The 55,979-nt window shown below is 57.6% G+C and carries 58 protein-coding genes (2 of these 58 cut by a window edge); 26 read left to right on the forward strand and 32 right to left on the reverse strand.

Going from position 1 to position 55,979, the window contains the following annotated elements; all coding sequences use genetic code 11:
- The 8 genes from GYM47_RS13415 to GYM47_RS13450 form a co-directional block, all read right to left on the reverse strand.
- Positions 1-586, reverse strand: partial view of a DUF368 domain-containing protein gene (locus tag GYM47_RS13415; protein ID WP_139526498.1) — the 5' portion only. 380 nt of this gene lie to the left of the window's left edge; only the first 586 of its 966 coding nucleotides appear in the window; its start codon is at positions 584-586; its stop codon lies beyond the left edge, outside the window.
- Complete coding sequence (locus GYM47_RS13420; protein WP_139526497.1) at positions 583-1,260, reverse strand: protein-L-isoaspartate(D-aspartate) O-methyltransferase; 678 nt, start codon at positions 1,258-1,260, stop codon at positions 583-585. Before GYM47_RS13420 ends, GYM47_RS13415 begins: the two co-directional genes overlap by 4 nt.
- Positions 1,247-1,993, reverse strand: a complete 747-nt coding sequence (surE, locus tag GYM47_RS13425) for a 5'/3'-nucleotidase SurE (protein WP_153842593.1) — start codon at positions 1,991-1,993, stop codon at positions 1,247-1,249. Before surE ends, GYM47_RS13420 begins: the two co-directional genes overlap by 14 nt.
- A gap of 24 nt (positions 1,994-2,017) precedes the next feature.
- Positions 2,018-3,058 (reverse strand): tRNA pseudouridine(13) synthase TruD, encoded by a 1,041-nt coding sequence (gene truD, locus GYM47_RS13430; protein WP_153842592.1) that lies wholly within the window; start codon positions 3,056-3,058, stop codon positions 2,018-2,020.
- Positions 3,051-3,539, reverse strand: coding sequence for a 2-C-methyl-D-erythritol 2,4-cyclodiphosphate synthase (gene ispF / locus GYM47_RS13435; RefSeq protein WP_153842591.1), 489 nt, complete (start codon positions 3,537-3,539; stop codon positions 3,051-3,053). Before ispF ends, truD begins: the two co-directional genes overlap by 8 nt.
- On the reverse strand, positions 3,539-4,249 hold the full coding sequence (gene ispD / locus GYM47_RS13440; RefSeq protein ID WP_153842590.1) for a 2-C-methyl-D-erythritol 4-phosphate cytidylyltransferase: 711 nt from the start codon (positions 4,247-4,249) through the stop codon (positions 3,539-3,541). The genes ispF and ispD overlap by 1 nt, the downstream gene beginning before the upstream one ends.
- Positions 4,249-4,605, reverse strand: a complete 357-nt coding sequence (gene ftsB, locus GYM47_RS13445; protein ID WP_139526492.1) for a cell division protein FtsB — start codon at positions 4,603-4,605, stop codon at positions 4,249-4,251. The genes ispD and ftsB overlap by 1 nt, the downstream gene beginning before the upstream one ends.
- An 82-nt stretch (positions 4,606-4,687) precedes the next feature.
- A complete protein-coding gene (locus GYM47_RS13450; protein ID WP_153842589.1) occupies positions 4,688-5,836 on the reverse strand; it encodes a GNAT family N-acetyltransferase in 1,149 nt (382 codons plus the stop codon).
- Between the two features lie 173 nt (positions 5,837-6,009).
- Between GYM47_RS13450 and GYM47_RS13455 the strand changes: the two genes are divergently transcribed.
- The 4 genes from GYM47_RS13455 to GYM47_RS13470 all read left to right on the forward strand — a co-directional run bounded on the left by GYM47_RS13455 (position 6,010) and on the right by GYM47_RS13470 (position 12,666).
- The gene (locus GYM47_RS13455; protein ID WP_153842588.1) at positions 6,010-7,365 is read left to right on the forward strand and encodes an aldehyde dehydrogenase family protein; all 1,356 of its coding nucleotides are present in this window, start codon (positions 6,010-6,012) and stop codon (positions 7,363-7,365) included.
- Between the two features lie 69 nt (positions 7,366-7,434).
- Positions 7,435-10,047 carry an ATP-binding protein gene (locus tag GYM47_RS13460; protein ID WP_153842587.1) on the forward strand — a complete coding sequence of 871 codons (2,613 nt, stop codon included), beginning with the start codon at positions 7,435-7,437 and terminating at the stop codon, positions 10,045-10,047.
- The gene (locus GYM47_RS13465; RefSeq protein ID WP_153842586.1) at positions 10,044-11,813 is read left to right on the forward strand and encodes an EAL domain-containing response regulator; all 1,770 of its coding nucleotides are present in this window, start codon (positions 10,044-10,046) and stop codon (positions 11,811-11,813) included. Before GYM47_RS13460 ends, GYM47_RS13465 begins: the two co-directional genes overlap by 4 nt.
- Positions 11,803-12,666, forward strand: coding sequence for a MurR/RpiR family transcriptional regulator (locus GYM47_RS13470; RefSeq protein ID WP_153842585.1), 864 nt, complete (start codon positions 11,803-11,805; stop codon positions 12,664-12,666). The genes GYM47_RS13465 and GYM47_RS13470 overlap by 11 nt, the downstream gene beginning before the upstream one ends.
- Positions 12,667-12,676: 10 nt before the next feature.
- Here the strand turns inward: GYM47_RS13470 and GYM47_RS13475 are convergent, their stop codons facing one another.
- The gene (locus tag GYM47_RS13475; RefSeq protein WP_153842584.1) at positions 12,677-13,036 is read right to left on the reverse strand and encodes a RidA family protein; all 360 of its coding nucleotides are present in this window, start codon (positions 13,034-13,036) and stop codon (positions 12,677-12,679) included.
- A gap of 57 nt (positions 13,037-13,093) precedes the next feature.
- Positions 13,094-13,594, reverse strand: coding sequence for an Lrp/AsnC family transcriptional regulator (locus GYM47_RS13480; RefSeq protein WP_153842583.1), 501 nt, complete (start codon positions 13,592-13,594; stop codon positions 13,094-13,096).
- Between the two features lie 249 nt (positions 13,595-13,843).
- Here GYM47_RS13480 and GYM47_RS13485 point away from each other — a divergent pair, with 249 nt between their 5' ends.
- Positions 13,844-15,529 carry a 2-isopropylmalate synthase gene (locus tag GYM47_RS13485; protein ID WP_139526484.1) on the forward strand — a complete coding sequence of 562 codons (1,686 nt, stop codon included), beginning with the start codon at positions 13,844-13,846 and terminating at the stop codon, positions 15,527-15,529.
- 54 nt (positions 15,530-15,583) lie between these two features.
- On the opposite strand, the gene GYM47_RS13490 is transcribed toward GYM47_RS13485, so the two are convergent.
- Positions 15,584-16,438, reverse strand: coding sequence for a universal stress protein (locus GYM47_RS13490; RefSeq protein ID WP_153842582.1), 855 nt, complete (start codon positions 16,436-16,438; stop codon positions 15,584-15,586).
- Between the two features lie 185 nt (positions 16,439-16,623).
- Here GYM47_RS13490 and crcB (GYM47_RS13495) point away from each other — a divergent pair, with 185 nt between their 5' ends.
- The 3 genes from crcB (GYM47_RS13495) to GYM47_RS13505 are packed head-to-tail and all read left to right on the forward strand — an operon-like array spanning position 16,624 to position 18,409.
- The gene (gene crcB, locus GYM47_RS13495; protein WP_153842581.1) at positions 16,624-17,001 is read left to right on the forward strand and encodes a fluoride efflux transporter CrcB; all 378 of its coding nucleotides are present in this window, start codon (positions 16,624-16,626) and stop codon (positions 16,999-17,001) included.
- A gap of 18 nt (positions 17,002-17,019) precedes the next feature.
- A complete protein-coding gene (crcB, locus tag GYM47_RS13500; protein WP_153842580.1) occupies positions 17,020-17,415 on the forward strand; it encodes a fluoride efflux transporter CrcB in 396 nt (131 codons plus the stop codon).
- 7 nt (positions 17,416-17,422) lie between these two features.
- Complete coding sequence (locus GYM47_RS13505; protein ID WP_153842717.1) at positions 17,423-18,409, forward strand: arsenic resistance protein; 987 nt, start codon at positions 17,423-17,425, stop codon at positions 18,407-18,409.
- Positions 18,410-18,439: 30 nt separating this feature from the next.
- Here GYM47_RS13505 and GYM47_RS13510 read toward each other — a convergent pair whose 3' ends face one another.
- Entirely contained in the window at positions 18,440-19,930 is a 1,491-nt protein-coding gene (locus GYM47_RS13510; protein ID WP_153842579.1) for a SulP family inorganic anion transporter, read from the reverse strand.
- Positions 19,931-20,430: 500 nt separating this feature from the next.
- Between GYM47_RS13510 and GYM47_RS13515 the strand changes: the two genes are divergently transcribed.
- Positions 20,431-21,444, forward strand: coding sequence for an isocitrate dehydrogenase (locus GYM47_RS13515; RefSeq protein WP_139526479.1), 1,014 nt, complete (start codon positions 20,431-20,433; stop codon positions 21,442-21,444).
- Positions 21,445-21,446: 2 nt separating this feature from the next.
- Here GYM47_RS13515 and GYM47_RS13520 read toward each other — a convergent pair whose 3' ends face one another.
- Positions 21,447-22,223 (reverse strand): ZIP family metal transporter, encoded by a 777-nt coding sequence (locus GYM47_RS13520; RefSeq protein ID WP_139526478.1) that lies wholly within the window; start codon positions 22,221-22,223, stop codon positions 21,447-21,449.
- Between the two features lie 282 nt (positions 22,224-22,505).
- On the opposite strand from GYM47_RS13520, the gene GYM47_RS13525 reads away from it, so the two are divergent.
- The 3 genes from GYM47_RS13525 to GYM47_RS18485 all read left to right on the forward strand — a co-directional run bounded on the left by GYM47_RS13525 (position 22,506) and on the right by GYM47_RS18485 (position 24,549).
- Positions 22,506-23,147 (forward strand): DUF3047 domain-containing protein, encoded by a 642-nt coding sequence (locus GYM47_RS13525; RefSeq protein WP_231125556.1) that lies wholly within the window; start codon positions 22,506-22,508, stop codon positions 23,145-23,147.
- A 134-nt stretch (positions 23,148-23,281) separates the two neighbouring features.
- Complete coding sequence (locus GYM47_RS18535; RefSeq protein ID WP_231125555.1) at positions 23,282-23,566, forward strand: PAS domain-containing protein; 285 nt, start codon at positions 23,282-23,284, stop codon at positions 23,564-23,566.
- 56 nt (positions 23,567-23,622) lie between these two features.
- Positions 23,623-24,549, forward strand: a complete 927-nt coding sequence (locus GYM47_RS18485; RefSeq protein WP_331250790.1) for a methyl-accepting chemotaxis protein — start codon at positions 23,623-23,625, stop codon at positions 24,547-24,549.
- 74 nt (positions 24,550-24,623) lie between these two features.
- Here the strand turns inward: GYM47_RS18485 and GYM47_RS13535 are convergent, their stop codons facing one another.
- The 5 genes from GYM47_RS13535 to GYM47_RS13555 all read right to left on the reverse strand — a co-directional run bounded on the left by GYM47_RS13535 (position 24,624) and on the right by GYM47_RS13555 (position 28,697).
- Positions 24,624-25,274, reverse strand: coding sequence for a peroxiredoxin (locus tag GYM47_RS13535; RefSeq protein ID WP_153842578.1), 651 nt, complete (start codon positions 25,272-25,274; stop codon positions 24,624-24,626).
- A gap of 102 nt (positions 25,275-25,376) precedes the next feature.
- Positions 25,377-26,414 carry a CNNM domain-containing protein gene (locus GYM47_RS13540; protein ID WP_139526475.1) on the reverse strand — a complete coding sequence of 346 codons (1,038 nt, stop codon included), beginning with the start codon at positions 26,412-26,414 and terminating at the stop codon, positions 25,377-25,379.
- A gap of 74 nt (positions 26,415-26,488) precedes the next feature.
- The gene (locus GYM47_RS13545; RefSeq protein WP_153842577.1) at positions 26,489-26,707 is read right to left on the reverse strand and encodes a hypothetical protein; all 219 of its coding nucleotides are present in this window, start codon (positions 26,705-26,707) and stop codon (positions 26,489-26,491) included.
- Between the two features lie 315 nt (positions 26,708-27,022).
- On the reverse strand, positions 27,023-27,598 hold the full coding sequence (locus GYM47_RS13550) for a TetR/AcrR family transcriptional regulator (protein ID WP_168444469.1): 576 nt from the start codon (positions 27,596-27,598) through the stop codon (positions 27,023-27,025).
- A gap of 142 nt (positions 27,599-27,740) precedes the next feature.
- Entirely contained in the window at positions 27,741-28,697 is a 957-nt protein-coding gene (locus GYM47_RS13555; protein ID WP_153842575.1) for a sulfurtransferase, read from the reverse strand.
- A 191-nt stretch (positions 28,698-28,888) separates the two neighbouring features.
- Here GYM47_RS13555 and GYM47_RS13560 point away from each other — a divergent pair, with 191 nt between their 5' ends.
- From GYM47_RS13560 to GYM47_RS13570, 3 genes are all read left to right on the forward strand, one after another.
- Positions 28,889-31,201, forward strand: a complete 2,313-nt coding sequence (locus tag GYM47_RS13560; RefSeq protein WP_153842574.1) for an amylase — start codon at positions 28,889-28,891, stop codon at positions 31,199-31,201.
- Positions 31,202-31,255: 54 nt separating this feature from the next.
- A complete protein-coding gene (locus GYM47_RS13565; RefSeq protein WP_038484122.1) occupies positions 31,256-31,504 on the forward strand; it encodes a hypothetical protein in 249 nt (82 codons plus the stop codon).
- A gap of 73 nt (positions 31,505-31,577) precedes the next feature.
- A complete protein-coding gene (locus tag GYM47_RS13570; RefSeq protein WP_153842573.1) occupies positions 31,578-32,135 on the forward strand; it encodes a DinB family protein in 558 nt (185 codons plus the stop codon).
- A 71-nt stretch (positions 32,136-32,206) separates the two neighbouring features.
- Here the strand turns inward: GYM47_RS13570 and GYM47_RS13575 are convergent, their stop codons facing one another.
- The 4 genes from GYM47_RS13575 to GYM47_RS18300 form a co-directional block, all read right to left on the reverse strand.
- On the reverse strand, positions 32,207-33,286 hold the full coding sequence (locus tag GYM47_RS13575) for a L,D-transpeptidase family protein (RefSeq protein ID WP_153842572.1): 1,080 nt from the start codon (positions 33,284-33,286) through the stop codon (positions 32,207-32,209).
- Positions 33,283-34,080 carry a prolipoprotein diacylglyceryl transferase gene (gene lgt / locus GYM47_RS13580; RefSeq protein ID WP_153842571.1) on the reverse strand — a complete coding sequence of 266 codons (798 nt, stop codon included), beginning with the start codon at positions 34,078-34,080 and terminating at the stop codon, positions 33,283-33,285. The genes GYM47_RS13575 and lgt overlap by 4 nt, the downstream gene beginning before the upstream one ends.
- A gap of 87 nt (positions 34,081-34,167) precedes the next feature.
- Complete coding sequence (locus GYM47_RS13585) at positions 34,168-34,506, reverse strand: hypothetical protein (RefSeq protein WP_153842570.1); 339 nt, start codon at positions 34,504-34,506, stop codon at positions 34,168-34,170.
- 185 nt (positions 34,507-34,691) lie between these two features.
- On the reverse strand, positions 34,692-35,381 hold the full coding sequence (locus tag GYM47_RS18300; protein ID WP_196781558.1) for a c-type cytochrome: 690 nt from the start codon (positions 35,379-35,381) through the stop codon (positions 34,692-34,694).
- A 195-nt stretch (positions 35,382-35,576) separates the two neighbouring features.
- Here GYM47_RS18300 and GYM47_RS13595 point away from each other — a divergent pair, with 195 nt between their 5' ends.
- The 4 genes from GYM47_RS13595 to GYM47_RS13610 all read left to right on the forward strand — a co-directional run bounded on the left by GYM47_RS13595 (position 35,577) and on the right by GYM47_RS13610 (position 37,533).
- On the forward strand, positions 35,577-36,131 hold the full coding sequence (locus GYM47_RS13595) for a carboxymuconolactone decarboxylase family protein (RefSeq protein WP_153842569.1): 555 nt from the start codon (positions 35,577-35,579) through the stop codon (positions 36,129-36,131).
- A 63-nt stretch (positions 36,132-36,194) separates the two neighbouring features.
- Positions 36,195-36,761, forward strand: a complete 567-nt coding sequence (locus tag GYM47_RS13600; RefSeq protein ID WP_153842568.1) for a sigma-70 family RNA polymerase sigma factor — start codon at positions 36,195-36,197, stop codon at positions 36,759-36,761.
- Positions 36,758-37,213, forward strand: a complete 456-nt coding sequence (locus tag GYM47_RS13605) for a thioredoxin domain-containing protein (RefSeq protein ID WP_153842567.1) — start codon at positions 36,758-36,760, stop codon at positions 37,211-37,213. The genes GYM47_RS13600 and GYM47_RS13605 overlap by 4 nt, the downstream gene beginning before the upstream one ends.
- Positions 37,214-37,344: 131 nt before the next feature.
- Entirely contained in the window at positions 37,345-37,533 is a 189-nt protein-coding gene (locus tag GYM47_RS13610; RefSeq protein WP_269202166.1) for a zf-HC2 domain-containing protein, read from the forward strand.
- A 216-nt stretch (positions 37,534-37,749) separates the two neighbouring features.
- On the opposite strand, the gene GYM47_RS13615 is transcribed toward GYM47_RS13610, so the two are convergent.
- From GYM47_RS13615 to GYM47_RS13625, 3 genes are all read right to left on the reverse strand, one after another.
- The gene (locus GYM47_RS13615; RefSeq protein WP_153842565.1) at positions 37,750-38,217 is read right to left on the reverse strand and encodes an S-ribosylhomocysteine lyase; all 468 of its coding nucleotides are present in this window, start codon (positions 38,215-38,217) and stop codon (positions 37,750-37,752) included.
- A gap of 51 nt (positions 38,218-38,268) precedes the next feature.
- Entirely contained in the window at positions 38,269-38,619 is a 351-nt protein-coding gene (locus tag GYM47_RS13620) for a putative quinol monooxygenase (protein ID WP_139526471.1), read from the reverse strand.
- Between the two features lie 63 nt (positions 38,620-38,682).
- On the reverse strand, positions 38,683-39,360 hold the full coding sequence (locus tag GYM47_RS13625; RefSeq protein WP_153842564.1) for a haloacid dehalogenase type II: 678 nt from the start codon (positions 39,358-39,360) through the stop codon (positions 38,683-38,685).
- A 192-nt stretch (positions 39,361-39,552) separates the two neighbouring features.
- On the opposite strand from GYM47_RS13625, the gene GYM47_RS13630 reads away from it, so the two are divergent.
- Both GYM47_RS13630 and GYM47_RS13635 read left to right on the forward strand, forming a co-directional pair.
- Positions 39,553-40,242, forward strand: a complete 690-nt coding sequence (locus GYM47_RS13630) for a response regulator transcription factor (protein ID WP_153842563.1) — start codon at positions 39,553-39,555, stop codon at positions 40,240-40,242.
- Positions 40,239-42,170, forward strand: coding sequence for a TonB-dependent receptor domain-containing protein (locus tag GYM47_RS13635; RefSeq protein WP_153842562.1), 1,932 nt, complete (start codon positions 40,239-40,241; stop codon positions 42,168-42,170). Before GYM47_RS13630 ends, GYM47_RS13635 begins: the two co-directional genes overlap by 4 nt.
- A gap of 80 nt (positions 42,171-42,250) precedes the next feature.
- Here GYM47_RS13635 and GYM47_RS13640 read toward each other — a convergent pair whose 3' ends face one another.
- The 5 genes from GYM47_RS13640 to doeA form a co-directional block, all read right to left on the reverse strand.
- Positions 42,251-43,684: an aspartate aminotransferase family protein gene (locus GYM47_RS13640; protein WP_153842561.1), complete on the reverse strand. Its 1,434-nt coding sequence runs from the start codon at positions 43,682-43,684 to the stop codon at positions 42,251-42,253.
- A 184-nt stretch (positions 43,685-43,868) separates the two neighbouring features.
- A complete protein-coding gene (locus GYM47_RS13645) occupies positions 43,869-45,365 on the reverse strand; it encodes an NAD-dependent succinate-semialdehyde dehydrogenase (protein WP_054645001.1) in 1,497 nt (498 codons plus the stop codon).
- 224 nt (positions 45,366-45,589) lie between these two features.
- Complete coding sequence (locus GYM47_RS13650; protein WP_054640944.1) at positions 45,590-46,066, reverse strand: Lrp/AsnC family transcriptional regulator; 477 nt, start codon at positions 46,064-46,066, stop codon at positions 45,590-45,592.
- An 8-nt stretch (positions 46,067-46,074) separates the two neighbouring features.
- Positions 46,075-47,106 carry a N(2)-acetyl-L-2,4-diaminobutanoate deacetylase DoeB gene (gene doeB, locus GYM47_RS13655; protein ID WP_054640945.1) on the reverse strand — a complete coding sequence of 344 codons (1,032 nt, stop codon included), beginning with the start codon at positions 47,104-47,106 and terminating at the stop codon, positions 46,075-46,077.
- Positions 47,107-47,132: 26 nt separating this feature from the next.
- Positions 47,133-48,332 (reverse strand): ectoine hydrolase DoeA, encoded by a 1,200-nt coding sequence (gene doeA / locus GYM47_RS13660; protein ID WP_139526462.1) that lies wholly within the window; start codon positions 48,330-48,332, stop codon positions 47,133-47,135.
- Between the two features lie 312 nt (positions 48,333-48,644).
- On the opposite strand from doeA, the gene GYM47_RS13665 reads away from it, so the two are divergent.
- The 5 genes from GYM47_RS13665 (at position 48,645) to GYM47_RS13685 (ending at position 53,575) form a co-directional block, all read left to right on the forward strand.
- Positions 48,645-49,580 carry a 2-hydroxyacid dehydrogenase gene (locus GYM47_RS13665; protein WP_153842560.1) on the forward strand — a complete coding sequence of 312 codons (936 nt, stop codon included), beginning with the start codon at positions 48,645-48,647 and terminating at the stop codon, positions 49,578-49,580.
- 89 nt (positions 49,581-49,669) lie between these two features.
- A complete protein-coding gene (locus tag GYM47_RS13670) occupies positions 49,670-50,380 on the forward strand; it encodes a hypothetical protein (RefSeq protein WP_422822481.1) in 711 nt (236 codons plus the stop codon).
- Positions 50,381-51,313 (forward strand): LysO family transporter, encoded by a 933-nt coding sequence (locus GYM47_RS13675; RefSeq protein ID WP_153842559.1) that lies wholly within the window; start codon positions 50,381-50,383, stop codon positions 51,311-51,313.
- Between the two features lie 75 nt (positions 51,314-51,388).
- Positions 51,389-52,618 (forward strand): nucleoside recognition domain-containing protein, encoded by a 1,230-nt coding sequence (locus GYM47_RS13680; RefSeq protein ID WP_153842558.1) that lies wholly within the window; start codon positions 51,389-51,391, stop codon positions 52,616-52,618.
- A gap of 90 nt (positions 52,619-52,708) precedes the next feature.
- Complete coding sequence (locus GYM47_RS13685; RefSeq protein ID WP_153842557.1) at positions 52,709-53,575, forward strand: DMT family transporter; 867 nt, start codon at positions 52,709-52,711, stop codon at positions 53,573-53,575.
- On the opposite strand, the gene GYM47_RS13690 is transcribed toward GYM47_RS13685, so the two are convergent.
- Together GYM47_RS13690 and GYM47_RS13695 are read right to left on the reverse strand one after the other, a co-directional pair.
- Positions 53,572-54,588 (reverse strand): asparaginase, encoded by a 1,017-nt coding sequence (locus GYM47_RS13690; protein ID WP_153842556.1) that lies wholly within the window; start codon positions 54,586-54,588, stop codon positions 53,572-53,574. The two genes, GYM47_RS13685 and GYM47_RS13690, sit on opposite strands and share 4 nt — an antisense overlap.
- Positions 54,589-54,620: 32 nt before the next feature.
- A protein-coding gene (locus GYM47_RS13695) for an alanine/glycine:cation symporter family protein (RefSeq protein ID WP_153842555.1) crosses the window boundary here: on the reverse strand, positions 54,621-55,979 show its 3' portion. 105 nt of this gene lie beyond the right edge of the window; the window shows 1,359 of its 1,464 coding nt (coding positions 106-1,464); the start codon falls outside the window, past its right edge — the gene reads right to left on this strand; the stop codon is at positions 54,621-54,623.

Here is a 55,979-nt window from a genome sequence, read left to right on the forward strand (position 1 = left end):
CGAAGCTGCGAATAGCCCCCATGATGGTGCCGTAGAGCCCCATCGTCAGCAGTAAAAAGCTGCCCGATACGCCGGGCAGCAACATGGCACTGATCGCAATGGCACCCGCCAGGATGACGACTAGCGACTCGTTACCCACCATGAGCACCAGCGGCATTAGGCTCGGCAACCATTCGGCGAGCATCAAGCCGATGAGCAGCGGCAGCAAGTACCAAATTTTCCATCGATCACCGGCTTGACCGACCACCAAGGCCGACGCCGCGACCAGCCCAAAAAAGAAGCCTTCCAACAGTAGCGGATAGGCCTCCATCAGCCACAGCGCCAAGTGGGCAACGCTGAACAAGCTGACCGCCACACCCAGCAGCAGCGGCAGCAAAAAGGCCACGTTCAAATGCTGCGACAGCCCTTTCCAGCCGCCGCGGCGCCATGCGCCAAGGGCGCTGGGGCCAAACTGCTTGATGGTATCGATGAGTTCTTCGTAAATACCGGTAATAAAGGCAATCGTGCCTCCCGAGACGCCGGGAACGGCATCGGCCGCGCCCATCCCAGCGCCTCGCAAAAACAGTCCTAGGGGTCGACGCTTCAATCCACCACTCCTTGCAATAAAGGTACGAAACGCACGGGTTCTAAGCGGCGCTTTTCGAAGGCGGAGCCAATCCGCTTGATTTGGGTCAGCCACTGGCTGCCGTCTGGCTCTTCCAGCGGCGCGATCATCACGCCATCGGGGCGGAGCTGTTCCAGCAGCGCCTCAGGCAGCGTTTGCGCACAAGCGGTGAGCAGGATGACGTCGAAAGGGGCTGCTTCCGGCCACCCCTCACCGCCATCGGCGACGGCCAGCGTGGCCGGTGCTTGCAGCCGCCAAAGACGTTCGGCGGCACGCTCGTGCAGGGTATAGATTCGCTCCACGGAGTAAAGCGTTTCTACCAGCCGCGATAGAATCAGTGTTTGATAGCCTGAGCCAGTGCCCACTTCTAGCACGCACCGGGGCGATGCGCGCAGCACTAACTCCGTCATGCGCGCCACCGTTAGCGGCTGCGACAGCGTTTGGCCGAAGCCAATGGGCAGTGCGGTGTCTTCATAAGCGCGATGGGCCAGCGCTTCGTCGACGAACAGATGGCGAGGCTCGCTGGCCATGACGTCCAGTACGCGCGGGTCGCTCACGCCTTGCTGGACCAGGCGCTCGATCATACGATCTCGAGTGCGCTGAGAGGTCATGCCCCGCCCGCGCAGCTCCCTAGGGGATAGATCAGGCAAAGGCATCCAACCAATCCTGCACATCACGACGCGCCGGGTGGCGCGTTAAATCGGTTTGCAGCGGCGTGATCGACACATAGCCTGCATCGACGGCGGCAAAGTCAGTATCCTCTCCGTCATCGGCATTCGCCGCCACAGGCGCGATCCAGTAGCGCGTACGCCCTCGGGGATCTTTGACGGGCACCGGTTTTTCTGCGGGCCCGCGATAGCCGAGACGCGTGACCTTGACACCCTTGATCGCTTCCCAGGGAACGTCTGGCACGTTCACGTTCAGCAGCGTGCGCGGCGGCAGCGAGAGCTGGTCGGCCGCGCCGATCAAGCTGGCAGCAAACTTGGCTGCCGTGGCAAAGTGTTGGGTGCCGCATAGCGACATGGCGATGGCCGTCATGCCGAGATTGCGTCCCTCCATCGCAGCGGCCACCGTGCCCGAGTAAAGCACGTCGTCCCCCAGGTTACTGCCATGATTGATACCCGAGATGACCAGATCCGGACGCTCGTCCCACACGCCGTTGACGCCCAGATAAACGCAGTCCGCGGGCGTGCCATCGACACTGTAAAAACCGTTCTCTAGCGCGGTAAGCGACAGCGGACGCGACAGCGTGAGCGAGTTACTTGCGCCGCTACGGTCGCGATCCGGGGCGACCACGCGCAAATGGGCATGGGGCAAAAGCGCCTCGTAGAGCGCACGTAAGCCAGGAGCATGGACGCCGTCATCGTTGGAAAGCAGCAGTCGCCGCATCAGAACCTCCTTTTTACTTCGGCGTCAAGCCGTGTCGGGATGATGAATCAATTCGCCAATCACCGCCGTCGCGAAGCTGCCCCGGGGCAGCGCGAACGAGAGTAGCACGGACTCTTGTTCGAAGGTGGCCTGAGGCGCGATCAGCCGGGCACGCAGCGCACGCTGTCCACGTTTGACGCCGCTCTGCTCGAGGCCGGCGCACAGTGCGGGATGGCGTGCCGCCAATTGCGCTTCGTAACGGCCCGCGTCACCGCCTGCCCCGCCGCCCACACCCCACAAAACGCCTGTGGGATGAACATCCAGCGCGGCGGCGCGTGCCACCAAGCGCTCCTCGACGTCATCGATGGTAAACACGCTTTGCGTGCCATCGAGCATCAAGGTATCGCCCGCGACGGGCTGGCACCAGTTACCGTCTGCCAGTCGGGCACTGAGCAGCTCGTTGAACAGAAAGCTGCGCGCGGTCGAAAGCATCATCCCCTGGCGATCATCGCGTTTGCGCCAACCTTTGGCCAGTACGGCAGCGGCGCGCTGCAGATTGCGCGCACCAGCGCCAAACCGCTGGTGGCCAAAGTAGTTGGGGACTCCTTGGGCGCAGAGCGCTTCCCAACGCGGCAATAAATCGTTTGGGCGAACCGCGTCACCACTTAGGCGCAGCGTAAAATGATTCGTGCGGTGCACGCCCCGCTTTAACTTTCGCGGATGACGCGCCATGGCCAGCACCGTGACGCCCGCTGTGCCGAGCGTGGCAGTTAAGTCCTCAGGCGCTTCGCGACCGGGCAGATGAACGCTCAGCCACTGGCGCGCAACGGCCACGCGATCCTTCATACCGGAGTAGCCGATATCGCGCGGGGTGACACCGCACAAACGGCCGAGCAGTTTCACCACATCTAACGTGGTTTGGTTACGCTTTTCAAGGCGTAGCCACAGATGCTCGCCGTGTTCCTCCGGGGTAAAGTCGAGCTGTTCATCGACGATGAAGTCTTCCGGCCGAGCGCGATACTGGCCGGGCGCAGGCACGCCGAATGTTGGCGTCAAGCTGCGCTGCCAGGTGGGGAGATCAAGCATTCGATGCCTCTTGCGCGGCCAGCAGCACCACCGCTTCGGCGGCGATCCCCTCCCCCCGCCCGGTAAAGCCAAGACGTTCGGTGGTGGTGGCTTTAACGTTGACCTGCCCCAGCGTCACGCCTATTTCCTCGGCAATCGCGACACGCATGGCCTCGATGTGCGGCGCCATTTTGGGCGCTTGCGCCATGATGGTAGCGTCCAGGTTTACGACGTCGAACCCTTCGTCCCTCACCAGCGCGACCACATGACGAAGTAAGCCGCGACTGTCCGCGCCTTTCCATGCCGGGTCGGTATCGGGAAAGTGGCGGCCAATATCGCCCAGCGCACAGGCGCCGAGCAGCGCATCGCTGATGGCGTGGAGCAGCACATCGCCATCGGAGTGGGCAACGAAGCCCTGTTCGAACGGCAGCTTGACGCCACCGATCATCAAATGATCACCCGGCCCAAAGCGGTGTACATCGAAGCCGTGGCCAATTCGCATTAGAAACTCCTGTTACTTGAGCTGCGCTGGGCTGCCATGATGGCCGTTGCCAACGCTAAATCGTCAGGGTGGGTGACTTTCATATTATCGCGCCGCCCACTAACGAGCTGGGGAGCTTCCCCCAACGCCTCGACGGCCGAGGCTTCATCCGTGACCAGGGTGCCCTGCTGCTGGGCCTTGGTCAGCGCGCGCCTCAGCAGCGCATAGCGAAACCCTTGCGGCGTCAGCGCGTGCCACAGGCCATCACGGGGTTCGGTGGCGTGGCTTAGTTGGTCCCCCTGATCGCGCTTCATGGTATCTGCTACCGGCATGGCCAGCAGGGCACCACTGGGATGAGACTGGGCCGCCCGATACAAGGCGTGCAGATCGGCGCGGGTGATACAAGGTCGCGCGACGTCGTGCACCATGACCAAGTCGCTGTCGTTGGCCGCGATGGCCTCCAGTGCGTTCATCACGCTATCCATCCGTTCTATACCGCCGGGCACCTGCTGCCAGTGAGTGAACGGTACCCAGTCTGGCCGAAACCAGTGATCCTCTGGGTCCAGGCAAAGCACTAAATGCGCCTGAGGGAAGGCATCATGCAGACGTGCAAGGGTGTGCGCCAAGATGGGTTGGCCTTCCAGGGGAAGGTACTGTTTGGGCTTGTCGGCGCCCATTCGTTTCCCCTGCCCGGCCGCAGGCACAACGAGCCAAAGCGGCGAGGTCTGCATCACTCGCTCTCACCGTCGGCTGGAATGACACCGGGCTGAGCGACTAGCCCGGCATGAATGCCGACCAACTCGTTTTCGATGGCCACGCCCGGCACCCAGAAGAACTGCTCGTCGGTGCGCACCATGCCCATGTCGCTGCGGGCGCGTTCCTCGATGGCATCCAACCCGGTTTTCAAATCGGTGACTTCCGCCGCCAGCCGTGCGTTGCGTTCACGCAGCGGATCATTGGCCGCCTCCTGCAGGGCCACCCGCTGCTCCACCTGCTGCAGATCTTGCCAGCCGCCGTTGCCCAGCCAAAGTTGGTACTGTAGCAACCCCAACACGGTCAGTAGCAGGCCCACGAGCCATTTGTGCATCCCAGACATCCTTCGTGAAAACGGAAACGGCGCGCATTATGCCATTAAGGGTAGAGTCCAGCGAGCCGCGACGCGGTAGGCGTTACTTAAACGGTAAAGCATCTTCGGCGGCGCGGCGATAGGCCATGATATGGACACCCTCTTGCTGACAAAACTGCGCCACGCCAGCGGCCAACCCCGGGTGGGCCAAATAGTGCAGCGAACGAACCCGCTGGGGAGCAAACCCCCGTACGAGCTTGTGTTCGCCCTGGGTGCCGGGATCGAATAGCGTCATGCCCTTTGCCAAGCACGCGTCGATGCCCTGGTAGTAGCACGCTTCGAAATGCAGGCAGTCGGCGACGACCTCACTCTCCCAGTAGCGACCGTAGAGCGTCTTGCCTCCCTGGAAGTAGAGCGCTGCGGCGATGGGACGCCCCGCTAGCCGCGCCTGCACCAGCATCAGCGCTTCGGGCATCACGTGACGCAAACGTTCGAAGAAGGCGTGATTGAGGTAGGGCGGGCGTCCGCGTTCGTGGTAAGTAATGGTGTAGCAGCGGTAAAAATGCGCCATGTCGACATCGCGGATCTCCCCGCCTTCCAAACGGTGCAGGGTAATGCCCTGGTCGGCCACTAAACGCCGCTCACGCTTGATCATTTTCCGCCGCTTGGAAGTGAGGCTGGCGAGAAAGCCTTCGAAATCACCGAAACCACGATCTCGCCACTGAAACTGTACGCCTTCCCGAGCGATCAGATCAGGGCACTGGCGCTGCCACGCCTCGACTTCCGGCTCTTCGGCAAACAGCAGGTGCCAACTCGACAGCGCCAGGGTGTCACACTGCTCCCGCCAGCCTATCGCCAACTGGGCTCGAACGGCGTCGGCATCGGCGTCTGGCGCGATCAAGGTACGAGGGCCTGGCACTGGCGTGAAAGGTATCGCACTCAGCGCCTTGGGGTAATAATCGCCGCCGGCGCGCTCCAGCGCGTCGGCCCACCCCCAGTCGAACACGTACTCCCCATAGGAATGGTACTTACGGTACATTGGCAGCGCACCCACCAGCGCCTCGCCCTGCCAGACACACAGATGACAAGGCTCCCAGCCGGTGGCCGTGCTGACGGAGCCGCTGGCCTCCAGCGCGTGTAAAAACCCGTGACGTAAAAAAGGCTGTTCGTCAGACCCGAGCGCATCCCACTGGCTTGCCGCAACGGCCTCGATGGTAGGTAGAATGGAGTAGGAGAGCGGACGAGAAGGCATAACATCTCCCTGGCACACTGGCACAGATGGCGTATGCCTTACTGTACCACTCCGGCCGCTGACGCGTGTGAAGCGCCTAGTTTGTAAACAATTGTCGATCCTGCTCAAACAGCGTTTCAAGGTCGCCTGGCCCTGCGTATCGTCGGCAGTCAGTATACCCCTAAGGAGAGGCCATGAATCGCGATTTAACGGATACGTTACAGGCGCAGCGCGAGGCGGCAGGCCCGGCGCCTTTTCCCACGCTGGGCGTACGGCGCGAGCGCTTGGCGCGCCTCGCCCGCATGACGAAACGCCATCAGCACGACATCGTGCGAGCCATCCAGCTCGATTTCGGCCAGCGCAGCGAAATCGAAATCCATCTCGCTGAAATTCTTCCCGTCCTTCATGCCGCTCGCTATGCGCGCCGCCACCTGTGGCACTGGATGCGCCCTCGTCGCGCACGCGTTCCGCTGCGGCTCTGGCCAGCGCGCGCCCGAGTCGCTCCTCAGCCGCTGGGCGTCGTGGGGGTAATGTCTCCCTGGAACTATCCTTGGAGCCTTAGCATGATGCCCGCCATCGATGCGCTAGCGGCTGGCAACACGGTGATGCTCAAACCCAGCGAACACGCGCGGCACACCAGCGCACTGCTCGCCAAGCTGATTCCCCAACACTTCACGCAAGAGGAGTTCTGCGTGATCGAGGGCGGGGCCGACGTCGCCAAGACGTTCAGCGCGCTGGCGTTCGACCATCTGGTGTTTACCGGATCGACCCAGATAGGCAGGCAGGTCGCGACGGCTGCCGCCGCCAACCTAACACCGGTCACGTTGGAGCTAGGCGGCAAATCACCAGCGCTGGTGGCCAGTGATGCGGACCTCGACAGCGCCGCTGAGGCGATTATCTTCGGTAAAGGTTTCAACGCAGGACAAACCTGTATCGCGCCGGATTACGTCATCGTTGAGAGCCGCCGCTTGGACGCTCTAACCCACGCCTTGGAACGAGCCATTCGCCGCCAGCGACCCGATGCCAAAGACGCCACCGGCTACGTCAGCGACGCCCACCACGCACGAATCGAACGGCTGCTCGATGATGCCCGAGCGCGCGGTTGTCGCGTGCTCGAACACGGACCCCACGCGCCGGCGTTGGTCATCGACCCGCAGCAGAGCTTATCGCTCATGCAAGAGGAGATCTTTGGGCGGGCGCTACCGGTGATCAGCGTCAAACATATCGATGATGCCATTCGGCTGATCAATGCACGCCCTCGCCCCTTGGCGCTATATGCCTTCACCCACCAGAAGGCGCTGCAGGAGACGCTTCGCCATCAAACGTGTTCCGGGGCGTTGGTGTTCAATGAGACCCTCCTTCACCACGCCGTACCGACTCTTCCTTTTGGTGGCGTTGGCGAGAGTGGCAGCGGCGCTTACCACGGCCGCCACGGGTTTGAACGCTTTAGCCATCAACGTAGCGTGTTCTACCAGCCCAAGCGCTCCAATAGCGGCTGGTTAAGACCGCCCTATCATCGCTGGCTGCTGCATTTGCTGCGTCTTGGTTAAAGCTAGGGGATTAATGTCCGATATTTATTTAATACGTTCTTTTCACCCCCCTCACGTCTAGGAAACGCCATGCAAGCCGCCAAGCGACCGGAGAATGAAACACAGCGCCTGACGGCCTTGCGCGCGTTGAGCATCCTCGATACCCCCGCCGACGACGCCTTCGAGCGTCTGACACAGCTTGCCCGGGACCTGTTTGACGTGCCGATGGCACTCGTGTCACTGGTCGACGAAGAGCGCCAGTGGTTCAAGTCTCACCCGGGGCTACCCATCTGCGAAACCAGCCGAGAGGTCTCTTTTTGTGCCCACGCCATCGCCGCCGATATGCCGCTGGTCATCGAAGATGCCCAGAGCGATCGGCGCTTTGCCGATAACCCGCTCGTCACCGGAAAACCTCATATCCGCTTCTATGCGGGGCACCCGCTCAGGCCTTCCGATACGCTGGCCGTGGGTACGCTATGTTTGATCAGTGATCGGCCACGCGCATTCTCGACGCGGGATAGACAGCTGCTGGCCAGCTTGGCAGGGCAAGTGGACGAACTGTTGCGCCAACATCAAATGCGCCACACCCTGTCGCAAACCACGCGACGTTACGAGGCGCTGTTCAACGAGAGTGCCACCGGCATCGTGCGAATCGACCTAGCTGGCAACGTGCTGAGCATCAACCCTTTTGCACTCACCATGTTGGGCTATACCAAAGCCGAGGTGCTGGGTCGCAACGTCTCGATGCTGACCCCGGCCGCAATTCGCGCCGAACATGACCAATTCATTGCGCGCTTTTTGGCTGGCAGTGCCCCTAATGTCATTGGGCGGGGTCGCGAAGTAGAGGCGTTGCACAAAGAAGGCCACCTCGTTCCCGTTCATCTAGCGGTCAACGCCATCCATAACGAGCAGAACGACGTGGTGGAATTTCTTGGTATTTTGACCAACCTGAGCGACGTTTACGACGCCAACCACCGCATGCATAAAGAGCAGAGCCTGCTGAAAGTGCTGCACCAGGGCATTACCGATTATCAGGCGCTAATGTCCGGCGAGCAGCTCTGGACCTTTCTCATGGAGGCATTGCGCGAGCTGACTGACAGCGATTACGCGCTGATTGGCGAAGTAATGCCAACGAGCACCACCAATACGCTCAAGATCCACGCCATTACCGATCTCTCTTGGAGCGATGAGTCGCGCCATTTGATGGAACAGCTGCGCAGTGGGGATATGATGCTGACCAATCCCGACTCGCTGTTGGGCCGTGTGTTTGCCCACGGCGACGTGGTGATCACCGACGACGTTTATCGTCACGCCAAACGCGGCGGCTTTCCACCGGGCCACCCGCGTATCGATAATTACCTGGGCGCGCCAATTTTCAGTGGCGATAAATTGATAGGCATGTTCGCCATTGCCAACAGCCAACAAACGCTGAACCATTCGTTGTTACACTGGCTTCAGCCGTTTACCGATACCTGCGCGCTGCTGATCAACCTCTATCGACAGATGGCAGAGCGCGAGCAGGTCACCATGGACCTCGCGGCGGCGAGGGACCAAGCCGAACAGGCCAATAGGGCGAAGAGCGAATTTCTCTCGTCCATGAGCCACGAGCTACGTACGCCGCTCAATGCCATCATTGGTTTTGCGCAGCTGCTTGGCAAAGGGCGGCGCGAGCCGCTCAGCGACAAGCAGAAGCGACAGGTAGGGCAAATCCAGAAAAGTGGGCAGCACCTGCTTAGCTTGATCAACGAAGTGCTCGATTTGGCTAAAATCGAGTCCGGCCACATGGCGCTCTCCATCGAGCCGATCGCGATAGAGAGCGTGATCGAGGATGCCTGCAGCACGTTAGAAGCCAATATCGAGGCATCAGGGCTAGTGCTTCAGCGCGAGCCACTCGCGGCGCCTTGGCGGGTCGCCGCGGATTACACCCGCACCAAGCAGGTATTGCTCAACTTACTCTCCAATGCCATCAAATATAATCGCCCCCAGGGCTCGATCCGGATTGCCGTCGATCAACGGGACAACGACGTGTGCGTTCGCGTCACGGATGCCGGGCATGGTATCGCACCCGAGCGACAGCACGAGCTCTTCGAACCCTTCAATCGGCTCGATGCCGAGCATGGCACCATCGAGGGGACGGGTATTGGGTTAGCGATCACCCGAGAGTTAGTGGAGCGAATGCAGGGCCAAATTGGCGTGACGAGTGCACCCGGCCAAGGCGCGACGTTCTGGTTTACCCTCCCCATCACCGAGGCCGATGCGCTTAGCGAGACGCCCTTGCCGATGACGCTGGCCAGCGCCGCCCCTGCCCAGCGTCATCACCTACTCTATATCGAAGACAACCCCACCAACCAGCGCTTGATGGAAGATATCATGGAGGACTTTGACCAGGTGCGGCTACAGACCGTCACCAGCGCCGAGCTAGGGCTCGATCTCATGCGCTACTCTCCTCCGGATCTGGTGCTGATGGACATTCACCTACCGGGCATGAACGGCTATCAGGCGCTGGATGCAATTCAAAAAGATGCCTCGTTACGTCACATTCCAGTGGTGGCCCTCTCGGCCAACGCCATGGAGCGTGACCGAGCGCACGGCCTAGCGGCAGGGTTTGCCGATTACCTCACGAAGCCGCTCGACATCGATCAGCTCTCGGCGACACTGAGACGCTATGTGTCTACAGACGCCATACCAAGGAAGGCGCCATGACGTTCATGAACAAACACCTGCTGGTAGTGGATGACAACAGCATCAACGTCGAGCTACTGCTAGATCTGCTCGACGATCATGGATTCGATAACGTGCATGGTCTGAGCGATCCTCGCCAAGTCCTGCAACATTGTCAGCAAGCGATGCCGGATCTCATCTTGCTGGATATCCGTATGCCTCATTTAGATGGCTACAGCGTGATGGAGCAACTGCAGGCGACGTTTGCCGAGCATGCGCCGCCAATCATCGTGCTGACCGCACAAATCGATGACGAAACCCGCCATCGCGCGCTGAGCATGGGTGTAAGGGACTTTCTGACCAAACCCTTCAAACACGATGAAGTGCTTCAGCGGATTCACAACACGTTGAGCGTGGAGCACCGCTATCGTGTTCGCGACCAGCAGGCCGAGACGCTGGAGGAGATGGTGGCCAAGCGCACCGAGGAGTTGGATCGCCAGTCACGCACCGACCCTATCACCCAGCTACCCAACCGTCGCGCCTTGACACAACGCTTGGCCGATGCGGCGCAACAGGGCTGTCCCACGGGGTTGTTGTTTATCGCGCTGGATCACCTCGATGATGTCGTGCGTTTACATGGCTACGGCATTGCCGACCAGCTCATGGTGCACATTAGCCGCCGGCTCGACGGCCAGTTGGACGTTAGCAGCACACTCGGGCTGTGGGGCGGCAGCGAGCTGCTGGTGATTACCCCAACGGCCGAGCTGAGCGAGCTGCGTCAGCTCGCTTCACGGCTGCTCGACTGCTTCGAACACGACCAGTCCCTAGACGACCTGCTACTGCCGCTTAACGCGCGTATTGGTATCAGTTGGTCGCAGGGCCACTTCGACATCGAGCGCTTGGTGCACATGGCCGCCCTGGCACTTCCGCAGAGCGGCACACTGCGACTGCAAAGCTACAATGAAGCTCTGGAAAACCAGCAGCGCCACCGACTGCACCTACAGCAGGCCATTCGCGGCGCCACACAGCGAGGGGAAATGTCCCTGGCCTTCCAACCCAAGCTGTCACTCGAAACTCAGCGCGTAGTGGGCGCCGAAGCGCTGCTACGCTGGCACCACCCAGAGCTGGGCCACGTCTCCCCTGGCGACTTCATTCCTCTGGCAGAAGCCAGCGGTGATATCCTCTACATTGGCGAGTGGGTACTCGAGGAAGCCATGCGCTATATTGCCGACTGGCGGGCCAAGGGACTGTTGGACGACGATTTCCATATTGCCGTGAACGTAGCAGCACGTCAGCTAGCGCGTAAGGACTTTGCCGAGAACCTGCTGGCGCGACTGGCCAATCATGGCATCCCGGCGAGGTTCTTTGCCCTGGAAGTCACCGAATCGGGTCTGCTCAGCGATATGCACAATGCGCGCATCCAGCTCGCGCAGTTGGCAGAGGTGAACATTGCCGTGGCCATCGATGATTTTGGTACCGGGCACTCGTCACTGGCGTATGTCAAAACGCTGCCCTTCTCGACGCTGAAAATCGATCGCGCCTTCGTGATGGACCTGGAGGAGGACGCCATCGATCGCCATTTGGCTCTCACCATCACCCAGCTTGCCCATGCCGTGGGCTGCGACGTGGTCGCCGAGGGTATCGAAACGGCTGCGCAGGCCGACTACTTACGTTCAATTGGTTGCGAAGCTGCTCAGGGGTATTACTATGCTCGTCCATTGCCTGCCGATGAGTTCTATCGCTGGTGCAGGGACTGGACACCTTCTTCACACCTAACGCTTGCCACGGAGTCAGTTAATGGCGCATGACCTGCTAGACCGCTTACGGGAACGCTTGGAAGAGTTGAATCGCTCAGAGCGTAAAGTTGCGAACGTCATTCTGGAAGACCCCGCAGCGGCCACCAGCCTGAGCATCGCCAGCCTTGCTCAAGCGGCGAGCGTCAGTGAACCGACCGTCAACCGCTTCTGTCGCAACTTCGGCGCCAAGGGCTATCCCGATTTCAAAATCAAGCTGGCCCAGAGCTTGGCAGGCGGCACGCCCTACGTCACCCGTGCCGTCGAGCCGGGCGATAGCGCTACTCAGTACACCCATAAAATCTTTGGGGCGACCATTGCGGCGCTAGACGAAGCGCAGCGGGAAGTGGACATGGCCGCCGTCGAAAGGATGGTGGATTACCTGACGCAAGCCAAACAGATCCACTTTTTTGGATTGGGCGCCTCCGGCGCCGTGGCGCAAGACGCCCAGCATAAGTTTTTCCGCTTCAACCTACCGGTGATGGCCTACGTCGACGTGCTGATGCAGCGAATGGTGGCAGCCGCTTGCCATACCGGCGATGTGGTAGTGATCATCTCCTACACTGGGCGTACCCGTGAGCTGGTCGACATTGCCAAGGTAGCCAGGGAAGCAGGCGCCGTGGTGCTGGGCATCACCGCCCCCCACTCTCCGCTCGCTCAGGAGTGCACGGCCACGCTGGAAGTCGCCACCCCTGAAGATACCGACCACTACATGCCGATGACGTCTCGGGTCATTCAACTGACGCTGATCGATGCCCTGGCCACGGGTGTCACGCTCAGGCGCGGCGAAGATTTTCTGCCGCACCTAAAAAAGATCAAAGATAGCCTACGCGACACCCGCTTTCCGGCAGAAAAGCCTGTCAAATAAGCGATAGCAGTTACGCACCCACGGCCGTCGTCACGGTAATCTCGACTTTCAGCTCATCGGCAGGCATCGGCGCGCATACGCAGGTGCGTGCCGGTGCATGGCCTTCCGGTACCCAGGCATCCCATATCGCGTTCATGGCGGCGAAATCGCTGCCATCTTTCAAGTAAATCGTGGCGCTTAGCAGTTGTTCTCGGCTAGAGCCGATCTCTTTTAAAAGCGCATCGACGCGCGCCAGCATGCTCTCGGTTTGTGCTTTGATATCGCCATGGCGAGCCTCGGGGCCTGCTACCTGACCGCATAAATAGGCCACCCCCTGATGTATCACGGCACGGCTCATGCGGGCTTTTGTATCATGGCGCTGAATATGCATAGATCGAACTCCTGGCTAGATGAAAAAAAGCAGTGTAAACCGCTATGCCGCCGCTGCCTACGCTTCGTTAGCCAGCGAGTATGAGGTAGGCACGGGGCGATGCTCGAACACCCGGCGCAACACGAAACTCGTATGGGCGCCGGTGACGCCTTCGATGCGGTTGATCACATGGAGCAGCAGGTGTTGATAATCGTCCATGTCTCTCACCAGAATTTTGAGCTGAAAATCCGCCGCTTGCCCGGTAATGATCAAACACTCCACCACGTTGGGAATGTTACGGATATGACGCTCGAAGTTATCGAAGCGCTCGGGGGTGTGCTGATCCATCGAGATATGCAGCAGCGCCATGAGTTGAAAGCCGAGCGGCCGCGCATCGACCACCGCTCGATACTGGGTGATCAAGCCGTGCTCTTCCAGGGCTCGCACGCGCCGTAAGCACGGCGAAGGGGACAGTCCAATGCGTTCGGCCAGTTCCTGATTGCTGATACGCCCCTCCTGTTGCAACACGTCGAGGATGCGGCGATCAAAACGGTCGAGGGTCAAAGGCGCGTTGGCCACAGCGATATCTCCTACCAAAATAAGAATTTAATTCGATATATTCTGCCATTTTTTTGCGCTAACGCCATATTTTCGCAATAACCTTTCGCGCCATGTGTCGTAGACTATGTTGACTGCCAAAAGCAGTCCTCGATTGACGCCTTACCCAGGCGTCCTCCCTAGGCTCTCCCTGACCCGGAAGAGCACGCCACAGCGGCTTGCGCCACCAGCGGCCGCCCCAAACAACTCACCGTTCTCAGGAAATTCACCATGCCTGCTTTTGATCATCGCAAATATCGTCCTGCTCCCCGGGTGCCCGCGTTCGACCGTCAGTGGCCCGACCGGGAGCTGACTCAAGCGCCCATCTGGGTGAGTGAAGACCTACGCGATGGCAACCAGGCCCTGCTCGAGCCGATGACGGTAGAGCAGAAACAGCGCTTCTGGCATCAGATCATCAAGGTCGGTATCAAAGAAGTGATGGTCGGCTTTCCCTCCGCCAGCCAGCCGGATTACGATTTCGTGCGCTGGCTGATCGAAGAGGATCAAATTCCTGACGACGTGACCATCGCCGTGCTCGTGCAGTGCCGCGAACACCTGATCGAAAAAACGTTTGCGTCATTGGTGGGCGTCAAGCGCGCCATCATCCACCTGTACAACTCCACGTCCACGATCCAACGGGAGCGGGTGTTCGAGATGGATCGCGACGGTATCACCGATATCGCCGTGCAAGGCGCAACGTGGGTCAAGACCTATGCGGCCCAATACCCCGACGTCGATTGGCGCTTCCAGTACTCGCCGGAGAGCTTCTCCAGCACCGAGATCGATTTCTCCCTGGCCATCTGCGAAGCGGTGATGGATGTCTGGCAGCCCACCCCAGACAACAAGTGCATTCTCAACCTGCCCACCACCGTGGAAGTGGCAGGCCCCCACCATCACGCCGATCAGATCGAGTACTTCTGCCAGCACATCAGTCGCCGCGATAGCGTGATCATTTCGGTGCATACCCATAATGATCGGGGTGGTGCCGTAGCGTCGGCAGAGCTTGCACTACTGGCGGGGGCCGACCGTGTCGAAGGCACCTTACTGGGAAACGGTGAACGCACCGGCAACATGGATATCGTTACGCTGGCCATGAACCTCTACAGCCAGGGTATCGATCCCAAGCTGGATCTTTCCAACCCCGACGAGATCATTCAGGTGGTGCACGAGTGTACAGGGATTGCCATGCATCCCCGTCACCCCTGGGTAGGTGAGATGGTGTATACCGCCTTTTCTGGCAGTCACCAGGATGCGATTCGTAAATCGCTCAAGCACCAAAAACCCGACGAACCGTGGCAAGTGGCCTATTTGCCCATCGACCCGCACGATATCGGGCGGGACTATCAAGCCGTCATTCGGGTTAACAGCCAGTCGGGCAAAGGCGGCATGGCCTTTCTGTTGGAGCGCGACTACGGCATCAGCCTGCCTCGTTGGATGATGCTCGCGCTGGCCCCCTACGTACAACAAGAGAGCGAACGCCGTAATAGCGAGCTCTCCAGCGAAATGATTCGACAGGTGATGTTCGACCATTTCTCCCATGGTGCGCCGCTGTCCCTCGCCGACTATCGACTCTCGAAGGGACAGCAGGAAGGGATCGACATCACGCTGTGGCAGGGTGCCGACACGCTGCGCTTATCAGGGACCGGAAATGGCGCCATGTCGTCGTTCACCGATGCCTGGAGACGCCATACGGGTAGCCACGTCGCCATTCTCGATTACAGCGAACACTCACTGGGCGGCGACAGCGAAGCCAACGCCATTGCCTTCGTGCAGCTCAACATCGATGGTCAGCGGGTGTGTGCCGTAGCGGAGGATAGCGATACGGTGAGCGCATCGCTCAAAGCCGTGCTGTCGGGGATTAATGCGACTCAGCCCGCTCGCGCCGAGCAGCGGGAAGTGGCTAGTAGCACCGCCTGATCGGTACCCCGGCCGCTGCCAAACGCGCGGCGGCCGGGCGACCATCGCTTTACATCAGCGTAAAATCAACACCGGTAAGTGGGCATTACGCAACATCGCCGTGGTAGTGCTACCCACCAGCAGATGACGAATGCGCGAGTGACCGTACGCGCCCATCACGAGCAGGTCGATCCCTTTTTCCTCTTTATAAGCACGCAGCGCTTCTTCGACGTCTCCCGCTCGAATGGCGCCTTCGGTGTGGTGTCCTGCCGACCGAAGCGTCTCGGTGGCCCACTCGAGCTGCGAGCGATTCTCGGCGGTTTCGGCCCCCACGATCACCACGTGACACTCAGCGCCTTCGAATAGCGGGCTTTTTGCCAGCATTTCTACCCCTTTGCGGGCGGTTTTGCTGCCATCGAAGGCCATCAGAATGCGCTTGGGTGGGGCGAATGCCTTCGGCACCATTAATATGGGCCGATGCAGCTCGCGAACGACGCGCTCGAGGTTAGACCCTAGATGGCCGCTGGCCTGGTGCGCCGTTTCTCCTCGTTTGCCGAGCACCAACAGGCGGAGCTCTTTTTCATGCTCCGCCAAGGTATCCACCAGCGTGCCGTTACGCTGCATGCAGGGAGTGTCTGCAAAACCGGCTGCCTCGCTGCGCGCTTTGGCAGCATCCAGCATCAAGCGCCCCTGCTCGCGGGCGAGTTTTCCCCGCTGTTCTTCGATGTCCGAAAGCTGCTCCAATAGGTGCTCGCGGGTACCTAGGCCAAGATGGCCGGTCAGATCGGGCTCGGCGACTTGGGCATGGTTATCGACGGTGTGCAGAAAACGCAGCGGTGCCGAGAGCGCCGTGGCGGCCCACACCGCATAGTCACAGACACTTTCTGAGTAGTGGGAACCATCGATGGCGGCTAACACGTAGTCAGACATGAGGGCGTCTCCTTACACGGATACATGAACAGTGATCGTCACTCTGACTCTTTTGTACACGATGAGGCGGATCGGCAACACCGTAGCACCGGCTTTTTTGAGTAATGGCCGACTTCTGCGTCCCTCCCGTCGCAATGCTACACTTAGCCGCCTAGCGATTTCACCACGACAGCGCGAGGCGTAGCATGGGGCACGGCATCACGAGTCTATTACTCGTCGCACTGGGCGGTGCACTGGGAGGATTGGGACGCTTTGCGATCTCCAATACCATGGCCCGCTTACTGGGCAACGCCTTCCCCTGGGGAACACTCGTCGTCAACGCTAGCGGAGCGCTGCTGGCAGGCTGGCTGCTAGGCGTTTACGGCGTGCCCAACACTCAGCCGTTCTGGCTATTGGCGGTAGCGGGCCTGCTCGGCGGCTATACCACGGTATCGTCGTTTAGCTTGCAGACCCTCGAGCTATGGCAGCGCGGCCAGGCGATGCGCGCTGCCCTCAACATGGTCGCCACGCTACTGTTGGGCGTCGCCACGGCAGCGCTGGGCTGGTGGCTGGCCCAGGCTTGAAGAGCAGAGGAGCCCTCGATGAATCTTAACGCCTATCTTGCCGTTGGCCTTGGCAGCGCTCTGGGCAGCGTGCTGCGCTATGGCGTTTCGCTGGCGTCGATGGCCGTGCTGGGTGGCCACTTCCCTTGGGGGACATTGCTGGTCAACGTGTTGGGTTCTTGCTTCATCGGCTGGCTCGCCGCGACGACGACCCGCCTGCCCCAAAGCGCGCTGGCACGACAGCAACCGCTGCTAATGGCAGGTTTCTGCGGGGGATTCACCACCTTCTCACTGTTTAGCCTGGAAACGCTGCACTTGGCCCAGCAGGGCAGCCTAGGGCTGGCGCTGCTCTACGGTATAGGCAGCTTACCGCTGTGCGTAGCCGCCGCCTGGATGGGCGAGCGCTTGGCCTTTTTAAACCAACCAGTGGCCTAAGCTCTTGATACGTGAACAGCTCGAACAGCAGCAGTCATGGATTTATCTGGCGTTTATCGCGCTCGGACTTTGCCTTGGCCTATTGGCTCCAGAACCAATGGCAGCGTTTGAGCAGGCACTATGGCCGCTGCTCGGTTTACTGCTCTTCGCCACGTTCACCCAAATCCCGCTGCTGCAAATAAAGCAGGGTCTTCAAGATACGCGCTTCATAGCGGCGCTGTTGATAGGTAATTTTGTCGTGATTCCTGCACTGCTGGGGGTGTTGGTGGTGTGGATTCCCTTGCCGCTGCCCGTGCTGGCAGGCGTTTTATTGGTGCTGCTGATGCCTTGCACCGACTGGTTTATTACCTTTACGCACTTAGGCCAAGGCGACGCAGCCCGCGCCATTGCCGCGACACCCCTTTTATTGCTCGTGCAGATGGTGGCACTACCTGCCTATCTATGGCTATTGCTAGGCAGCGAATGGTTGCAATTAACACTCTCCCCTACGTTACTGAGCGCCTTTTTGAGCTTAATAGTGCTGCCCCTGCTGCTCGCCTGGCTCACGGAGCGCGCAGCGCAGAGATCCGCCACTATCGAACGGGCTACCCGAGCACTGGGATGGATGCCGGTACCGCTTTTAGCCTGCGTGTTGCTGATCATTGCGGCGACTCAGGTCACACAGGTGTTGACCCTGCGTCAGCTACTCGGGCACGCAGTGTTGATCTTCATAGGCTTCTTGATCGTCGCGGCGCTGCTCGGCAAAGCGCTTGGCCACCTCTTTCAACTGCCGCCCACCAGCACACGCACACTGGTGTTTAGCTTCGGCACCCGTAATTCCTTCGTCATGCTGCCCATCGCTCTCACCCTACCCAATGGCTGGCAAGCCGCGGTGGTCATCATCGTGTGCCAATCGCTGGTCGAGTTACTGGGTATGGTGGCATACCTTCGCTGGGTACCGAAGCGTCTAATTCCCAGCAAAGACACAAAAAAAGCCGACGCTCACGGCAAGTAAGCGTCGGCGATGACAGGATGCCCGTGAGGATTAATGGCCGCCCATCAGTTTATCGACCGCTTCCGGGTCGTTATGAACGGCGTAGCGATCCACGACAGTGGCGCTTGCTTCGCTCAAGCCCACTAGGTCTACCTCGGTGCCTTCGCGACGGAACTTGATCACCACGCGGTCCAGTGCCTGAACGGCGGTCACATCCCAAAAGTGCGCTTTCGATAAATCAATGGTGACTTTGTCGATGCTCTCTTTGAAGTCGAACGCAGCCATAAAACGCTCGGATGAGGCAAAAAACACCTGCCCCACCACCTGATACTCGCGCTGTTTGCCGGCCTCTACCTCTTTCGAACCAACGTACATGATGTTGCCGACTTTGTTGGCAAAAAACAGCGCCGCCAGCAGTACGCCCACGAAAACCCCGATCGCCAGATTGTGGGTACCGACCGTGACGGCCACCGTTGCCAGCATGACGATATTGGTGCTCAACGGGTGCTTCTTCAGATCGCGAATGGACTCCCAGCTAAAGGTGCCAATCGAGACCATGATCATCACCGCCACCAGCGCTGCCATGGGAATTTGCGACACCCAGTCTGCTAGGAATACCACCATCAGCAGAAGCACCATGCCCGCGATCAGTGTCGATAGGCGCGTCCGGCCGCCCGACTTGATGTTGATCACCGACTGGCCGATCATCGCACAACCGGCCATGCCGCCCATAAAACCCGCCCCAATGTTGGCGATGCCTTGGCCTTTACACTCGCGATTTTTATCACTAGGCGTATCGGTAAGGTCATCTACAATGGTGGCCGTCATCATCGACTCAAGCAGACCCACCACGGCCAACATCACAGCATAGGGGAAAATGATCATCAGCGTTTCAAGGTTCAACGGCACGTTTGGCCACAGGAAAACCGGCAGCGTATCCGGCAGCTCGCCCATATCCCCAACGGTGCGAATATCCATACCGCTCACCATGTACACCACCGTCAGTACCACGATGCATACCAGCGGCGAAGGCACCGATTTTCCGATCATCGGCAGATAGGGGAACAGATAGATAATGCCCAGGCCTACCAGCGTCATGGCATACACGTGCCACGTCACGTTGGTCAGCTCCGGCAGTTGCGCCATGAAAATCAGAATCGCCAGCGCATTCACGAACCCGGTGACCACCGAGCGAGATACGAACCGCATGAGTTCCGCCAGCCGCAGGTAACCCGCGATGATTTGCAGCACGCCGGTCAGCAGCGTGGCGGCCAGCAGGTACTCTAGCCCGTGCTCTTTCACTAGCGTCACCATCAGCAGCGCCATCGCCCCTGTCGCGGCAGAAATCATACCTGGGCGGCCACCGGTAAAGGCGATCACCACCGCAATACAGAACGAAGCATAGAGCCCTACTTTCGGGTCCACGCCAGCAATGATCGAAAAGGCGATCGCTTCAGGAATGAGCGCCAGCGCGACGACAATACCGGACAGCGTGTCGCCCTTGATGTTAGAAAACCACTCATGCTTGCTGAAAGGTGCCATTCAGGGAGTCCATGGTTTGAGGTTTAAAGATAGTGCGTGCCATAGCCGCACAGAGGCAGCAAATGAGCACACATTAGTCATAGCTTGTCGAATGAATGCTACCGAACGAAGACGCACACGCGTCGGTAGCCAAATAGCGGCATCGGAGTGCCATAGCGCCGGGATGACGCGACAAGCATCATGGCGCTGATAAGGAGGGAAAAACCTAGGGTGGAGTCATCAGCCCTGAAGTCGGCAGAGCAATGAATGCCCATGCATTGTTCATTATGGTTACACCTTGCTGTTCTATCATCGTTATTCAGGCGAGAGGCCAGACGTGCTGGTCGCCGTGAGCGCGGCATTCTACCAGCAAACAGGCCGATTGACACCCGCCTCCCTAGACGTTTAGACGATGACCTGCCCCCTAAGCTTGGCTTACCATGGCACTTGCATGGCGATATTACCGTCGCCTTCTCGACATCTTGATTCTTTCCCACGCTATCGAACGAGAGGACCCGCACATGAGCCAGACAGTCGCAGTGATCAAAGGTGATGGCATCGGCCCTGAGATCATGGACGCCACCCTGCAAGTGCTCGACGCACTCGAGTGCGGGTTGACCTACGAATTCATCGACGCGGGCTTGGTCGCGCTAGACAAACACGGCACGCTCATCCCGCAATCCTCGCTGGATGCCATCGAAAAGCACGGTATCGCTCTGAAAGGCCCGCTCACCACGCCGATTGGGAAGGGATTTTCATCGATCAACGTACAGCTACGCCGCCACTTCGATCTCTATGCCAACGTGCGTCCCGCCATCAGCTTTCCGGGCACGCGCTCCCGTTACGACGATATCGACATGATCACCGTGCGGGAAAACACCGAAGGGGCCTACCTCTCCGATGGCCAGGAGATGATTGACGACGGCAACACCGGCATTTCAGTGATCAAAGTGACCCGCCAAGGCTCCGAGCGCATCGTGCGTTACGCCTTTGAACTCGCCAAGCAAAACGGCCGCAAGAAAGTCACTGCCGTTCACAAAGCCAACATCATCAAAACCAGCTCCGGCCTGTTTTTGGACGTAGCCCGCGACATCGCCAGCGAGTATCCCGAGATCGAATTCCAAGAGATGATCGTGGATAACGCCTGTATGCAGCTGGTCATGAACCCTCATCAGTTCGATGTGGTGGTCACCACCAACCTATTTGGCGATATTCTATCCGACCTCTGCGCCGGTCTCGTAGGCGGTTTGGGCCTCGCCCCAGGGGCGAACATCGGTGAGAAAGCAGCTATTTTCGAAGCGGTACACGGCTCAGCCCCCGACATTGCAGGCAAGAAAATTGCCAACCCCTGTGCCCTACTGCTCGCCGCCGCCCAGATGCTCGACCATCTCGGCATGACCGCCAAGGGGGATGCCATTCGTCAGGGGATTCGCGCCGTGCTCGAAAACCGCCGCGACATGGTGACACCCGATATGGGCGGCACCGGCACTACCGATACTTTTGCCCAGGCGCTCGTAGAACACTTGCAACGCTGAGCCTAGCCCAGCCACACATCGAGAAACAGCATGATCACCAAGCCCATCGCCAGGCCAAACGTCGCTTTCTTCTGATGGCCGCAGCGGTGGGTTTCGGGAATGATTTCATGGCTGATCACATAGAGCATGGCCCCTGCCGCAAACGCCAACCCCCAAGGCAGCAGTACTTGGGAGACGGTGACGACGCTAGCACCAAAGAGCCCCCCAATCGGTTCGATGAGCCCGGTCAGCGCGGCGATCGACCAGGAGCGCCACTTGGAGTAACCCTCGCCCATCAGCGCGACGGCCACCGCCAGCCCTTCCGGCATGTTCTGTAAGCCAATACCTATCGCTAGCGGCATACCTCCTTCTAGGCCATTGGCACCAAAACCAACGCCGACCGCTAACCCTTCCGGCAGATTGTGAATCGCAATGGCAAACACGAATAGCCAAACGCGGCGCAGCGATGCGGCTTCGGGCCCTTCCCGCCCCTGTTGAAAGTGCTCGTGGGGCAACCCCTCGTTGAGTAAGGCAAGGGCACCCATACCTAGCAAAATGGCAGTGCAGACGAGAGCCGCAGGCACCGGCCCGCCAGCATAGTAAATCTCAGCGGCGTCGAGTGCGGGAATGATCAGTGAAAAAAACGAGGCCGCCAGCATCACACCCGCGGCAAAACCCAGCGCTAAATCTCGAAACCCTCGACTCGGCGTGGTTCCCAGCAGTACTGGCAGAGCCCCCACTGCGGTCAATGACCCCGCCACCAAACTCCCTACGACTCCTAGTACCAGCGTATTTTCCATGAGAAATCATTGACTCGATATGTCATATAAAAAGGTGAGATAACCGCTGACGACGTCTGTAAGGAAACGGGCGTCTGGGTCACCCATTGGCGAATCAGTGTAACCTCACATGGCGATGTCTTCGAGAGCACTCGAAGTACAGCTGGGTTCGCGAGCAGGGGTCAATCGTAGGTTAACGTGCATGAAAGCGACACCCTGCGCGCAGTTAGAGAGATGACCACTATGACAACGAAAAGAAAGCATCAAAACGGTATGTGCGGCACGTCTTGGCCATGTCTCATCATGACGTTCTTAATCAGCGTTAACATCACTCATCACGCCTCGGCGCAAGAAGTACGCTTTACACCAGAGCGAATCATGACATGGCCAACGCGCAGCTTCGCTGGGGAAACGCGCTACCGCGTGGTGGAAAAATCCGGCCAGCGCGTGCTTCAAGCAGACGCCTTGGGGCAAGCCTCCGCTCGCTATCTTGAGCGAACCATCGACCTAAACGCCACACCGTATCTGCACTGGTGCTGGCAAGTTAGCACTACCTACCCGGGGCTTGACGAAACGACCAAAGCGGGCGACGACTACCCCGCAAGAGTATACGTTGCCCGAAAAACAGGCCTATTGCCCTGGCAAGTGGAATCCGTGAATTACGTTTGGGCGTCTGAGCAGCCGCAGGGAGCTCATTGGCCCAATGCGTTTACTGACCGCGCTCAGCTTCTGGCACTGCAAAGCGGCGAACACAATGTCGGCCAGTGGCAGGCGGAAGTACGCGACGTGCGCGCCGACTATCGCGCCCTGTTCGGCAGCGCGCCCGATGAGGTTCACGGCATCGCTTTAATGAGCGACGGCGATAACGCTGGCGGCAGCGCAATAGCTTGGTTCACCCACTTGGGGTTCTCCGCCGATGCCACCCCACCTACCTGCCCATACTAGTCAACATATGTTAAAACAGATACTGCACGCTACCCATGTGACATTTTGTATCACACTGATACAAAACAGTGTTTTCTATAAGAAACTGGTCTACTCTTAGCGGATTTATAATAACGTGATTGAGAGTCTGTCCCATGTTTAGCCCCTTCCCCTCTGATAACTTGCGCGACGCCCTGGCGCAACATACGGCCTGCATTTACTTCACTCCCGCAGGCATCATTCAAGATGCCAGCCCGCAGTTTCTGGAAACGGTGGGTTACTCCCTGGCAGAGATCAAAGGTCAGCATCACCGTCTTTTATGCTATCCAGAGGCTACTCAGAGCCCAGCCTATGCCACCTTTTGGGAAGCACTCGCCGCAGGAGAGCGTCAGCAAGGTCGTTTCCGGCGCACAATGCCCACGGTGAGGAAGTGTGGCTAGAGGCCACTTATGTACCTATTAAAAATCGTCGTGGCAAGGTCGTACAGGTGTTCAAAGTGGCCACTGATGTCACCGAAAAACACCAGCGTGCCGCCCGTGAACGCGCTATTTTACAGGCGCTGGATAGCTCCATGGCAGTCATCGAATTTACCCCAGACGGTTACATCTTGGATGCTAACCGTAACTTCGAGCAGGCCATGGGCTATTCGCTAGGTGACATTCGTGGCAAGCATCACCGTATGTTTTGTACGAAGGAGTTCTACCAGCAGCGCCCAGACCTCTGGAAACAGCTCGCCAACGGTGAGTTCAAGCAAGGCAAGTTCATGCGCTTGAACGCAAAGGGTCGCGTGGTATGGCTGGAAGCCACGTACAACCCCATCGTGGACGATGATGGCAAGGTGGTGAAGGTGGTGAAATTCGCCACGGACATTACCCGTGCCATGGAAGCATCCGAAGCCGCTCGCGCGACCGTGGGTAGCGCCCGCGTGTCGTCTCATCAGACCCAGCGCATTGCGCAAGAGGGACTCGAGCATCTGCGAAATGTCCTCTCTCACTTTCAGCATGCCAGCCACACGCTGGGAGACGCGCAGCGCCTGATTAGCGACCTAAACAAACAGGCAGAGCAAATCAACAAAACGGCCAACACGATTGCTCAAATTGCCAGCCAAACTAACTTGCTTTCCCTCAATGCTGCCGTGGAAGCCGCCCGTGCGGGTGAACAAGGGCGTGGTTTTGCTGTCGTGGCTAACGAGGTTCGCCAGCTCGCCCGAGGCTCAAGCGACGCCGTCAACGAGATCACCCGAGTGCTCAAAGAGAATAGCGCTCTGGTGCTGCGCACCACTGAGGCGATGCAACAGGTCGTGGAGCAGGGGCAAACCAGCCAGACCAGCGTGCAGGAGATCGAGGCGATCGTGAACGACATTCTTCAGGGGGCACAAAGCGTTTCTCACTCCATCGAACACCTGACGCTCGAACCTGCATGACGGTGACGCCCTATGAACACGAAAGCCCCGCCAGCTTGCGCTGACGGGGCTTTTAACACGTGCTATCGGCGTGCTTAACGCAGCTTGGTCTTGCGCAGGTAAGGCAGCACGGCATCAAACTCACCAAACTTCTGCTTGGCATCCTCGTCGGAGACACTGGGTGGAATGATGACATCCTGTCCGACCGTCCAATCCGCCGGGGTGGCGATGCCATGCTTCGCGGTGGTTTGCAACGCATCCAACGCCCGCAAAATCTCCGCAAAGTTACGGCCAACGGTCATCGGGTAGGTCATGGAAAGCTTGAGCTGCTTGTCCGGGCCGATGATGAAGACCGAACGCACCGTGGCGCTATCGGCGGGCGTGCGGCCATCAGGCAGGTAGGCATCTTCCGGCAGCATATCGAACAGCTTGGAGACCTTGAGACCTTCGTCGGCAATGATCGGGAAGCCGACGCTGCTGCCGCTCACGGTTTCGATGTCGCCCGCCCAGCGCTTGTGATCCTCTACACCATCGACGGACACACCGATGACCTTGGTGCCACGCTTTTCCCACTCGGCACTTAGCGTTGCGACGGCGCCGAACTCCGTAGTGCACACCGGCGTGAAATCTTTCGGATGTGAGAACAGAATCGCCCAGTTGTCGCCGATCCAATCGTGAAAATGGATCGGCCCGTGGCTCGTCTCTGCTTCGAAATCAGGCACGACTGCATTGATACGTAATGACATCGTTGCTCCTCGTTAAAATGAAGTGGTTCTCATACCATATATGACTTTCAACGCCTTCACTATAGAACGTTTAGTGCTAAAGCAATGAAATGATGGCAGCGTTCACTCGGCCGGTTTTACCTCTTTCTCTTCGCGTTTGATCCGCTTAACCCAGCGCTGTTTTGCATAATGGCGCAAGTTCGCCACGCTATCGGTCTCATCGACGATATCTTGACCCAGGATGGTTTCGATAATGTCCTCCAGGGTGATCAGACCCACGAAGGTACCGTGCTCATCGTAGACCACGCGCATATGAAGGTGATCTTTCAACATGGAGGTGAAGACCTGCTCCACATTATTGGAGACGTCGACGCTGCCGATGGGATGCATCAATTCACGCATCGTCTTGGTGTCATCGGCGTGGTACATATCCGATTTATGCACATAGCCAAACGCCTGCTCGCCGTTATCCATCACCGGAAAGCGTGTGAATGGCGCCTTTCCGTACTGCTCGTCGAACTCGCTGACGGTCATGTTGGGTGGCACGGTCTCACATACGGTGCGTGGCGTCATAGCCTTGTTCACCGTAATATCGTGCAGGTTGAGCATGTTGATGATGGTGCGTGATTCGTCAGCATCCAACACCTCCTCTTCGAGCCCCACCCGCGCCAATACTTTAATTTCGTCACGCAAATCCACGTCATGTTCAGATTTACCTAGACGGCGAGTAATCTGCTCTGACATCCAAATGAACGGTAGTAACCCTACGATCATTGGATTGAGGAGTTTTGGCAATACAGGGGCCAAACCACGCCAGTAGGTCGCACCAATCGTTTTGGGGATGATCTCTGAAAGGATCAGAATCAACATGGTCATGACCGCAGACACGATCGCAATGGAAGACTCGCCGAACACCACCGCCGCCTGGGCACCGACAGCCGTGGCACCGACGGTATGCGCAATCGTATTGAGCGTCAGAATCGCCGCCAGGGGCCTATCGATATTGGTTTTTAACTTGGTCAGCGCGGTATGTAGCTTTGGATTGTCTTCTTTTTGCTTGGCAATATAGCTCGGCGTAATCGACAGCAGCGCTGCCTCAAGGATGGAACACAGGAAGGAAAACGCGATTGAAAGGGTAGCAATCGTGATGAGGAGGAACATGGAAGCTCTTGGTAATGGGTGAAATAGCCTTATAGAGACTCAACAGTGGGCTGTCAATCACTAGCTTAGGCAATTCATTGCAGCACGGCTAGCCCACCTATGTAAAATGTGTCGATATGCTCGGCATATGCCATCTCACCCGATAAACCATCGTTTTGACCGAGAGAGGGAACCAGCGCAATGGGAAGTTCGAAAAAGTCTGCGACGGAAGCAATGAGCTTATCCAGTGCGTCGGTGTCGACGTCAAGAGACAACTTATAGTGACGAATGTGTTGCCAGCGCTTGTTGAGCATTACATTATATCCTGGTGGCATCGACCCAGTTGCCCACATCATAGGCTAGCTATACTTTATCTCGCGCCTGGGTTGCACTGTCAATTGGTAAAACGCCTCGTTTTCTAAGCACCGTACTTTTAGATACTTACTTCAAAAAATGATGATTTTTAGCATTGATGAAACACAAGGAGTGATGCGACCAGTGTGCAATTAGGCTAAAACCTAAAGAGCAATGAAATAGCAAAAGAACCAAGCGGACACTTTTTATTATATGCTTCATCAAATATTTAGCTGCGCTGATAGGCGTACTGCACATGCACAAGTACGTGCACCTTAGCGGCTCGCCAGCGTGCGTAATACATGTTCGACCTGCGCTTTCGCTTGCTGTTGATTGACACCACTTTTGAGTAGTAACCGCAGCCCTGACATAGAGAGCGTCAAGAAATACGCCAAGCTGCCTGCATCATGTCCCGGAGAGATAGCGCCTTCTTGCTGTGCTTGTTCAATCACCGTAACGAAGAAATCGGTGATGGCCTGAACACTTTGCTTGGCCGCCTGGGCCTCTGCGCTGTCACCGTTACCCAACTCAGTGGCCGAGTTGAATATCAAGCAGCCCAACGCCGCTTGCTCGCTCTCTGCCTGCTCGGCAGTGCGTGTCAGTAAATTGTCGATAAAGTGCCAAGCGCTCTCTTGTTGAGCGAGCAATGTCGCTAACTCTCCCAAAAGCTGATCCCGGTAACGTGTCAGCGCTTCGGTAAAAAGCGCTTCTTTACTGCCATAGGTATGATAGAGGCTACTGCGGGAAATGTTCATGGCACTCAGCAAATCGCGCAGCGATGTATGATGGTAGCCCGAACGCCAAAAGGATTGCATAGCAGCACTCAATGCGGCTTCTGGCTCATGCTGCATCGGTCTTCCAACACCCATGTATCTACCCCACTGCCTGTCTGACTCATTAGCGGCCTAATATACCATGGGCGGTCTCGTTTGCGATGGCCACGCTTTCCTCATACCCCAAATGCCCGCACGACATGTGCGGGCTATAAAAGGCTTAGTTGAGCAGCTCACGTACCTGCTTGATGCCTTCACGGGCAAGCTGTACCGGGCGGGAGTCGCTGATGGTCCAGGCGGCCATGGAGCCGTCGTACATGGCGATATTCTCAAATCCGGCCACTTCACTGAGCACAAACCAGTCGGTCGCCGCCCAATGCCCGGTATTGCAAAACGCGATGGTGTGCTCACGGCTATCGAGATCGGCTTCATTGATGCGTGATTGCAGACTTTCCACATCCAGGTAGTAAGCACCGTTTTGAACGTTTAAGTGGCTTTGGTGCGGTAGGCTTCGTGCCCCTGGTATCGTGCCTGCCACTCGTGCGGCGGGTGATTTATTCTCACCAGAAAAATAGTCAGAGGGTCGTGCGTCTACCAACTGTGCCTGCTCTTCTCGTGCTGCCTCTACCTCTTCCGTGCTGGCCACTAACTGCTCCCGTAACGACGCTTCGAAGCTGGTCGAGTCAACAGCACTTGGTTCACCGCTGGCAACGTCATAGCCCTGCTGCTGCCAGCCTGCAAAGCCACCGTTCAAAATTGCCACGTCATCGTGACCTAATACTTTCAAGGTCCAATAGATCCTGGCTGCACTGCCAAAGTCCGTCGGTCCCGTACCTGCTGGCACGATGACTACATCGCTATCGTTGCTGATGCCCAAACTACCGATCAATGCTTCCAGGTCATCGACCTCGGGCATTAGCCCCGCCACGCTGTCACGAGTTTCACGCCAGCCGTCATCGGTGTAGCTGGTGTAACGGCTGCCCGGTATGCGCGCTTCTCGAAAGCTATCTTCATCTCCGCCGTTATCGATGGAGGAACGAACGTCCAAAATCACCAGCGATGGCTCATCTTTGTGGGTATCTAACCACTGCGCATCCACAAGGGGCGCCATTTCCAACGCTTGCGCTTGGGCAACCACACTGAAGACACCAACGACACTGATAACGCTGCGTTTCATGGAGACAACTCCTCTGCCAGGAAGGAACGATTGGTACAATACTCTTATCATGCGCTATAAAGAGAGAAGCTGACAATAGAGTTTGGCTATATGGCACTCGCCAAGGGCCCAGGAAAATAATCTGCGTGACGTTGTAAGTATTTTGAACGTGGCCTCACTGAACATAAGCACAATGCAACAGGAGCACTGCTATGCCCCCTTCCACCCCACGCTCGTCTGAGTCAGCGCCAACCTTCTGGCTCAGCGGTAAGCGCCATGCCGAGCAGGATCATTTTTTCCGTCGCACCTTAGAAGCTCAGCAGTGGAAGGAAGGGGATGAATGCCACTGGCAGGCCGCTTGGGTAACCGGCATGCCGTTGAAGAGTGCTTTCCGGCACACCTCGCCCACGTGCAAAATGAACCATATTCCTGGTAATGCGGCACTCACCGTCAAGAGCCGCTTGCACGAAAGCCTGAGCGGCTTGCGCGAGCGCATGCGTCACGCCTTCGGGGATGACCATGAGACCGTGGCGCGGCTAGACTTTTTTCCGCGTGCCTATGAAATGCCTCACGACTACCCGGCCTTGATCGAAGATGCCTCGGCAAATCCGCATAAACACTGGATTTTAAAGCCCACCAACGCTTCCAAAGGGCAGGGTGTTCGTGTCCTCAAGGACCCCACCACCGCCCCTCTTACCCCCAACTGGCTGGTGCAAGAGTACGTCGCGAACCCGCATACCATTCGCGGGCACAAGTACGTGCTGCGTCTTTATATGTTGATCGCCAGTATCGATCCGCTGCGGGTGTACCTGTATGACCAGGGCTTTGCCAAGCTAGCCTCTGAGCCCTGGGATCCCGACGACATCGACAACCCCTTTAGTCAGTTAACCAACCCAGATATCAATGCCTTAAATATCGAGGCTGAGATCCCTGTCGAGTTTATTGATCTAGAACGCTACCGAGAGTGGTTACGCGATCAGGGACATGATGATGACGTGCTGTTCCACCAGCTGCGGGACCTTGCCACGCTCACGGCGCTCTCGGCAGCGGATACCATGCGGTTACGCACCCAAGAAGAAGGTGCAGACCCTATGGGCTGTTACGAGCTAATTGGCTTGGACTGCTTGGTGGATGATCAGCTGAAGCCGTGGATTTTGGAGTGTAATTTAAGCCCGTCGCTCGGTATCTGCGCGAAACCAGAGCATGGGGGTACCGTCGAAGAGGCGGTGAAAGGCGCCCTAGTGAGCGATATGCTCAGCCTTGTAGGGCTCTACCCACGGGTGACACCTCCCTATATAGACGCAGAAGCGCTGGCCGCTGAACGCAAGCGCTCAGGAGGATTTGTGCCTCTCTATCCTGCGGCCACCTTAGAGGCCACGCTGGGTTACTTACCGTTCATCGGACTCCCCAGCCTCGCCGATTACCAGCTGGCTTCACCTGAGCTTCAGCAAGCTATCGCGTTTCGTGCTCACGGAGTGAGTGAGCTGATTGAAGGCGACCAACTGGCGCTGTATCACCACCCAAGCGGCCTCTACTACCAGTTAAACGATAGCGCTGCCTTGATGTGGCTACTGGCTAGCGAGGGCGAGTCTATCGAGCAGATGATCGTGCACCTCATCGCCGCCAGCGGGGGGCAAATAGCAAAAGAGCAGTTGATGGCCGACCTATGGGCAACGTTAACCCCTTGGTACCAGCAAGGTCTCTTGACACTGCATACGGCTACTTCAGACGAGCCCAAGGTCTATTCAGAGCGCACAGCATCTACCGCGTGGCACACCACCTTTTATTTTGCAGGGCGGCAGTGGCTATTAACGGCCCCTAGCGGTGCTATCGCGGAGCATTTAGCGCGCGCCTTATCGCCATTGGCGAAAGGCATGCATGACGCCGCCTTACCCGCCGAGCCTTTACACCTGTTAGAAAGCGCCAACGGTTACTGCCTCACCAACCATAGCCGCGTCATCAGTGCTCGCCTTAAACGGCCCGATATTCTGGATGCCATCACCCGCTACTGCATGAAGACTGCGTCTCGTGCGGGCGAGTTAACGCTCGACATCGCGCTACTGGGCAATACCCAGCAGCAATTCGCCTGCGTGTTACCCGCCCAAATATCCCCAGGCGTACTCGATACACTGGCGCAAGTGGCCACGCAGCACGGCTTGAGCGTCACCCGTGGGGCACGACTGTCCCCACAGTCACCCGCGCGCCTTGTTCCACTGAATCTTCCGCTCAGTGATCACGATTGGACGCCTCTGCCTCATCAGCCCTTAGAGACACCTCCCGTCATCGTCCTCTCCGCGGATGCCGAAACGCTGCCCGAGCCGCTCACTTCTTTGTCTTTACTAGGCGCGCTGTTACCGACAGCGTATGAAACAGAACACCACCTCAGCGCCGAATCGCTTCATGCGCTGCACACGCTGTGTCAGCGCTCAGAGCAGGTATCGCTTAGCTTGGCTTCTCAGGGTCATGATCTGGACGCATGGCTGAGCCGCCACGTATTACAACCCACTTCCCATGCCGCTGTGTAGCGGTGGGTAAGAGGCGCCATTTGGCGCAATAATCGCGACCATAGGAGAACGACCATGTCTCAACATGAAGCAAAACGCCGGTTACTCAGCCGTTTGAGCCGTCAGTTTGGCTACACAGCTCCCGCCCTCGCGCTGGTAGCGAGCGGTCTGGCGTTTCAAGCCCACGCTGATGAGCCAACCGACAGCATGACGAACGTTCAGCAAGCGCCCATGATGCTAGCGGAAGGTGGTGCTGAAGGCGGCGGTGAAGGCGAAAAACCAGAAGGTGAAGGAGAAGCCGAAGGCGGTGCTGAAGCCGGTTAACACTGCGCTCACTGCTTAATCCGTTGTGCTGAGCTGGTGCTTCGACCAGCTCAGCTTATGAGGAGCCTTCGCTATGCCCGTGACATCGCTGCCCGTCTCAAAATGCCAATTTCCCTGCCAACCGTTGGTTGAAGAGAACACGCTCTCGCTCACACAGCTGCAGTCGCTCGTGGCCTCTCTTGCTAGCACGTCGTATAGCCAACTATTTGGCAGCCAGTCAGTGGGCAAACATGTTCGCCACATCATAGAGCACTACCAAACGCTGCTGGCGGGATATACTAACGCACCCCATGTGGATCAGATTGATTATGAGCAGCGCCTACGAGAAGAGGCACTTGAAGAGAGTCCTGCGGTAGCCGCTAATACGATTAACGCGCTACACAGCGCTCTTCACGCATTGAATGATAAGCCCGCGGATGCCCCCTTGATACTGAACTATCCCGTTGGCCATGAAGGCCATGCGTATCCGCTCGCCTCTAGTTTAGGAAGAGAGTTGGCGTTTCTTACCAGCCATACGGTGCACCACATGGCACTGATTCGCTTACTGTGCGACACCCTGAGTGTCACGGTACCCAAAGACTTTGGTGTTCACCCCTCCACGCTTCGCCATTGGCGGCAATGCGATCATTAAATAGAGTGTTACCAAGCTGTGATCGCGTACCGCCATGGCACCGACGTGCCATGGCGCTCTATCCAGTCTCCTTATCCGTAAACACAATGCGTTGCACTGGCCTGGCCGATCATTTGGTAAATATCCATGTCGGTGACCGGCTCAGCGTTTTCCTCTTCAGACACATAGAGCGAGGAAAGTAACCAAATCTGGTCGTCTGATTGCTCGAACCACTGGTTCACCTTGTCGGCATCTAATAAGGCCAGCTCGTCTTCCTCGATTAACGCCTGGGAAAGCAGCAGCGCCTTAAGCGTTTCCAAAGTGGCTTGTTCATCGTCAAGGGTGTTGAACACCTGCACCACTACATCACCGTCTTGGCCACTGCCTACCTTAATGGGTTCATCAATGATATTGACCTGCGTTCCCGTAGGCACGTTATCGAAAATTGAGCCAATGTCTTCCGGATACATCCGTATGCACCCTCGGCTGGCCCGCATGCCAATCCCGTCGGGCTGGTTGGTACCGTGGATTAAATACCCAGGTATATCCAACAAAATAGCGTGCTCACCCAGCGGATTATCTGGCCCGGGTGGCACCACAGCGGGTGCGGGCTCACCACGCGCCGCCGCCTCTTCACGCATGGAGCGCGGCGGGTACCAAGCAGGATTTTCAAGGCGCATGGTCGTTTGTGTGATACCCAGCGGCGTATCGTAGCCATCACGCCCGATCCCGATAGGATAGGTCTCAACCCTAGGGGCTTCCCCTTGAGACACATTTGGATAGTAATAGAGCCTTAATTCCGCCACGTTGATGACGATGCCCGTGCGTGGCACATTGGGCAGAATGTGTTGCCTGGGAATGGTGACAGCCGTTCCTTCCCCTGGCACCCACAGGCTTACATCGGGATTGGCCGCACGGATCTCTTCGTAGCCTACTTTGTGCGTCCGAGCGATATCAATCAGCGTATCTTCTTCATTGGCAAGCACTTGATAATATTGACCGATGACATCGCCACTGTCAGGCAGCGGATAGTGGTTATCGGGCACCGTCGTTTCCTCTGCGCTCACCCATATCGGCCATGTCAACACGCTCAGTAATGCGGCGTTACGTACCGCCGCGACACTCTGTTTCAACATCACTCGTTTTACCTTCTGACGCATAACAGCACTCATTGTGTTACCTCCTTAACATTGGCAGCAGGCTGATAACGTGACCACAGCATTAACCCCAGCCCCCCTACTATCATCGGTAGCGTAAGCGCATGACCCATGGTGACCCAGTCGAAAGCGATAAACCCAAGATGGGCATCGGGCATACGCACAAACTCCACCGCAAAGCGGAATACGCCATAGCCGAATAGGAATGCCCCGGATAGCAATCCCCTTTGACGAGGACGACGTGATAACCAGAAGAGCACAACAAATAGCACCACTCCTTCTAGCAGCATCTCGTATAGCGCAGAGGGATGGCGTGGCTCAGGCCCTAGCTGCGGGAAGATCAGCGCCCACGGCACATCCGTCACACGGCCCGGAAGCTCTTGATTAATAAAGTTGCCCAACCGCCCAGCGCCTAAGCCAATGGGCACAAGAAGAGCCACAAAGTCAGCGATATCGATAAACGCCATTCGCTTTTTGCGCGCAAAAAAGAGCGCTGCCGCGATCACGCCAACGAGGCCACCATGGAAGCTCATGCCTCCATCCCATACCTGCAATACCCACAGCGGGTCGCTTGACCACTGCTCCATGCCATAGAAAAGGGCGTATCCCAATCGGCCGCCAACAATCACGCCAACAGCGCCATAAAAAATCAGATCACTAATGTCATCTTTACTAAGGCCCAAGTAGTCGGCACGCCAACGCCCCAACCACCATGCAGATAAGAAACCCACCACATACATTAATCCGTACCAATGAATCACCAGTGGCCCAAGCGCCACGGCAACGGGGTCAATCGCCGGATAGTCCATTGCTTTCTCCGTTTTTCTAACAGGCATACCGTGATGTCACGGAGTATCTCCATGAACGCCAAGCGGTATGAAAAAGCGTTTAAGGTGCTAGAAAGACAAGAAAAAGCGGGGAGGTTTCTCTAATTGCTCAGGAAGGGATTGCGGGTAAGGCACCTTCATCAACCCTTGTGGGGAAGGTGTTAGCACAGGGCCTGACATCGCGCAGGCACTCGCAGGTGCAAAGGGAGAACAGGAGGCGTCGGTAGGCTCGGCGGCCTGCTCTAAGGCAGAGAGAGAAAGACAGTGGGCGTCAGCCACACTAGACACTGACACAGGCGCATCGACTAAGCAGCTGCCTTTAGCAAGGCTGCTCACACTGGCTCCTGACAGCATGACGATGACCACCATCATCATGGCAGCCAGTTGCTTAGCTAGTCCGTTACGCATTTTTCGCCATGTCAGCCAACCTTCGATGTCTAGCTACCAGTGTCTTTTAGCCATGCCCTCTTTACCCAAGCGAGCAAACGCGAGCAAACGCGAGCAAATATTCTTACCACAAAAAGAACAGTCAGTCAAAAAGGCGACTTTCAGCTCAAGTCTAAAGCCGCCCTGCATCTCTAAATCCTGCGGGTCTACCTATTACAGTGCCCATCTACCTCACCTGTGAAGCGTTGCTGTGCGTGCACCACATACGCCGCCAAGGCCGCTAGCTCCTCAGAATCCCAAGGGAGTGGGTCTGCTGCCATTGGCGCTACCATGCACAGTTGAACCATTTCGTCTGCATGAACAGTCTCCATGCCAAACATGTTGGTTCCCATTGCGACGGGATGGGGGAACGGCTGCTGAAAGCTCGTTTGAAAACCGGCATCGCCTTTTGCGCCGTGGCAGCTTGCACATGAAAGGCCATTGGTGCTCAGCGAAGCATCGTTAAACAGCGCTTCACCGCGCTCGATGAGCGATGCCGGGTTATTTCCACGCTCATCATACCGGGGCGTATAGCCGGATGGCCTTCTCACCAACGCTGCTTTAGGGTGCGAGGCTGCTTCTGCTCCACCTTCTGCTTCTCCCTCCGCTTCGGCTTCCCCTTCTGCCTCTGCCTCCGCTTCAGCACCCGCCTCGGGGCTTGCCTCCGGCGAGTGGTTGCTCGCTATCATGATGCCAGACCTGGAAGATGACACCTCCTCTGCCAGAACGGATTGTTGCTCCGTAAGTGTTTGGAACATAACGCCGCCTGCTACCAAGGCAATGGCAGGGGCAGAGTAGCAAAGCTGTTTACGCAGACGGTCAAGCAATTGGCTTCGTAGATCACGATCTAGGCGCATAGCGATCACCTGTCGATAGAATTGTTATTGGGGCATGCGCTTCTCTGTGATCGAACCATAAATATCCTTACACACGGCACGCAAAAAAGAGCATTGTCATTTTTGAACTGATTGTTCCATAATCTTACAGCATCCTGGCATGACGCCTTGCGTGATGCCTTCATCGATTTATTTATCGTACAGAAGGAGGTTGTAATGGCTGATTTTCCGCTTCACACCACGGAGAGTGCTCCTGAAGCTGCCCACGCTAACTTGCAGGCTGCCGAGAAAAAAATGGGCTTTTTGCCCAACATTTTTGCCAAGATGGCAGAAGCTCCTACCCTACTGGAAGCCTACCTAACGCTTGATGGCATCTACGCCAAAACAAGCTTGAGCCCCGTCGAGCAACAAGCGGCTTTGCTGGCCATCAGCGCGGATAACCAATGCTCTTTTTGCGTCGCAGCCCATACCGGCGGTATCAAAAAAGCAGGCGCGGATGATGAATTAATTAAAGACTTACGCTCTCGCAAGACCCCCAACGACGCGAAAATTGCGGCGGTGACCCGTTTTGCTCGTCATCTAAACGCACAACGCGGTTGGGCAGAACAAACAGAAATCGATGCCTTTTTAGAAGCGGGTTTTTCGCACCAGCAAATCTTAGAACTGGTCATTGCCTGTGCGTTAAAAACGCTGTCTAACTACACGAACCATGTCGCTGGAACACCACTTAACGAAGAGCTAAAGCCACTTGCTTGGAAAGCTGACACTTAAATCGATCTCTGTGGCCGCCACAGCGGCCGCTTCGATAACCGTTCTCTAGGGATACACCTGACGATGACGCTGTTACCTATGGATGATCACATCGCCGCCCTGCGACCAAAACTTATTTCCTTTGCACGGTTACAGCTACGAGATCACGCGGCAGCGGAAGACATTGTTCAAGATACGCTCATCACTGCGATTGAAAAACAAGACACCTTCAGCGGCCGATCTGCCTTTGAAACATGGGTGTTTGGGATTTTAAAAAACAAGCTTCTTGAACGAATACGATACGAACGCCGCTACATTTCATGGCAAGACGAAGAGTATAGCGACGAAGACTCCTTCGAGAACTTGTTCAAAGAAAATGGACGATGGCAAGCCGCCAGCAAACCTAAGTCCTGGGGTGAGCCTGATCAAATGTTAGAAAATGCGGCTTTCTGGCAATTGTTAGATACCTGTTTAATCGCCCTTCCTGGCAACACAGCCCGTGTTTTTACGATGCGCGAACTCATGGATCTCACCACGCAAGAAATTTGCCAAATACTTTCGCTGAGTGAAGCGAATTGCTGGGTCATCTTACATAGAGCAAGGCTCAAATTACGTGCTTGCATTGAAAAAGGCTGGTTAATAGAGAAATGAAGAAGACGTCAAAAAAGGCAAACAAGCCGCTAAAGAAAGGCATCAAATTCCGCAAGCTGATGCGCAAATCAGCCATCCTTCTCGCCTTCTTGGCGGTCCCCATTGCTTGGCTAATCGCTAACGAACAGTCGGCTCGACAAGAATCAGACTTGAGCATCCTGGGAAGTGGTCAGCCGGTGGCGGTACAAGTGCATGATCACAGCTGCCCACTGTGCCAACGTCTCAGAACGAATGCGGAGCAAGCGCTGAACGAAATGGAGAAGCCTCCAGCTTGGCGCATTGCAGATATCAACACAACCAGTGGTTCCGATTTTGCGCATAGATACGGAGTGGGCCACGTCACGATTCTTCTATTTGATGGGCAGGGAAATCGCCAGCAGACCATCGAAGGTGTTACTGCCTCACATGATTTACGCAGTGCTTTCGAGAAGCTTATGCAATCGAGCTACTAGAGCCAAACTTACTTATTTGATTAATTTCAATATTATTACCAGGGAGGGCTCCAAAAATGCAAAAAGTAAACTTAAACAAACACCTTCCCAATACACCCTAAAATAACTCAATGGAGGACCCAGGTATGATTATGTGCAAAGAAGCCACTCGGCTAATGTCACTGAGAATTGAGCAACCACTAACATTTCAACAAAAAACTCAGCTAGCAATTCATCTTTCAATGTGTGGAGCATGTCGTCGCTGTGACAAGCAGTTTCGTTTTCTACACGACTCATTCAATCGCCACCCCAGTCAACTTGGCGATACTAACAAAAAATAAAGTGAAAGCATCTAGCTATTAACAAGTGACTAGATGCTTACACTTTTAACGATATATTACCTATACAGCCCATCACCGACGTCATGCATCAAGTCGATAACGCTAGTATTGTCAAGCCTTCCTGTTAGCGTATTGAATATAGAAACTGCCTACACTCTCTAACGAAAACGCCCCCAATGAAGGGGGCGTTTGGCGTGTTAGATTAACGCCAGGGTTTTAAGCAAAGACCTCGGTCCATTCACTGCGCTTGGCCAGCAGGCCTTTGGCGAGTTCCTGAGCACCTTCCAAGCTGTGGCTGGCGGCCCAGCCGCACTGCATTTCGTTGCAAGCGGGCACCTCGGTGGCGGTAAGTACGTCGTTGAGGGTCTGCTCGATGATCGACAGCACGTCATTGTAATCATCGTGGTTGATCAGCGCGATGTAAAAGCCGGTCTGGCAGCCCATCGGGCTGATATCGACCACTTTATCCGTGTGATTGCGCGACATTTCCGCCATCAAATGCTCCAGGGAGTGCAGCGCAGGCATCTCCATGTGCTCTTTGTTAGGCTGGCAGATACGTAGATCGTATTTATGGATACGGTCGCCGTTCTGGCCCTCTTTGATATCGGCCAAACGTACGTAGGGGGCTTTTACCTTGGTGTGATCCAGGTTAAAGCTTTCGACGTTCATCTTTTTCTCGGTCATATGGGCTCCATCATCGTTCGGTTTTGGTCGCCTATTCTACACGTTGTGCCCTCATGACACCTTGGGCGCATCAAAATTCCACGGCTCATCGGTGTAGACGCACACGTTGGCGTCTTCGATATCGCCATCGGGCGACTCAACGTGCTGGGCGAAGAACTCTTGAATTTCTTTGCGCTGGCAGTGCGCCTCGAACTCTTCACGACTGGCCCAAATCTCGTGAAACACGATGGGATAGCTAGTGCCCTGGGCAAACGGGTTATCGATTTGGCGGGTCACCGTGTAGTGCAGGCAGGCATCTTCGCGATGCGTATTAGGCTCCAGGCTCTGCAGCGCTTTGAAGACGGCTTCCTCTTTACCGGCTTTGGGTTTGAAGCTTGCGATGCAGTAGATTTTTTTCGACATGTCGTCTTACCCGTGATAACGAAAGCTGCCCCCATTATGGGGTCGATAGCGATGGATACCAACCTATCGCATCATGCGTTCTGCCAACGTCTCCAACTCGGGCACCGTCATATCGGGTTCGATCCCCCAAGGGTCGAACGGTGCATCCGAATGGCGACGTACCCAGGCACTGCGCAAGCCCGCATGGGTGGCACCAATCACATCGAACGGGTTACTGGAGATGAGCCATGTGGTTTCCGGCCGCGTCTCTAACCGTGTGCGAAGATAGGCGTAAACGGCGGGGTCGGGCTTGAAGCGCTTAATGGCGTCGACACTCACCACGGCGTCCATGTGACTTTTCACCCCGGCGCGCGTCAACAGCTGATTGACGGCATCTTCGGTACCGTTCGAAAACGCCACACAGCGAATACCGGCATCGCGCAGTCGATCCAGCGCAGGCACCACATCGGGAAAAGCGGGCAGCTCAGCATAAACCGCCATCAAGTGGTCACGATCGTTATCCGACAGGCCGGTTTGCAGCGCGCGGTCGGTAAATACCAGCGCCTCGCGGGTACACTCGGCAAAGGGCACATAGGCGCCCATCAGCCCATGGCGAAAGCTGTACTCTAGCTGTTTTTCCCGCCAGCGCTTGGCGAACTCTCCCGCCTGCTGCGCATCTTGCAGGCGACGTTTCAGCTCGATCGTCACGCCTTGGGTATCAATCAGCGTGCCGTATACGTCAAAAGCGAGTACCGGTTGCATGACAGGCTCCTTTTCAAACATTGATGGCTTTATGACGTTAAGCGTAGCGGGCTGGCCGAAAACCTCCATTAGCATGACATCTCACTTGGCCGTGAAAAGAGACCTCGCCTTGCGGTGTTCGTTTCATTACTTGCCAACAGTAATGCAAACAATCATTATTATCATTCGCCAGAACAATGCTCTTTATGGTTCATGATGCCTGCTCCTCACCACCTCTTATTGATCGACGATGACCCTATCCTTGGTGAGCAGTTGATCACGCTGCTCAGCCAGCGTAACTACCGCGTTACTCACTGCCTGGATGCCGACAGCGGTTTTCGATGTGTACAGGAAAACGATATCCATCTGCTGCTACTGGACGTCCGACTGCCGGGCATGAGCGGCTTGGAGCTACTCGCAGTGCTGCGTGACAGGTTCTCCCTGCCCGTTTTAATGCTGAGCGCGTGCGGGGCCGAAGAAGAGCGCATCAAAGGGCTACAGCACGGCGCGGATGACTATTTGGCCAAGCCCTTCCACCCGCTCGAATTGGCGCTGCGTATCGACGCATTGCTGCGTCGCTCGGCCCCGCCACCCGCTGCCCAAGCACAGTGCTTGCAGGTGGATGACCTCTCCCTTGACGCCTCTCGCACAGAGCTCAAAGTGGCAGGGCAAGCCGTCGAGCTTACCCCGCTACAGTTTCGTTTACTGTGGCTGTTGGCCCATCACCGAGGCCAAACGCTGAGCAAGACGTATCTCTATCATCGCCTGTTTCAGCGGGAGTACAGCCCCTATGACCGTAGCCTGGATATACACGTCAGCCGCGTTCGTCGTAAGCTCAGCGGTGCCGGATTCGACGCGCTAAGGCTGCAAACTCAGCACGGCAAAGGGTACTGCTTGCAATGAGACAGCGATTGCTATGGAAGCTGTGCGGCATCGTGGCGACCGGCGGCATTGCGTTAGTGGTCTCGACGTCACTGCTCGAGAAATGGGCAGAGCGCCAAATGAGCGTGATTGCCCCGCATCACCAACACACCTTGGCAGGCTGGGGCGAGACTGCCGAAGCCCTTTACCGCGCGGGCGACGACGCCGCACTCGCCGACTGGCTAGACGCACTGCAAGCCCAGGAGAACACCTGGGCAGCGGTGGTTACCTCGAGCGTAACGCCAGTGGCTGGCGGCACGCTCTCCGAACAGTTTCAAGAGGGTTATCGGTTGGGCCGTGTAGATCCTGCCCTGCTCAAGCGCGTCGAAGTCACCACGGGGGCCGGTCGTGCCACTGATGGCCCCGGTGCCCTAGGCGGCAGCGTGCGCTTCGTCACTAAAGACCCCGATGATCTACTGCGTGATGGAGAGCGCTTGGGCGGGCTATTGTCGGCGGGAGCGGGCACCAACCCAGAAAGTTATCGCGTGAGCACCACCCTGTTTGGTCGCGTCAACGACCAGTGGAGCGCCATGGGCACTCTCGTCGAACGCGACCAGCAACGCTATGAAGACGGCAACGGCAGCGAACAGGCCGGCACCGAGGCCAATCAGCAGTTGGGCCAAGTGAAACTGCTAGGGGACTTCGGCACACAGCGTTTTACGCTCAGCCATGAGATTCGTCAGGACGAAGGCGAACGGGCCCAGCGGCCTCAATGGGTCGTTAGCGGCTTCAATCGCCTGTACTCGCTGGATGCCGAGCGCCAAACCAGTACGCTGAATTACCAACTGCGCCCGCAGGGGCAATCATGGCTCGACCTGGAAGCCACGCTGTACCACACCACAGCCGATGTGGAACAAAACGTCGCGGACCGCTGGGGACGTTATTTCGGCGAATCCGAGTCCACCGGGCTGACCCTTGCCAATACGAGCCGTCTGGGCAGCCACCGTATCGTTTACGGCATTGACTATCGTGATGACGAGGTCACCGCAGGTTACGAGGAAAACCCCACACAGGAACGCGAAAGCGGTGATATCGCCGGGATATTCGTACAAAACGACCTGCAGCTCACCGATGACGTTCGACTGGGAATCGGCGCCCGGTACGACCGTTATCGCCTCACCGATAATAGCGGCCTCTCTTACCGCGAGGACGACATAAGCCCCAATATCGACGCCGAGTGGATGGTCTCCGATCACGTCACGTTGAGCGCTGCCCATGCACGCGCATTCCGCGGCCCGAAAGCCCACGATGCGTTCAAGCTCGAAGGCGCCGCCAACGCCCCGGGCCTTCGCGGCGAACAGGCCCGTAATAGTGAAATCGCCGCGCGCTTCGAGCAGGGCCCTTGGCAACTCAGTGCGGAGCTGTACCGTTCGACCATCGATGACGTCATTGCCGACCCCCTGGGCCGCCCTACCCTGTATCAGAACGTCGGCGATCTTGAATCCAACGGTTATGTGCTCAGCGCGAATTACCAGTGGGCATCACTGTCCGCCGGGCTGAGCTTCCATCACAATGATATCGAGCTGAATGGCCAGCCGCTGACCGTTTATGAGTACAACGGTATTGGTAACACCATCGGCAATACCTGGACGGCAAACGTCGACTACCAAGTCAATCGCGCCTGGCAGGTGGGCTGGCGTGGCCAGTTCGTCGAGGGCATTAGCGCCTTGGAGACCTCGGTGGGCACCATTGGCAAACCGGGGTATGGCGTACACGATGCCTATGTCCGCTGGCTTCCCACCCAAAGCGAGGACTTAGCGGTCACGCTAACCGTCAACAACTTGCTGGATAAGCAGTATCTGGACCATGCCAGCAACGCAGACTTCGAGCACCTCCCAGGCTATGAGGGCATCGTAGGGCTGGCCGAGCCCGGGCGCGACGTTCGCCTGGGCGTCGACTACCGGTTTTAATCCCAGTGTTCACTACGTACTGAAACGACACTGCCCGCAGCAAGCGGGCAGTGTCGTTGGTCGAGTTATGCGTTCAGGCGTTAAATCGTGAAGGCGGCTTCCTGCTGGCCGGTTTTCAGGTCACCCGCACGCACCAGCTCATCGGTCACGCGGTCGATGGCGCGCTTGGCACGACCGATCATCTCGTCCACTTCGCCACGGTTGATGGTCAGCGGCGGCGCGAAGCCGAGAATGTCGCCCTGAGGCATGGCGCGGGCAATCAGGTTCTCTTCCAGCGCGGCAGCGGCGACACGCGGGCCCACTTTCAGCGCGGGGTCGAAGTGCAGGCGCTGTTTGGCATCCGGAGAGAATTCCAGCGCAGCCATCAGGCCAACACCGCGCACATCACCCAACAGCGGGTGGCCTTCAAACGTCGCTTTCAGCTGCTGCTGGAAGTAGCCGCCGGTTTCAGCCGCGTTGCCCACTAGGTTTTCGCGCTCGATGATATCCAGGTTCGCAAGACCTGCGGCACAGCCCAGGGCGTGGCCTGAGTAGGTCCAGCCGTGGCCGATGGGTCCAAATTCACCGGTGCCCTGCTCAAGCACTTTCCACACTTTATCGCCGACAATCACGCCAGACAGCGGCTGGTAGGCGCTGGTCAGGCCTTTGGCGATAGTGATCAGGTCAGGCTTCATATTGTAGTGGTGGCTACCGAAGTCGGAGCCGGTACGGCCAAAACCGCACACTACTTCGTCGGCAATGAGCAGCACGTCGTACTTATCCAGTACCGGCTGAATCGCTTCCCAGTAGCCTTCCGGCGGCGGCACGATACCGCCAGTGCCAAGTACCGGCTCGCCGATAAAGGCGGCAACGGTGTCCGGGCCCTCTTCCAGAATCATCGCTTCGAGCTTATCTGCGCAATAGGCAGAGAACTCCCGCTCGGTCATGCCGTGCTGCTCGGCGGCGCGCAGGTAGTAGTGCGGCGCTTCGGTATGGCGGATGGTATCGATGGGCAGGTCGAAGTGGTCGTGGAACGCCTTCAGGCCGGTCAGCGAACCAGACGCGATACCGGAGCCGTGGTAACCGCGCATACGCGAGATGACCTTTTTCTTCTGCGGGCGACCCAGTACGTTGTTGTAGTAACGCACGATTTTGAGCTGGGTTTCGTTGGCATCAGAACCCGACATGCCGTAGTAGACCTTGGACATGTTGAGGCCTGCGATTTTCAGCACGCGCTCGGAAAGCTCGATTTGCGGCTCGTTGGAGTGGCCTACATAAGTGTGGTAGTAGGAGAGTTCCAGCGCCTGCTTGTAGATAGCTTCAGCCACTTCAGTGCGACCATAGCCGATGTTCACACAGTAAAGACCCGCAAAACCGTCGATGAACTCGCGGCCATCTTTATCGACGATATTAATGCCTTTACCACCGGTAATAACACGGCCCGGTGCGTCGCCGTGGGCGAAGTCACGCAGGTGGGTAGAGGCGTGGAAGGTGACTTTACGGTCGCGTTCGATCAGATCCTGATGCAAGCTCATAACGTTCTCTCTGTACGATAAACCTCCCCACTGTTGGGAAGGGTGTTTTATCTTTGGTGACTGACTAGCTGTTGGCCACCTAGCGGTGTCTTCGCCCGGCAAAGCCGACCTCCTACTGAACAAATCAAATTTTTGAACAGTTATTGTGGGAGGACGCTTCAGCGCGCGATTCTGTTCTTTACAATTAGCTACCCGATACCGAACCCAGCGCGCCCAGGCAGTAGTATTTCGTTTCCAGGTACTCATCGATACCTGTAGCGCCACCTTCACGGCCAAGGCCGGACTGTTTGACGCCGCCGAAGGGCACGGGCGGGCCGGTCATCTTCACGGAGTTGACGCTCACCATGCCGTACTCCAGTGCGCGCATCAGCTTCCAAATACGACGAATATCGTGGGTGTAGATGTACGCAGCCAGGCCGTATTCGGTGTCGTTGGCCATCTCGATCACTTCGTCGTCGCTACTATAAGCGGTAATGCCAGCCACGGGGGCAAAGTTCTCTTCCCGCCATACTTTCATTTGCGGTGTCACACCGGTCAGCAGTACTGGCATAAAGAAGTTGTCGCCCGGCGCTTGGCTTTGGTCGCCCGCCACCATCGTAGCGCCTTGGGAGATCGCGTCGTCCACAATCGCGGCTGCTTTTTCGACCGCTTGGCGGTGAATGAGCGGGCCAAGATCAACTTCGCCGTGCAGGCCATTGCCCACGGTGAGGGCCGCCATACGCTCGGTGAACTGGGCCACGAACTCATCGTGAATCGATTCGTGCACCAGAATCCGGTTAGCGGCTAGGCAGTCTTGCCCAGCGGTTTGGAACTTGGCCGCTACCGCAGCATAGGCGGCCTCTTTCGGGTCCATATCTGGCCCGACGATAAACGGCGCGTTGCCACCCAGCTCCAGTGAAAGACGCTTCACGGTGTTAGCGCTTTGCTCGATGAGCAGGCGGCCAACGCGGGTGGAGCCGGTGAACGAGAGCGCACGAATACGCGGTTCGCTGCACAAAATCTTGGAGACTTCCGCAGGCTCGCCCAATACCACGTTGAAGATGCCTTCTGGGATGCCCGCTCGCTCGGCGAGTTCTGCCAGCGCCAGCGCCGAGAACGGCGTTTCGTTGGCGGGCTTCACAATCACCGGGCAGCCTGCGGCCAGCGCGGCAGCGGCTTTGCGGGTGATCATCGCCAGCGGGAAGTTCCACGGCGTAATCATCGCGGCAATGCCCACCGGCTCTTTAATGGTGCCGAGCGATGCATTGGGAATGTGGCTCGGGATGGTCTCGCCGTAGGTGCGCTTGCCCTCTTCCGCGAACCAACGCACGAAGCTTGCGCCATACTCTACTTCACCACGGGCATCGGGCAGCGGTTTGCCCTGCTCCAGGGTCATGATGGTCGCTAGGTCTTCGCGGTTGGCTTGAATGAGGTCGTACCAGGCCAGCAGGCGTTCGCAACGCTCGTCGGCGCGCAGTGCCCGCCAGTGGACAAACGCCGCTTCGGCGGCATCCACAGCAGCGGTAATCTGCTCTGCTTCCAGCAGCGGAATATGGCCAATGGCTTCGTTGGTCGCGGGATCGTATACCGCCTCTTCGCGGCCACCTTCGCCATGGGTCCACTTGCCGTTCACGTAGGCGTACTGCCGGAACAGGCGCGGATCTTCCAGGCGTTTAGCAAGCGTGGTCGATAGTGTGGTCATGGGCACCCCCCCAGGTTGCAGCCAATACGATGAGGCCCGCTAGAGGCGACACACCGTGCACATCAAAAGGATCATCCATCGCGGCTCAAGGGCCGCGCTAAATCGATGTGCCTAGCGTAAGGGAGAATCGCCACGAAGTGTTTTTGAAAGCGCCGGTGTTTTCCGGCACTTTTTTTGTGGCAAGACGTTTTATGATGGTTTTTTTTGGCCGCAAGGCAAAGCGGCTAAAGCGCAGCGCTGGGGTCGATGCCAATCGGCTGATGCTTGACGGTCTTCGTCACGATATACGTAAAGTAGCGCTCAATGCCCACCTCCGATACCAGCCATTTATCCATCAGGCGCTGGTAGCTATCGATGGTGCGGGCTTCGAACTTCACCAGATAATCGACGCCACCGCCGACGGCCACGCACTCGGTCACCTCGGGAGTTTGCATCACCAGGGCTTCAAAGCGGGCAAAGCTTTCGGCGTTGTGCTGCTTGAGCTCGATCTGCACCCACACGGGGTTACGCGGCACCAGCACGTCAGCATTGATGCGCGCGGTGTAGCCCTCGATCACTCCGGCCTTTTCCAGGCGCTTCACCCGTTCCCAGCAGGGGCTGACCGAGAGGTTGATCGCCTCGGCCAGCTTCGATTTGGTGATTCGCCCATCCCGAGAGAGGATATCAAGGATTTTGAGATCAAAACGGTCCAGTTTCATCATGCCGGGGGCTACGCCTCCAGGCGTTCGACAACATCGGCGATCACCGCCAGGGTGTCCCCCATATTGATCAGCGAGGGCGCACGGCGGGCCATGAGAATACCATCGCGCTCGGCCTTGTACGCCACTGGTGCGGTGCCGCTGCGGGTCATATCGTAGACATAAGCGATGGTTTGGCCCTTCTTCACTTCGTCGCCCAGTGCCACCAGCAGCTCTAATACGCCCGAATGCTGGCTCTGCACGTAGCAGCTAGCATCTGGCATATCGAGGTACATTTGCCCGCCTTCGGGCATTTCTACACTGCCCTCTACTAAACCATAATGAATCAAGAAGTTGCGCACGCCACGTTCGGCAATGGCAATGCTTTGCGGCGTAGAGGTGCCGCCGCCGCCCAGTTCGGTCGCCACAAACACCTTGCCTTGGCGCTCGCAGGCGGTGTCGAAGAGTTTTTCGGCATCCAACTCAAACATCACCATGGCGTAAGGCGCACCAAACGCTTTGGCACCTTCCAGGGCGGCCTGCTGTTGAGCTTTGTCATCCAGCACGTGGGAAGCGCCAAACGGCAGAATATCCAGCGTGCGGCCGCCAGAGTGCAGGTCGAGCACCACATCGCTCATGGGCACCAGCACGCGGGTGAAGTAGTCGGCAATTTGCGAGGTCACCGTGCCGTTAGGATCGCCAGGAAAGCTGCGGTTCAGGTTGCCTTTATCCATGGGTGAGGTGCGTTTGCCCGCCATCACCGCTGGGGTATTCATGCAGGGCACGATGATCACGCGCCCGGTCACGTCTTCCGCTTTCAGCGTTGAGGAGAGCTTCAACAGCGAAGTGATGCCCTCGTACTCATCGCCATGGTTGCCGCCGGTGAGCAGTGCCGTGGGGCCTTCGCCATTTTTTACTACCGTGACGGGGATCATCACCGCGCCCCAAGCCGACTCATCGGTGGAAATCGGCAGTTTTAAAAAGCCGTGCTGCACGCCATCGGCGTCGAAATCAACGGTGGCGGAAATGGGGCTTGGCCGCAGTTGGTTCGGTTGAAGCGTCATTGTGTTTCCCTTGTGTTATCACGCGGCTATTTGACGAACAGCTGGCGGGGGAAATTCGCCAGGGTTTCACAGCCGTCTTCGGTTATTAGGATACTTTCGGTAATCTCCAGGCCCCAGTCATCAACCCATAGGCCGGGCATGAAGTGGAAGGTCATGCCCGGCTGCAGGATGGTTTCATCCGAGGGGCGCAAACTCATGGTGCGCTCGCCCCAGTCGGGTGGGTAAGAGATACCGATGGGGTAACCACAGCGTGCGCCGCCGCGGTCAAAGCCGTACTTGTCCATCGCCGCGCCCAGCGCCATGGCGATATCGGCCGTGCGGTTACCGGGTTTGGCCACCGCCAATCCGTGCTCGATGCCTTCCAGCAAGGCCGACTCGGCGCGGATGAAGTCGGTGGGCGGCGTGCCGAGAAACACGGTCCGAGACATGGGGGCATGGTAGCGTTTGAACACCCCGGCAATTTCGAAGAAGGTGCCCTCACCGCTGCGAAAGGGCGTGTCGTCCCAGGTCAAGTGTGGGGCGGCAGCGTCTTTACCGGTGGGCAGCATCGGCACGATGGCTGGATAGTCACCACCAAACACCTTGCCGTTCTCGTCCACGAAGCCTTCGATACCGACGCGATAGATTTCAGACACCAGCTTGCTCTTTGGCAGTCCTGGCTCGATCACCTCTAGAATGCGTGAGTGCATACCTTCGACGATTTTGGCCGCCACGCGCATATAGGCGACTTCTTGCGGTGACTTGATCGCCCGGCACCAGTTGACCAGTGCATTAGCATCCATGAAGCGTGCGTGGGGCAGCTCCTTGAGCAGGCTTTGGTAGGCTTTAGCAGAGAAGTAGTAGTTATCCATCTCCATACCCACCACGCCGGTGTGCCAACCGCGGTCGGGCATGATCGACTGCGCCAAATACTCCATCGGGTGCATGTCGGGGTTCTGGACGTAATAATCCGGGTAGTAGGTAATGTTGTCTGGATGAATCCAACAGGTGCGCAGCGCGCCGTTGGCATCCATACGTCGCCCAAACCACACCGGCTCGCCTTCCAGCCCTACCAATACACACTGGTGAACATAAAACGACCAGCCATCGTAGCCGGTTAGCCACGCCATGTTGGAGGGATCGCTGACGATCAGTACATCGATGCCGCGAACGGCCATTTCGGTACGCACCTTCCAAAGGCGGTTTGCATACTCTTCACGAGTGAAAGGCAGGGAAACCTCAGTCATCGGGCAACTCGCCATCAAAGATCACTAAGAACCAGCGCGAGCCGCAAGGACATGCCGCACTGGGCCACAGGATCGACCTGGCCACCGCCGCTGTTGGCCCGCCAATGTCGTCTTAAGCCGATACTAGCACCCACCCTTGGTTGCCGGTCAAAACCTTTATGACAAAAATTTCATATGCCGTTAACGTTGTATACATCGAGGTGTTAACAGCGCTCTTACTCCTTGGCACAAGGCGCTCTACGGGTTGCGAACTCGTAAGACTCTCACCCATGATAGTGAATGACGGCATTGGCTAGATAACGAGGAGATCATATGAAAATTGTCGTGCATATCGACGACGCGGCCCAGTGGCAGGACGCCATTGCCCAAGCGCTACCCCACGCGGACGTCGTGACGAGCGACGCTCCCCCTAGTGAGCGCGCCAATGCCGATTACCTCGCGGTGTGGAAAGCGCCCGCGCATCTCTTCGAGGAACAAACCCAGCTGAAGGGGATTATCAACCTGGGAGCCGGCGTCGATCATTTGCTCAAGACGCCTGAACTACCCAAAGACGTGCCCATCGTCAAATTGCGTGATGCCGGGATGAGCGAGCTGATGGCCGACTATGTGCTCTACGGCGTGCTGTATTTTTATCGCAGTATGGATCGTTACGCTGCGCAACAATCCAGCGCTCGTTGGCAGCCCCAGACAGTGCCGGATAAAGCAAACTGGCCAGTCGGCGTATTAGGGCTGGGCGCCATCGGTAGCTACGTCGCCAGTGCACTCCAGCAAGCAGGCTTCCCCGTTTTGGGCTGGAGCCGAACGCCCAAGCACATCAACGGTGTGCGCTGCTTACATGGCGAGGACGGTTTAAACGAGCTACTGAACCAAGCGCAAAGCGTAGTAACCATTCTCCCCGATACAGCGGCTACCCAGCACATTCTTAACGCCGAACGGCTGGCACAACTGCCGAAAGGTGCCAGCATCATTAACCCAGGCCGTGGTAGCTTGATTGATGAGCAAGCACTGCTGGACGCACTTGGCCATGACGGCCAGCCAGGGCACCTGCGCGGAGCACTGCTGGATGTTTTCCATGAAGAGCCGCTACCGGCAAACAACCCGCTCTGGCAGCACCCTAAGGTCATCGTCACTCCGCATATGGCGGCCCCCACACCGCTTAACGATGCCATTGATCAAGTGATTTCGTACCTGCACGCCTTTGAGGCGGGTGAACCCCTGGCTACTGTTAACCCCGACATGGGCTACTGACGTTTAACGCCACGCTCGTTATACTCGCACACGGAACCAAGCGCTCGCTAAAGGCTCTTAGGACGACACACTGTAGGGAGGAGGAGCCTTTGCAACACACATTCGCTCGTAACACACGGCACGGCCTATTGGGCGCTACATTGACTGCCGCGCTGATGACGAACAGCGCCGTCGCGCTTGCCGATGACAGCGCTTCCTTGGCCTCTCCTCAGCCATTCGAGGCGCAGTACCGGCTTGACATTCGCGGCTGGCCGAGCGCCAACATTACCCATACGCTCACGCATGAAGGCTCGCATTGGCTGAGCGACATGAGTTTCTCCATTGCCGTCGCCCGAGGTAACGAGCGCAGTCGTTTCTACATCGATGATGGCGACACACACTCTTTGCTTTATAACAGCAGCTACTCTCTCTTCGGCGTCGGCGACAGCTATCAGCTCAACCAAGACGACATTCCCTCCATCGATCGTCAAGCCGCCCTGTTCGACCTCTCCCGCCGGGCTGGCACCGAAGGCTGCACCGAGAGCAACCCCTGCGATATCGACTTCGTGGATCACCGTGGGCGCGACGAACACTTCCAGTACTTCGTGAACGAGCCCACTACAGCCCGTGTGCCTGCCGGTGAGTTCGACGCCAAGCAGGTCACGCTGATTGATGCCGAAAAGCCTGACCGGCATTTGCTGATCAACTTCCATCCTGACTGGCCGGGGCTCATCCTCTCAGCCACCTATGAAAAAGAGGGGCGCCGACAAACGACACTCACCATGACCCACTTCAACCCTGCCGGGGGTAACGCGCCCTAAATGCTCTCTGGCCTATTGATCGTTTTACTGCCGCTGCTTTTGGGCTACTTGGTACGTGTCCGTTCGACCCGCCTGCTGAATCTGATTAACCGAGCCGTCAGCGGCTCGGTGTACCTGATTCTGCTGTTTATGGGCGTGAGCCTCGCCGGGCTTGAGAATTTAGGCAGCCAGCTCTCTCGTCTGGGTGGCAATGCCCTACTGCTGTTTACCATCACCACGCTGTTTAACTTAGCCGCACTGTGGTGGCTTTCTCGGCGAGTGCGGCTCAGCGCGGGCGGCTCTCCGGTAGTGAAAGATGCCCCCACCAGCAAACTCGCCGCCATGCAGGGCTCGTTAATGCTGGTGGGCGTGGTCGCAGCGGGTGTCACTGCAGGGCTGCTGCTTGGGCCTATAGTTGGCGAGGCGCTGTTCACCACCGCCGACTGGCTAGCCGAGTGGGTGCTGTATTTACTGCTGGTGTTGATTGGCTGCCAGCTACGCAACTCCGGTATGCCGCTGAAGCAGATTTTGCTCAATCGCTTGGGGCTCGCCATTGCGGTCACGCTGGCCGTTAGCTCGCTGCTAGCGGGCTTGGTAGCCGCCCCGCTGCTTGCGCTGAGCTGGAACGAAGGCCTTGCCATGGCCTCAGGCTTCGGCTGGTACTCGCTTTCCGCCATTTTGATTGGAGACCAGCTTGGCCCGCTGATGGGTGGTGTGGCGTTCTTCAACGACCTCACCCGCGAGCTGCTGGCGTTCATCCTGATCCCACTGGTCATCCATCGCCACACCGCGCTGGCGATTGGCTATGGCGGGGCCACCTCCATGGACTTCACCCTGCCCGTGATTCAGCAGCACGGCGGCGTGGCCTGTGTGCCCATTGCCGTGGTTAGCGGCTTTATCCTCTCGCTGCTGTCGCCTCCGCTGACTCTGTTCTTTCTTTCGCTTTCGGGTTAGCACGCACGGACGCTCCTTGGTTAGGATACGCAGCAAACGCATACCCTCTTTTATGACCAAGGACGCCCACCCACCATGCTCAACGGAATCTGGTTAAGCTTCTTCATTGCCGCCTTTGCGGCATCGCTCTGGCAGTGGCTGGTGGGTGGCGATAGCGAAGTGTTTGCCCGCTTGGTGCAGTCGCTGTTCGATATGGCCAAGGTGAGCGTCGATATTATCTTGGTGCTGCTGGGCACCATGACGCTGTGGCTGGGGTTTCTTTCCATTGCCGAAAAGGCAGGGTTGATACGACTACTGGGGCGGGTACTCGACCCGCTTTTTAGCCGCTTGATGCCCGAAGTGCCCCGTGGCCACCCGGCCATGGGGCTGATTAGCATGAACTTCGCGGCGAACATTCTCGGCCTGGATAACGCCGCCACGCCGATCGGTATCAAAGCGATGCATTCGCTGCAAAGTCTTAATCCCAGCAGTGAGACTGCCAGCAACGCGCAAATCCTGTTTTTAGTGCTTAATACCTCGTCGCTCACCCTGCTGCCCGTCACGATCTTCATGTACCGTGCCCAGCAAGGGGCGGACGAGCCAACGCTGGTCTTTCTACCGATCCTGTTGGCGACAAGCGCCTCCAGTCTGGCAGGGCTGTTAGCCGTGGCGATCATGCAGCGCTTGAAACTATGGCAGCCGGTGGTGTTGGCCTATCTGTTAGCCGCAGCACTCGCGCTGGGCCTGCTGATGACCACACTCGCCGGGATGTCCGCCCAGGCACTGGCGGCAGCGTCTACTCTGGTCGGCAACCTAACGCTATTTAGCATCGTGATACTGTTCTTGATGGTTGGGGCGCTACGCGGCGTCAAGGTGTACGACGCTTTTATCGAAGGGGCTAAAGAGGGCCTGAGCTTTACCATCACCCTACTGCCCTACCTGATTGCCATGCTGGTCGCGGTGGGTGTGCTGCGCGCCAGCGGCGTGCTGGATGCCGGGCTTGGCGGTATCCGCTGGCTGGTGGAGGGCATTGGCTGGGATATCCGCTTCGTGGATGCGCTGCCCACCGCCTTTGTGAAACCGCTTTCTGGCAGTGGCTCCCGTGCCATGATGATCGAAACCATGAACACCTTTGGGGTCGATAGCTTTCCTGGGCTACTGGCCGCGACCTTCCAAGGCAGCACCGAAACCACGTTTTACGTGCTGGCGGTTTACTTCGGCGCCGTGGGCATTACACGCATTCGTCATGGTCTTGGCTGCGCGTTGATAGCCGACGCGGCAGGCATCACCACCGCCGTTTTCGTATGCTATTGGTTCTTTGGTTAAGTTAAGAAGCGAGCCTAGCGCTTTCGTTCTGAATGTTCGGCATCTACCTTTCAAAGCCACGTCATACCATTCACGGACGAAAGGTGACACATGCCAGGCGCCAGCACGCTATGGATTGCGCTCGCGGCACTCTTCTGGGGGATTTCCGGAGGCATCGCGGGCATCTTATTAGACAGCGACTGGGATGCCGCCGTCGTCTCATTTTATCGTGGTTTCGTTGGGCTTATCTTTGCACTGCTGTGGCTGTTGGTGCAGCGGGGCGGCCGTGGCTTGGCCAGCCATTCGCTGTGGTTCTGGTCAGTGGTGGCAGGCTTAGGGGTTGCGGGCAACTTCACGTTTTATTTTCTGAGTATTGAGTACGGCAACGTGGCGGTGGCGGCGACATTAATGTACTGCGCTCCGGTGTTTGTCTATCTGGCCTCGTTTGTGCTGAAGCTTGAGCGTCCGACGGCCGTTAAGTGGCTGGCCATCGCGCTGGTCATGGTCGGCGTGGTGCTACTAACCAAGCTGTACGCCATTGGCGCAGGCGATCTGTCGCTGATGGGCGTCGCCACGGGGCTGCTGGCGGGGCTTTCCTATGCGCTGTTCATTTTTGGCTTCAAGTACGCCGCCCCCCATGGCAGTCCTTCCGCCGTGCTTGCGATTGCCTTTACGGTGCTGGTCATCGTTCTGCTCGTGCCCGCCGACCTCTCTCAGACACTCAGCGTGGTCAGCGCGCCACAGCTTCCTCTGTTTGTGGCGCTGGGTATTTTAGGGGCGGGGTTGTCGTTTCTGCTCTACGTGATGGGGATCAGGCACGCGGCCCCGGCAATGGCGTCGATGGTGGCAATGGTCGAGCCGGTCACCGCCACGCTGTTTGGTGTGGCGGTGTTGGGGGAAAGTCTGGCATTCATTCAAATGGTCGGGATGGGGATGATCTTACTGACCGTAACCGCCTTAAGCGTAACGTCCCCTTAACGGGCCGTTGCTTCGCCGCGAATGGACGCACTCAGCGCCATACGCAGTGCGGGCCCCGAAAGCCCACGGCCTAGCAGTACGGTGAGCTTAACGACCGCAGCTTCCAGCGTGATATCCCCACCGGCGATCACGCCCGCTCGATTGAGCGCCGCCCCCGTGGCGTAGGCGCCTTGCACGACGTTCCCTTGGGCACACTGAGTCACGTTGAGCAGCGCCACACCCCGTTCGTTAGCGGCTTTCATGGCGTTTAGCAGTTCACCCTCAAAGCTTGGCGGATTGCCCACACCGTAGCTTGAGATCACCACTCCTTTGAGCGTGGTATCTTCCAGCAGTTCTTTAGCGCGCCGTAGCGACATTCCTGGATGCAGCGGCAGTACCGCCACCGCTTCATCGTCTAGCTGAAGGGGAGCAAAGTTGGGCTCCCCGCTGAGCAGCGCCGAGGGCTGGGGAAAGGTGATGTCAATGCCGATCTCGGCCAGCCAAGGGAAGTTGGGTGAGTCGAAAGCATCCAGGCCTTGAGTACGCACCTTGCGGGCGCGGTTACCGCGCAGCAGCCGGTCATGGAAGACCAGGCTCACTTCGCAGGGTGTGGCCGGATGAGCCGCCAGCTGTAGCGCGCTGACCACGTTGTTCAGCGCGTCACTTCTTGGCTCACCCAGCGGAATTTGAGAGCCGGTGAAGATCACCGGCTTGTTCAAGGCCCCGAGCATGAACGACAGCGCCGACGCGCTGTAGGCCATGGTATCGGTGCCGTGCAGAATCACGAAGGCATCGTAAACCTGCCAGTGACTCTCTAGCGCCGCCACGAGACGATTCCACGCCTCGGGCATCAGCTCAGCGCTGTCGATAAGTGGCTGTATTTCAACCACCTCGAAGACAGGCAGCCGATAAGGATCACCTACGGCCAAGTGCGCCGCCAAGCGCTCGGCCAGCCCCGCGCTGGGCACATACCCTTGGGGCGAGGGTTGCATACCGATGGTGCCGCCCGTATAGAGGATGAGGACGCGGGGCATGGGTTCTCCTTATGAGCTGAAAAGAAGCGAACTTACTTCGCTAGCGCATTTTCTAGGCGCTGTTTTAGCGCTTCGGCCTCTTGGGGCTCCAGCTCCCACGCTTTGGGGTCGAGGTCGAGATCCGGGTGCTGGTTGGCGTCGAAAATCGGCTGTTCGATGCCCTGACGGCGCTGGCTGTCAAAATCCTTCATAATGCGCAGACCGCATTTGAACAGCAGAATGAGCGCCACGAGGTTCACGACCGCTAAGAGGCCCATGGTGACGTCGGCAAAACCGAACACGGTGCCTAGGTCAGTCGTCGCGCCCCAGCACACCAGCAGCACGATGGCCACGCGGAAGGCGTTGAACAGATTCTGGTTATCACGGCTGAAGAAGTTCAGGCTGTTTTCGCCCAGGTAGTAGTTGTACAAAATGGTGCTGAAGGCAAACAGCAGCAGCGCCAGGCTCACGAAGGTGCGGCCCCACTCACCCACATGGTCTGCCAGAGCAGCTTGGGTCAACGCAATACCTTCGACACCCGCACCGGCAGCCGGGTCATACACGCCACTAAGCAGAATCAGAAACGCCGTGGCCGAACAGATGATGACCGTGTCGATAAACACCGAGAACGCCTGAACGATCCCTTGGTTGGCCGGGTGCGGCACGTAGGCAACGGCGGCCACGTTGGGCGCACTGCCCAAACCCGCTTCGTTGGAGAACAGGCCGCGCTTCAAGCCCATCATGATGGCCGCGCCAATACCGCCGCCCACCAGCGGCTCCAAACCAAAGGCGCTCTTCACGATCAGCGCGATCACGCCAGGAATCTCAGCGATGTTCAACGCAATGACCAGCAGCGCCACGGCGATGTACCCCACGGCCATGAACGGCACCAAAAATTCGGAAATTCGGGCAATCCGCTTGATACCGCCAAAGATGATCAGCCCCACCAGCATGGCCAGCGCGATACCGCTGTACAGCACCGGCACGCCAAAGGCATCGCCAAAGGACGTGGCAACCGCATAGGACTGTAGGGCTGTAAAGGCAAAACCGAAGGTAATCAGCAGCAGAACCGAGTAGAACGCCGCCAGCCAACGCCACTGCTTGCCCAGGCCTTTGACGATGTAGTACGCCGGGCCGCCACGGTAGGTGCCGTCGCCCTCGGCCTCTTTATAGGTTTGCGCCAGCGTACACTCCAGGAAGCTGGTGGCCATGCCCATCAGGCCGACGAGCCACATCCAGAAAATGGCCCCAGGACCGCCCAGCGTAATCGCCACGGCCACACCGGCAATGTTACCACCGCCTACACGACCCGCCACCGACAGCACCAGCGCCTGGAACGAGCTCAAGTGGCCGTGCTGGTTACGCTTGAAGGCTTGTCCTGTGCCCAGGATGCGGAACATTTCACCAAAATA

Origin of the sequence: Vreelandella piezotolerans (genome assembly GCF_012427705.1) — a bacterium.
Taxonomy (GTDB): Bacteria; Pseudomonadota; Gammaproteobacteria; order Pseudomonadales; family Halomonadaceae; genus Vreelandella; species Vreelandella piezotolerans.

Coding starts and splice junctions, on each gene's coding strand:
- GYM47_RS13420 (WP_139526497.1), bottom strand. CDS start 1,260: ATGCCTTTGCCTGATCTATCCCCTAGGGAGCTGCGCGGGCGGGGCATG.
- surE (WP_153842593.1), bottom strand. CDS start 1,993: ATGCGGCGACTGCTGCTTTCCAACGATGACGGCGTCCATGCTCCTGGC.
- truD (WP_153842592.1), bottom strand. CDS start 3,058: ATGCTTGATCTCCCCACCTGGCAGCGCAGCTTGACGCCAACATTCGGC.
- ispF (WP_153842591.1), bottom strand. CDS start 3,539: ATGCGAATTGGCCACGGCTTCGATGTACACCGCTTTGGGCCGGGTGAT.
- ispD (WP_153842590.1), bottom strand. CDS start 4,249: ATGCAGACCTCGCCGCTTTGGCTCGTTGTGCCTGCGGCCGGGCAGGGG.
- ftsB (WP_139526492.1), bottom strand. CDS start 4,605: ATGCACAAATGGCTCGTGGGCCTGCTACTGACCGTGTTGGGGTTGCTA.
- GYM47_RS13450 (WP_153842589.1), bottom strand. CDS start 5,836: ATGCCTTCTCGTCCGCTCTCCTACTCCATTCTACCTACCATCGAGGCC.
- GYM47_RS13455 (WP_153842588.1), top strand. CDS start 6,010: ATGAATCGCGATTTAACGGATACGTTACAGGCGCAGCGCGAGGCGGCA.
- GYM47_RS13460 (WP_153842587.1), top strand. CDS start 7,435: ATGCAAGCCGCCAAGCGACCGGAGAATGAAACACAGCGCCTGACGGCC.
- GYM47_RS13465 (WP_153842586.1), top strand. CDS start 10,044: ATGACGTTCATGAACAAACACCTGCTGGTAGTGGATGACAACAGCATC.
- GYM47_RS13470 (WP_153842585.1), top strand. CDS start 11,803: ATGGCGCATGACCTGCTAGACCGCTTACGGGAACGCTTGGAAGAGTTG.
- GYM47_RS13475 (WP_153842584.1), bottom strand. CDS start 13,036: ATGCATATTCAGCGCCATGATACAAAAGCCCGCATGAGCCGTGCCGTG.
- GYM47_RS13485 (WP_139526484.1), top strand. CDS start 13,844: ATGCCTGCTTTTGATCATCGCAAATATCGTCCTGCTCCCCGGGTGCCC.
- GYM47_RS13490 (WP_153842582.1), bottom strand. CDS start 16,438: ATGTCTGACTACGTGTTAGCCGCCATCGATGGTTCCCACTACTCAGAA.
- crcB (WP_153842581.1), top strand. CDS start 16,624: ATGGGGCACGGCATCACGAGTCTATTACTCGTCGCACTGGGCGGTGCA.
- crcB (WP_153842580.1), top strand. CDS start 17,020: ATGAATCTTAACGCCTATCTTGCCGTTGGCCTTGGCAGCGCTCTGGGC.
- GYM47_RS13510 (WP_153842579.1), bottom strand. CDS start 19,930: ATGGCACCTTTCAGCAAGCATGAGTGGTTTTCTAACATCAAGGGCGAC.
- GYM47_RS13515 (WP_139526479.1), top strand. CDS start 20,431: ATGAGCCAGACAGTCGCAGTGATCAAAGGTGATGGCATCGGCCCTGAG.
- GYM47_RS13520 (WP_139526478.1), bottom strand. CDS start 22,223: ATGGAAAATACGCTGGTACTAGGAGTCGTAGGGAGTTTGGTGGCGGGG.
- GYM47_RS13525 (WP_231125556.1), top strand. CDS start 22,506: ATGACGTTCTTAATCAGCGTTAACATCACTCATCACGCCTCGGCGCAA.
- GYM47_RS18535 (WP_231125555.1), top strand. CDS start 23,282: ATGTTTAGCCCCTTCCCCTCTGATAACTTGCGCGACGCCCTGGCGCAA.
- GYM47_RS13535 (WP_153842578.1), bottom strand. CDS start 25,274: ATGTCATTACGTATCAATGCAGTCGTGCCTGATTTCGAAGCAGAGACG.
- GYM47_RS13540 (WP_139526475.1), bottom strand. CDS start 26,414: ATGTTCCTCCTCATCACGATTGCTACCCTTTCAATCGCGTTTTCCTTC.
- GYM47_RS13545 (WP_153842577.1), bottom strand. CDS start 26,707: ATGCTCAACAAGCGCTGGCAACACATTCGTCACTATAAGTTGTCTCTT.
- GYM47_RS13550 (WP_168444469.1), bottom strand. CDS start 27,598: ATGCAGCATGAGCCAGAAGCCGCATTGAGTGCTGCTATGCAATCCTTT.
- GYM47_RS13555 (WP_153842575.1), bottom strand. CDS start 28,697: ATGAAACGCAGCGTTATCAGTGTCGTTGGTGTCTTCAGTGTGGTTGCC.
- GYM47_RS13560 (WP_153842574.1), top strand. CDS start 28,889: ATGCCCCCTTCCACCCCACGCTCGTCTGAGTCAGCGCCAACCTTCTGG.
- GYM47_RS13565 (WP_038484122.1), top strand. CDS start 31,256: ATGTCTCAACATGAAGCAAAACGCCGGTTACTCAGCCGTTTGAGCCGT.
- GYM47_RS13570 (WP_153842573.1), top strand. CDS start 31,578: ATGCCCGTGACATCGCTGCCCGTCTCAAAATGCCAATTTCCCTGCCAA.
- GYM47_RS13575 (WP_153842572.1), bottom strand. CDS start 33,286: ATGAGTGCTGTTATGCGTCAGAAGGTAAAACGAGTGATGTTGAAACAG.
- lgt (WP_153842571.1), bottom strand. CDS start 34,080: ATGGACTATCCGGCGATTGACCCCGTTGCCGTGGCGCTTGGGCCACTG.
- GYM47_RS13585 (WP_153842570.1), bottom strand. CDS start 34,506: ATGCGTAACGGACTAGCTAAGCAACTGGCTGCCATGATGATGGTGGTC.
- GYM47_RS18300 (WP_196781558.1), bottom strand. CDS start 35,381: ATGCGCCTAGATCGTGATCTACGAAGCCAATTGCTTGACCGTCTGCGT.
- GYM47_RS13595 (WP_153842569.1), top strand. CDS start 35,577: ATGGCTGATTTTCCGCTTCACACCACGGAGAGTGCTCCTGAAGCTGCC.
- GYM47_RS13600 (WP_153842568.1), top strand. CDS start 36,195: ATGACGCTGTTACCTATGGATGATCACATCGCCGCCCTGCGACCAAAA.
- GYM47_RS13605 (WP_153842567.1), top strand. CDS start 36,758: ATGAAGAAGACGTCAAAAAAGGCAAACAAGCCGCTAAAGAAAGGCATC.
- GYM47_RS13610 (WP_269202166.1), top strand. CDS start 37,345: ATGTGCAAAGAAGCCACTCGGCTAATGTCACTGAGAATTGAGCAACCA.
- GYM47_RS13615 (WP_153842565.1), bottom strand. CDS start 38,217: ATGACCGAGAAAAAGATGAACGTCGAAAGCTTTAACCTGGATCACACC.
- GYM47_RS13620 (WP_139526471.1), bottom strand. CDS start 38,619: ATGTCGAAAAAAATCTACTGCATCGCAAGCTTCAAACCCAAAGCCGGT.
- GYM47_RS13625 (WP_153842564.1), bottom strand. CDS start 39,360: ATGCAACCGGTACTCGCTTTTGACGTATACGGCACGCTGATTGATACC.
- GYM47_RS13630 (WP_153842563.1), top strand. CDS start 39,553: ATGATGCCTGCTCCTCACCACCTCTTATTGATCGACGATGACCCTATC.
- GYM47_RS13635 (WP_153842562.1), top strand. CDS start 40,239: ATGAGACAGCGATTGCTATGGAAGCTGTGCGGCATCGTGGCGACCGGC.
- GYM47_RS13640 (WP_153842561.1), bottom strand. CDS start 43,684: ATGAGCTTGCATCAGGATCTGATCGAACGCGACCGTAAAGTCACCTTC.
- GYM47_RS13645 (WP_054645001.1), bottom strand. CDS start 45,365: ATGACCACACTATCGACCACGCTTGCTAAACGCCTGGAAGATCCGCGC.
- GYM47_RS13650 (WP_054640944.1), bottom strand. CDS start 46,066: ATGATGAAACTGGACCGTTTTGATCTCAAAATCCTTGATATCCTCTCT.
- doeB (WP_054640945.1), bottom strand. CDS start 47,106: ATGACGCTTCAACCGAACCAACTGCGGCCAAGCCCCATTTCCGCCACC.
- doeA (WP_139526462.1), bottom strand. CDS start 48,332: ATGACTGAGGTTTCCCTGCCTTTCACTCGTGAAGAGTATGCAAACCGC.
- GYM47_RS13665 (WP_153842560.1), top strand. CDS start 48,645: ATGAAAATTGTCGTGCATATCGACGACGCGGCCCAGTGGCAGGACGCC.
- GYM47_RS13675 (WP_153842559.1), top strand. CDS start 50,381: ATGCTCTCTGGCCTATTGATCGTTTTACTGCCGCTGCTTTTGGGCTAC.
- GYM47_RS13680 (WP_153842558.1), top strand. CDS start 51,389: ATGCTCAACGGAATCTGGTTAAGCTTCTTCATTGCCGCCTTTGCGGCA.
- GYM47_RS13685 (WP_153842557.1), top strand. CDS start 52,709: ATGCCAGGCGCCAGCACGCTATGGATTGCGCTCGCGGCACTCTTCTGG.
- GYM47_RS13690 (WP_153842556.1), bottom strand. CDS start 54,588: ATGCCCCGCGTCCTCATCCTCTATACGGGCGGCACCATCGGTATGCAA.